This is a genomic window from Streptomyces sp. NPDC021749, assembly GCF_040640655.1.
In the GTDB taxonomy this organism is placed as follows: Bacteria; Actinomycetota; Actinomycetes; order Streptomycetales; family Streptomycetaceae; genus Streptomyces.
Map to the genome: position 1 here is coordinate 112,485 of NZ_JBFACE010000005.1, position 56,541 is coordinate 169,025.

The window sequence follows — 56,541 nt, forward strand, 5'->3', positions numbered from 1 at the left end:
TCACCGTCCCGCAGTGATGACGCCTCCGGGCACCGCTCCCATGTGACGAACGCCACGGGCCGAGGCCCTGGTCACCAGCACCGATCCGCGCGTTGCACCATTGATGGGTCACGAAAGCGACGGATGAGTGGGAAGCGGGAGTCAGTGGTGGACGTCCAGGGCACGGTCGAGGACGGCTTCGAGCCGGTCCGGGACGCCTTCATGGCCAACTTCGCGCGACGCGGAGAGCGGGGGGCGGCGGTCGCCGTCTACCGGCACGGGCGGAAGGTCGTCGACCTGTGGGGCGGTACGAAGGACGGTGACGGCGCGCCGGACGGCACGGCCGCGCCCTGGGAGGCCGGCACCGCCCAGGTGATCCGGTCCGCGACCAAGGGCATCGCCGCCGTCGTCCCGCTGCTGCTGCACCAGCGCGGACAGCTCGACCTGGACGCGCCGGTCGGCACGTACTGGCCGGAATTCAAGTCCGCGGGCAAGGAACGCGTCCTCGTCCGCCACCTGCTCTCCCACCGCGCCGGACTGCCCGTCCTCGACACCCCGCTCACCCCCGCCCAGGCCCTCGACGGCACCAGCGGACCCGCCGCGATCGCCGCCCAGGCCCCCGCCTGGGAGCCGGGCACGGACCACGGCTACCACGCCCAGACCTACAGCTGGCTGCTCGGTGAACTGGTGCTGCGGGTCACCGGCCGCACCCTCGGCACCTGGGTCGCCGAGGAGATATCCGGGCCGCTCGGCCTGGACCTGTGGATCGGCCTGCCGGACGCCGAACAGTCCCGGGCCGGCCGGCTGGCCCCCGTCACGCCCCCGGCGCCGCCCGCCGCCAGCGGCCTCCGCGTCCGCCCCAAGCGGGACGTCGCCGCGGCGTACGAGGACCCGGCCTCCCTCACGAGCCGGGCCTTCGCCGCGATCTCGCCGGCCCCCGACGAGAACGCCCCCGCCTTCCGCGCCGCCGAACTGCCCGCCTCGGCGGGCGTCGCCACGGCCCGGGCACTGGCCCGCTGTTACGCCGCGCTGATCGGCGCGGTCGACGGACACCCGCGGCTCTTCGCCCCCGCGACCCTCACCCTCGCCCGCACCGAGGAGTCCGCGGGCCCCGACCGCACGCTCCTGGTCTCCACCCGCTTCGGCCTCGGCTTCATGCTCCACGGCCCGGCCTCGCCGCTGCTCTCGCCCGGCTCCTTCGGCCACCCGGGCCGCGGCGGCGCGCTCGCCTGCGCGGACCCCGAGAGCGGGGTCGCCTTCGGCTACGTGACGAACGGGATGCAGCCGAACGTCACGGCGGATCCCCGTGCGCAGGCGCTGCTGCGAGCCGTCTCCCACGTCGTCGGCTGACCCGCCGGACCTCTTCTGTTTTCGTCTCCGGCGGGGGCGGGGTGAGGGCCAAAGGCCCGTACCCGGTGCCACCCACTTGGCGAGCGCTCCCCGGCCCGGACCCCCGCGCCCGCCGAAGGCGGAAGAACAGCGACCCCCACGGCGGGACAGCCGACGACGTGGGAGGCGGCCCCCGCGCCTCAGCCCGCGTACAGCATGAGGCCGATGCCGACGACCATGAGGCCCGCGGCGGCGATCCGCGGTGTGCCGAATCGTTCCTTGAAGAACAGGGCGCCGATGGCCGCGCCGACGATGATGGAGGACTCGCGGAGGGCGGCGACGGGGGCGAGGGGGGCGCGCGTCTGTGCCCACAGGACCAGGCCGTACGCGAGGACGGAGAGGACTCCGCCGGCCAGGCCGCGGGCCGCGAACGGGCGGAGGGCGGTGAGGAGTTGGCCCCGGTGGACGGCGAGGGCCCACAGGGGGATCACGAGGCCTTCGAGGATCATCAGCCAGGCGATGTAGCCCAGCGGCGTGCCGGCGGCGCGGACGCCGAGGCCGTCGACGGTGGTGTACGACGCGATGGACAGGCCGGTGGCGAGGGCCGCGATGATGGCCGGCCAGTGCGGCCGGGTGCCGGCGGCGCGGACGCCCCACAGGGCCACGCCGACCAGGCCCGCGGAGGCGAGGGCCACGCCCGCGAGGGCCCAGGGGCCGGGGATCTCGTGGACGAAGACGGCCGCGAGGACGGTGACGACGAGCGGGGCGCTGCCGCGGGCGATGGGGTACATCTGCCCGAAGTCGCCCAGCCGGAACGACCGCATGAGCAGGGCCTGGTAGACGATGTGCAGGACCGCGGAGGCCAGGAGGCAGGGCCAGGCGCCGGCGGCCGGCAGCGGGGTGGCGAGGGCGAGGACCGCGCCGCAGAGCGCGCCGCCGCCGCCGACCAGGGTGAAGGCGAGCAGCTGGTCACGTATGCCGTGGGCGATCGCGTTCCAGCTGGCGTGTGTCACGGCGGCCGCGAGGACGGCCGCGACGACCAGCGGGGTCACGAGGAACGCTCGCGCACGGCGAGGGCCCGGGCGAAGCGTGGGCGGGCGGGGGAGGGGGCGTCGGAGGCGGAAAGCGACATGGCCCGCACGCTAGCGAAAGCTGTACGGGCCATGCGACCGGGTTCCGGTGCGTGAGAGGGCCGCCCCGCGGGGCGGCCCCGGCGGGCTCAGCCGGCGGTGAGGATCGCGCGGACCACCGGGCCCGCGTTGGAGCCGCCGTGGCCGCTGGCCGGGACGACGGCCGCCGCGGCCAGGTCGTCGCGGTACGCGGTGAACCACGCGTTCGGCTTCTTCTGGTTGTCGACCTCGGCGGAGCCGGTCTTGGCGCCGATGTCACCGCTGACCCCGGACATCGCCTCGGCGGCCGTACCGGAGGTCGCGGTCAGCTTCATCAGCGACTTCAGCCCGCTGAGGGTGGCCGGCTTCATGGTGCGGGCGGCCTTGGCGAGCGTCCGGTTGTCCAGCGACGGGGCGACGATGTACGGCTGGTGGAACGAGCCGGCGCGGACCGTCGCGGCGAGCGTGGCGACGTTGAGCGGGTTCATCCGGACGCCGCCCTGGCCGATCAGCGAGGCCGCCATCTGGGCGTCGTGCTGCACCGGCACCGCGCCGTCGAAGGTGGGGATGCCGGTCTGCCAGTTCAGCCCGATGCCGAAGACGTCGCGGGCCTCGTTGGTCAGGTCGTCGTCGCTGAGGTCCTTGGCGTGCGAGATGAAGGCGTTGTTGCAGGACGCGGCGAAGCTCTGCGCGAAGGTGCCGTCCTTGATCTCGGACTTGTTGAGGTTCTGGAACTTCCAGCCGCCGACCGTGACGTACTTCGGGCACGGGTTCTTCTTGCCCGGCGAGGTCAGGCCCTTGTCCATCAGCATCGCCGAGGTGACGATCTTCATCGTCGAGCCGGGCGCCAGCGAGCCCTGGGTGGCCATGTTGAAGCCCTTGGCCGGGGAATTGGCGAGCGCCAGGATCTCGCCGGTGCTGGGCTTGATCGCGGCCGCGGAGGCGGACTTCTTGCCCTGGACGGCCTTCTCGGCCGCGGTCTGCAGCTTCGCGTCCAGGGTGGTCTTCAGCGTGCCGGGGGTCCCCTTGGAGAGCGTCTTCAGGGTCTTGTCGGGCTGCTGGTCGGCCGGCTTGGCGGCCTTGGCGCGCTTGATGTAGAGCTCCACGCCGGGCTTGCCGTCGGTCTTGTCGCCGTACTTGTCGCGCAGGCTGTCCAGGATCGCGGCGAGCGTCGGGTGCGCCTGGGGGGTCAGCTCCGCGCCGTGCCGGTCCACGGCCTTGATCGGCGGCGCCTCGGCCTCGCCGGTCCGCAGCTCGTCGCCCTTGGCCAGGCCCGGGTGCAGCACGGACGGCTGCCAGGCGATCACCGGCTTGCCGGTGGCCTTGTCCCGGTGGAGGCTCGCCGAGCCGCGGTACGAGTACGGCGCCTTGGTGCCCTTGTAGTCGATCTGCGCGGCGACGGTGTACGGGATCTTGTCGCCGGAGGGGGTGCCGGGCGTCACCGTCACCTTGGCGAACCCGGCCTGCTTGGCGAAGGACGCGAGCGCCGCCCGTGCGGTGTCCGGACTGTCGGTCAGCTTCGCGGCCTTGGCGGCGTCGCCGGACTGCCAGGCGGTCAGGAACTCCTGGCCGGCGGTCTGCACCTCCTTGGCGGAGAGCGGGCCGGTCGGCACCTTGGGCGCGTCGTCACCGGCCGCGGCGTCCGCGGACCGGACCTCCGCCGGCGCGTCGTCCGATCCGCCGAACAGCGTGAGGCCGCCCACGACTCCCGCCACCAGGGCCACCGATCCGCCGATCAGCCCGTACTTCACCTCACGGCGCATGCCACCGATTCCCTCCCAGAAGCCTCGTCCTTGAATACGCACACAAGAACGTGCCACGCACTCTAAGGGACACGGGAACAGCACCGAGTCTCGATCCGGGCACGGTCGGGTGACGCACTGTTGTAAGCCTGTAACGGAATCGTCGAACTCCGTGGGCCGCTCACACCCAGCTGTCGAACCACATCCGGTGGTGCCAGGCGCTCTTCGGGATGGGCAGACCGGTATAGAGGGGATAGAAGTAGACGAAGTTCCAGATGATGAGGAGCACCAGGACGCCGGCCCCCACGGCGCCGACGGTGCGGCGGCGCTCGGTCGCCCCCGGTGGGCCGATGATCGCGCCGATCATCATGGCCAGCGCCAGGCACAGGAACGGCACGAAAACGACGGCGTAGAAGAGGAAGATCGTCCGCTCCTGGTAGAGGAACCAGGGGAGGTAGCCGGCGGCGACCCCGCAGGCGATCGCGCCGGCCCGCCAGTCCCGCTTGAACAGCCAGCGGTACAGGACGTACAGCAGCGCGAAGCAGGACGCCCACCACAGCAGCGGGGTGCCCAGCGCCAGCACCTCGCGGGCGCAGCCCTCGGCCGCGGTGCAGCCGTCCTGGCCGAACCTGGGGTCCTCGTAGAAGTACGAGACCGGGCGGCCCAGGACCAGCCAGCTCCAGGGGTTGGACTGGTAGGTGTGCGGGGTGGTCAGCCCGGTGTGGAAGGCGTAGACCTCGGTCTGGTAGTGCCACAGGCTGCGCAGCCAGTCCGGCAGCCAGGTCCAGCCGGCCGCCCGGCCCTCCGGGGTGGTCGCCCAGTCGCGGTAGTAGCCGCCCTTGGTGGCGATCCAGCCGGTCCAGGACGCGAGGTAGGTGGCCAGGGCGACGACGACGGTGGCGCCGAATGCGGGCAGCACGTCGCGGCGCAGCGCCGAGCGGAACGGGCGCCGGGCGCCGGCCGTGCGCCGGGCCGCGACGTCCCAGAGGAACGACATCAGGGCGAACGCCGCGAGGAAATACAGCCCGTTCCACTTGGTGGCCGAGGCCAGGCCCAGGCAGAGGCCGGCCGCGATCCGCCAGGGCCGCCACCCCAGGCGGAGCCGGTCGCCGACACCGTCGTCCGGGCGGGCCACCCCGTCCGGGCTCACGGGGAGCGCCGCGGCGAGCCGGGCGCGGGTGCGGTCCCGGTCCACCAGCAGGCAGCCGAACGCGGCCACCACCCAGAACATCACGATCAGGTCGAGCAGCGCGGTGCGGCTCATCACGAAGTGCAGGCCGTCCACCGCCAGCAGGGTCCCGGCCAGGCAGCCCAGCGCCGTGGACCGCATCAGCCGCCGCCCGATCCGGCAGATCAGCAGCACCGAGAGGGTGCCGAGCAGCGCCACCGTGAACCGCCAGCCGAAGGGGTTCATCCCCAGCGCCCACTCGCCGGCCGCGATCAGCCACTTGCCCATCGGGGGGTGGACGACGTACGAGTGCTCCGGCGAGAGCAGGATCTGCGGCGGATGGGCCACCAGCGCGTCATTGGCGTTCTTGGCCCAGGTGCCCTCGTAGCCGTACTGCAGCAGCGACCAGGCGTCCTTGGGGTAGTACGTCTCGTCGAATATCACCTTCCGCGGGCTGCCGAGGTTCCAGAACCGCAGCACCCCCGCGAACAGTGCCACCAGCAGCGGGCCGCCCCAGCCCGACCAGCGCGCCAGCCGGTCCGCGACGTCCGGTCCGGCTCCGAACACCGCCCACAGCCGGCCGCCCGGCCGGGGATACGCGGGTACCAGCCGCGTCCGGACGTCGGCCGGCGGCGCGGCCGGATATCCGAATCGGCGCAGCCGCCGCTGCCAGACGGGGGGCTGCCGGGCCGGCTCCGGAGCGGCGTGCGCGGCGGCGTCGGTCGCGGTGGTGTCACTCGTCACCCGGCCCATCGTAGGGAAGCAGCCTGTGGACCGGTGGGGAGCGCCACCGGCGGATGCCCGGCCGGGGCGGGTCGGACGGCCCGCGGTGTCCTGGGAGGATGGGCGGGTGACTGGAGTGCTGGTACTTGCAGGGACGCCCATCGGCGACATCGCGGACGCGCCGCCGCGGCTCGCCGCCGAACTGGCTGCCGCCGAGGTGATCGCCGCCGAGGACACCCGGCGGCTGCGCCGGCTGACCCAGGCGCTGGACGTGACGCCCACCGGCCGGATCGTGTCGTACTTCGAGGGCAACGAGGCGGCCCGCACGCCCGAACTGGCCGACGCGCTGGCCGGCGGCGCCCGGGTGCTGCTGGTCACCGACGCCGGCATGCCGTCGGTCTCCGACCCGGGCTACCGGCTGGTGGCGGCGGCCGTCGAGCGCGGCATCAAGGTCACCGCCGTACCGGGCCCGAGCGCGGTGCTCACCGCGCTGGCCGTCTCCGGCCTGCCGGTGGACCGCTTCTGCTTCGAGGGCTTTCCGCCGCGCAAGGCCGGCGAACGGCGCTCCCGGCTGCGCGAGGTCGCCGACGAGCGGCGCACCCTGGTGTATTTCGAGGCGCCGCACCGGCTCGACGACACCCTCGCCGCGATGGCCGAGGTCTTCGGCGCGGACCGCCGGGCCGCGGTCTGCCGCGAGCTGACCAAGACGTACGAGGAGGTCAAGCGCGGGACGCTGGGCGAGCTGGCGACCTGGGCGGCCGAGGGCGTACGGGGCGAGATCACGATCGTCGTCGAGGGCGCCCCCGAGAGCGGGCCGCAGGAGCTGGCGCCCGAGGAGCTGGTGCGCCGGGTGCGGGTCCGCGAGGAGGCGGGGGAGCGGCGCAAGGAGGCCATCGCGGCGGTCGCGGCCGAGGCGGGGCTGCCCAAGCGGGAGGTCTTCGACGCGGTGGTCGCGGCGAAGAACGCGGAGAAGGGCGCCTCGTAGGAGGTCCGCACGGCGCGCTCACCGGCCACCCGAAAACCGGCCGCCGAAGAATAATGCGCAGGCCACGGAGAAAACCGACTCATCAGAAGGTAAATGACTGGCTGGAAAGGTAAAGCGCAGGCCGAGGCGTTGGGGTGATTTTCCTACCGTCGGCCAAATCTGGGCCAATACCGTCGAAGACCTGCTGCATTGCGCCACGGAAAGGCGTCCACTGGGGGAGGGACGAACCGTTCCCGAAGACCTTGTCCAGCGGACAAGAGGAGCGCACATGAGCGAGATCGCCAAGACCGCGAACGCCACCGGCGTCCACCCCATCCCCCAGCCCGAGCCCTCCGCCCACGAGGCGTACTCCTTCGCCTGCATGAAATGCGGATACGGCTGGGAGCAGGCGTACGAGATAGTCCACCAGCTCGACACCAAGGGCCGGGAACGGGTCGTCTACTACACCGACGGCGAGCGGGTGCCGTCCCCGCTGACCTGCCCCACCTGCCAGAGCTGCGGCAGCAACGTCGTACGCATCATGCGCTCCGGACAGGTCTCGATGGTCTCCCACGCGATCGCGAACATGCACCAGCGCCAGAACAGCGGCGAGAAGAGCCACAAGGGCGAGAAGCACGACAAGGACGAGAGGAACCAGAAGAAGGGGGCACCCGCCGCGGAGCGCACCGGCAGCACCGCCGAAGCGCCCCCGGAGACCGGCAAGCACCACTGGCACCTCTCCGACCTGCTGCACCCCTTCCAGCACCACCGCAGGTGAGGCCCGGCCGCGGTCCTCGTAGGATCGCGGCCATGGCACCGCAGGACAAGAACACCCCGCCGCCGCTGCCCGAACCCCTTCGGGTGGCGGTCGCGGACTCGCACACCCACCTGGACATGCAGGAGGGAACCGTCGACGAGGCGCTCGCCAAGGCGGCCTCCGTCGGCGTGACCACCGTCGTCCAGGTCGGCTGCGACATCAAGGGCTCGCAGTGGGCCGCCGAGACGGCCGCCGCGTACGACAGCGTCCACGCCACCGTCGCCCTGCACCCCAACGAGGCCCCGCGCATCGTCCTCGGCGACCCCGACGGATGGTCGAGGCAGGGTGCCCGCGAGCCGGGCGGCGACGCGGCGCTGGACGAGGCGCTCGCGGAGATCGACCGGCTCGCCGCCCTGCCCCAGGTCCGCGGCGTCGGCGAGACCGGCCTGGACTACTTCCGCACCGGCCCCGACGGCATGGCCGCCCAGGAGCGGTCCTTCCGCGCCCACATCGAGATCGCCAAACGGCACGGCAAGGCCCTGGTCATCCACGACCGCGAGGCCCACGAGGACGTGCTGCGGATCCTGCGCGAGGAGGGCGCCCCCGAGCGGACCGTCTTCCACTGCTACTCCGGTGACGCCGAGATGGCGAAGACCTGCGCGGCGGCCGGCTACTTCATGTCCTTCGCCGGCAACGTCACCTTCAAGAACGCCCAGCCGCTGCGCGACGCCCTCGCCGTCGCCCCGCCGGAACTCGTCCTGGTCGAGACCGACGCCCCCTTCCTCACGCCCGCCCCGTACCGCGGACGGGCCAACGCCCCCTACCTCATTCCGGTCACCCTGCGGGCGATGGCCGACGTCAAGGGGATGACCGAGGACGCCCTGGCGACGGCCGTCGCGGCCAACACGGCACGCGCCTTCGGGTACTGACCTCCGCGTCCCGCCCGCCGTCAGCACGGCGGGACGGGGCGTCCCCCGAAGTGGCCACTTTCCGTATTGAACCGACTTTGGAGAGTGACCACGGCTCGGCTACCCTCCGCCCGTCAACCGCATCCGTGGCATGTGGAGCGCGCCGTGAGTCTTCCGCAGAGCAGCAGCCACCGCGCCGCGCGCGGCCGTCGCAGACGCCGCGCCGAACGCCCCGAGGCCCTCCGCCGACTGCTGCCCCGGGCGGCGGTCGTCGCCCTCCTCGCCGGCGGCACCACCGCCTTCATCGCCCACGACAAGGCCGTCCGGCTCAGCGTCGACGGCACCCCCCGCACCCTGCACACCTTCGCCGACGACGTCGAGGACCTGCTCGCCGACGAAGAACTCGGCATCGGCGACCACGACATCGTCGCCCCCGACCCCGGCACCGCCCTGCACAGCGGCGACCAGGTCGTGGTCCGGCACGGCCGCCCGGTCCAGCTCACCATCGACGGCCGCCGCCACCAGGTGTGGACCACCGCCGAGACCGTCGCCGCCGCACTCCACCAACTCGGGGTCCGCGCCGAGGGCGCCTACCTCTCCACCTCCCGCTCCCGCCGCATCGAACGGCACGGGCTGGAACTCGCGGTCCGCACCGAACGCACCGTCGTCTTCGTCGCCGACGGCCGCGAACACCGCATCCGCACCAACGCCGCCACCGTCCGCGAGGCCCTCGCGGAAGCCGGTCTGGCCCTGCGCGACCACGACCGCACCTCCGTACCGCCGGACAGCTTCCCGCGCGAGGGCCAGACCGTCTCCGTGCTGCGGATCACCGGCGGCAAAGAGGTCCGCGAGGAGCCCGTCCCGTTCCGCACGGTCAAACGGGCCGACCCGCAGCTGACCCGCGGCACCGAGGCCGTCGTCCAGCAGGGGCGGCCCGGCGTGCGACGGGTCACCTACCGGCTGCGCACCGTCAACGGCGTCAAACAAAAACCGAAACGGCTGCACACCGAGATCGTCCGGGCACCCCGCCCGCAGATCGTGCACATCGGCACCAGACCACTGCCGCTCTCCGTACGCGGCGCCGACCACCTCGCCTGGGACGCACTGGCCAAGTGCGAGGCCGGCGGCCGGCCGGACTCCGTCGACTCCTCCGGCACCTACGGCGGGCTCTACCAGTTCGACGTCGCCACCTGGCACGCCCTCGGCGGCCGCGGCCGCCCCCAGGACGCCCCCGCCGAGGAACAGACCTACCGCGCCAAGAAGCTCTACATCAGCCGGGGGGCGAGCCCGTGGCCGGTGTGCGGCCGTAAGCTTCACGGGTGAGCAAGAGTACGACCGACGAGTCCGGCCCGCTGCTGGGTCCCGCCGACATCCGCGAACTGGCCGCGACGCTGGGCGTACGCCCCACCAAGCAGCGCGGCCAGAACTTCGTCATCGACGCCAACACCGTCCGCCGCATCGTGCGGACCGCCGATGTCCGGCCCGACGACGTCGTCGTCGAGATCGGCCCGGGGCTCGGGTCGCTGACCCTGGCGCTGCTGGAGACCGCCGACCGGGTCACCGCCGTCGAGATCGACGACGTCCTGGCGGCCGCGCTGCCGGCCACCGTCGCGGCCCGGCTGCCCGAGCGCGCCGACCGCTTCACGCTGGTCCACAGCGACGCCCTGCACGTCACCGAACTGCCCGGCCCGGCGCCCACCGCGCTGGTCGCCAACCTGCCCTACAACGTGGCGGTGCCGGTCCTCCTGCACATGCTCGCGGAGTTCCCCACCATCGACCGCACCCTGGTCATGGTCCAGTCCGAGGTCGCCGACCGGCTGGCCGCCCGCCCCGGCAACAAGGTCTACGGCGTGCCCTCGGTCAAGGCCAACTGGTACGCCGAGGTCAAGCGGGCCGGCGCCATCGGCCGCAACGTCTTCTGGCCCGCCCCCAACGTCGACTCCGGCCTGGTCTCCCTGGTCCGCCGCGAGCGGCCGGTGGACACCACGGCCAGCCGCGACGAAGTCTTCGCCGTCGTCGACGCCGCGTTCGCCCAGCGCCGCAAGACGCTGCGGGCCGCACTGTCCGGCTGGGCCGGCTCGGCCGCCGCGGCCGAGGCCGCCCTGGTCGCCGCCGGCATCTCGCCGCAGGCCCGCGGCGAGGCACTGACGGTCGAGGAATTCGCACGGATCGCGGAGAACCGGGAGGCGGGAAAGTGACGGCTGCGGCGACGGTGACGGTACGGGTCCCGGCGAAGGTCAACGTCCAGCTGGCGGTCGGCGCCGCCCGCCCCGACGGCTTCCACGACCTCGCGAACGTCTTCCTCGCGGTCGGCCTCCACGACGAGGTCACCGCCACCCCCGCGGACACCCTGCGGATCACCGCCGAGGGCCACGACGTCGACCAGATCCCGCTGGACCGGACGAACCTGGCCGCCCGCGCCGCCGAACTCCTCGCCGCCCGCTACGGCCGCAGCCCCGACGTCCACCTCCACATCACCAAGGACATCCCGGTCGCCGGCGGCATGGCCGGCGGCAGCGCCGATGCCGCGGGCGCCCTGCTGGCCTGCGACACCCTCTGGTCCACCGGCGCCTCCCGCGACGAACTCCTGGACATCTGCGCCGAGTTGGGCAGCGACGTGCCGTTCAGCCTGGTCGGCGGCGCGGCCCTGGGCCGGGGCCGCGGCGAGCTGCTGACCCCGCTGCCCGTCGGCGGCGCCTTCCACTGGGTCTTCGCGGTCGCCGACGGCGGACTGTCCACCCCGGCCGTCTACCGCGAGTTCGACCGGCTGACGGAGGGGACGGACGTGCCCGAGCCCGAGGCCGCCCCCGAGCTGCTCGCCGCCCTCGCGAGTGGTGACGCCGGAGCCCTCGCCGCAGCCCTGGCCAACGACCTCCAGCCGGCGGCGCTCTCCCTGCGCCCGACCCTGGCCGCCACCCTCGACGCCGGCACCACGGCCGGCGCCCTGGCCTCCCTGGTCTCCGGCTCGGGGCCGACCACCGCCTTCCTGGTCAAGGACGCGGCGTCGGCCGAGGCCGTGGCGGCCGCACTGCTGGCATCGGGCACCTGCCGGGCGGCACGGGTGGCGGACTCGCCGGCGGCGGGGGCCACGGTCCTCCCGTAGGGGACGTACGAACAGATCCCCTGGGGAAGGATCACCTGCCGGCCGGGACCGCCGCCACGATTTCGATCTCGACGAGGGCCTCCGGCCGGAACAGGCGCGGCACCTCGAAGGTCATGCTGGTCGGCGGGGTGCCGGTGAGGAAGGCCCGGCGTACGCCGCCGTACTCCTCGATCCTGCCGATGTCCGTGAGGTACGTCCGGATGTTGATGACGTCGGCCAGGGTGGCCCCGTGCGCCCCGAGCAGCGCGTCGAGCGCCTCGAACACACCCCGCGACTGCTCGGCGAGGGTGTCGCCCTCGGCGGTCTGGCCGGAGACGAACAGCAGGGCGCTGCCGTCGGCGTGTTCGACGCGGGCGACCTGGGAGTAGTAGGGGTTGAGGGGCTGGGGTGCGGAGGCTGGACTGTTCAGGGTGACGTTCACGAGGCTCCTTCAGGAAAGGCGGATACGGGCAGCGGCTGCGGAGATGTCCGCGTGTGCCAGGGCCGGGTCGGCGGCAGCCTCGCGGTAGTGGTCCAACACGGCCTCCAGGGCGGGCAGCCGGGCGGCCGCCGTGGCGAGGCCCAGATCCTTCACGGCGAGCGCCGTGCCGAAGTGCGCGCCCTCGGCGAAGGCCCGGGCGACGGCTCCCCCGACCGGGCTGCCGGCGAGGGCGGTGCGTGCGGTGGCCCCGTCCACGCCGAGTGAGTCCGCCAGGCGCAGGGCCTCGGCCACCAGGGCGACCCCGCCGGTCATCGCCGCGTTGAGGACGAGCTTGAGGGCGGCGCCGGAGCCGAGGGGGCCGGTGCGGGTGATCCTGCCGAGCCGCCCGAGGATGTGCTCCACGCCGTCCGTGTCACCGCCGGCGAGGATGCCCAGCTCCCCGGCCGCCGCCTTGTCCGTGCTGCCCAGGACGGGCGCGTCGACGAGGGCGACGCCTCTCCCGAGCCGGGCGGCGAGTTCCCGTACGGCGTCCGGGCCCACCGTCGACATCTCGATCCACCGGGTGCCGGGGCGCAGGGCCGGCACGACGGCGTCCGCGACCGCGTCGAGCGCGGTCGGGTCGGCGAGCATCGTGATCACCGCGTCGGCCTCGCGGACCGCCCCCGCCGGGTCGGTGGCGAGCGCGGCGCCCTCGGCGACCAGCGGCCCGGCCTTCGCGCCGGTGCGGTTCCACACGGTCAACGGGTGACCTGCGGTGAGAAGTCGGCGGGCCATGGGGGCGCCCATGCGTCCGAGGCCCAGGAACGCGATCTGCTCCATGACGTTGACGCTAGGCGGGCCCATGTCATGCGACAAGCGAATGTCTAGCATGGCTGCCATCCCCAACTCGCATGATCCGGCCGGGACTCCGGATGTCTCCACCGTCTGGCTGCGCGTCTTCCTGGAGGTCGCCCGGCACGGTTCGTTCACCGTGGCCGCGCGGACGCTCGGCTGGACCCAGTCCGCGGTCTCCCGGCAGGTCGCCTCGCTGGAGGCGGCGCTGGGCGGCGGTCCGCTGTTCGACCGGCTGCCGCGCGGGGTAGGGCTCACGGAGGCCGGCCGGGCCCTCGTCCCGCACGCCGAGGCGGTCGCCCAGGCCCTGCACGACGCCGGGCAGGAGCTGTCGGCACTGCGCCAAGTGGCGGGCGGACGGCTGCGGTTCGGGGCGTTCGCCACGGCGGACGCGGCGCTCGTGCCGCACGCCCTTGCCGCGTTCCGCGCCCGCCACCCCCGCGTCCGGCTGTCCCGCGAGGAGGGGCTCACCCCTGCGCTCCTGGACCGGCTGGCCGCCGGCCACCTCGACCTGGCGGTCGTCTCGACGACGGGACGGGCGCCGCTGGAGTCGTACGAACTGCACCACCTGCTCGACGAGCCGCTGTACGTCGCCGTCCCCGCGGACCATCCCCTCGCCACCCGCGGGGGCCCGGTACGGCTCGGCCAACTCGCCGACGCCGACTGGATATCCGGCAGCTCGCGCCCCGAGGGGACCCTGCTGGACGCCGCCCTGCGCCAGGGCTTCAGGCCGCGCATCGCGCATGTCGTCAGCGAATGGACGGCCAAGCAGGGGTACGTCGCCGCCGGTCTCGGCGTCACCCTGGTGCCCGCCCTGGCCGCCGAGTCCGTACGCCCGGACATCGCCCTGCTACCGGTCCCCGACGAGGACATCCCGGCGCGGGCGGTGTACGCCGCCACGGCCCGGGGCCGGTCCCTGACCCCGTCTGCCGGGGCCTTCCTCACAGCGCTGCGGGAGGCGACGGCTCACATCCCCGCCCGCCAGAGGTCCGTCAGTGGGTGAGCTGCTCCAGGGCGGCCAGGGCCCGGTGGGCGTCGGCGTGGGGGACGAACAGGTGGTCGTGGTGGAAGCCGGCGACCACGTTGCAGCTGAGCCCGGCCTGGGCGAGGGCCTCGGCGAAGACCGCCGTGAGGCCGACCGCCTCAAGCGAGGAGTGCACGCGCAAGGTGAGCCAGCTGGCGATGTAGTCGTAGGCCAGGCCGGCCCGGTCGGCATCCTGTCTGTGCAGGACGAGGGTCAGTCCCTCCTCCTCGGCGACGGTGACGACGGGGCGGACGCCGGCGGGAATGCGGCCGTCGGGGGCGACGGTGAACACGTACTCCCCGGGGTTGAGCTGCGGGCTCATTCCGGCGAGCAGCTTGCGAAGGTCTTTCTCTCCTGCCATGGGGATCTCCTCGGGAGTCAGGCGGGTGTCGGGACGGTCCGCTGTGCGCAGGCACACGGCGGTCAGGGAAGCGGCGGACACAAGGGCCCAGGTGCCCTCCAGCATCAGGAAGCCCCAGGACCTCTGGCGCAATGCGAGCACCGCGAGGGTCGCCGAGCCCACGAGGTTCAGCGACAGGGCGGTGGGTGAGTCCGGGCGCAGGCGCCGGGTCTGACCGGCGACGAAGGCGATCAGGATGAGGAGGGAACCAGCGATTTCGACGAGATCGATGCGATGCATGGGTGCGCTGCGAGCCGTCTTTGCTGGGCCGGGTACGGCAACGCTCTCGTCCGGGGCAACGCCGGAACGGCGTCACCGCCGCGTACTCTAGCCCAGACGGCGCATACCTGACTCAGCCGGATGGCAGGAGCCGACGGCAGTTCTCATTCCAGTGCCGCATCAGGCGACGTTCGCCCGGTCGACCACGTTGCGTAGGCGTTCGTCGGCGGTGTGTTTGTTCCGTCAGACGATGTAGCGGCGGATCATGCCGCGCTGCTCCCTGACCACCAGGCGCGACACCGGGTCGGCGACCAAGGAGTCGGCCAGCTTGGCCAGGCTCCAGCCCGAAAACGGCAGACCGTGCTCGGCCGGCCTGGACCTTGGCGATCTTCTTGACCCCCTGCGGGGCCACGACGCGTCGGCGGGTCGGCGGCGGGCGCGATTCCCGCAGACGCCGCCCGCCCACGTGTCTCAAGTCCCGTGCAGTGCAGCGTCCTTGACGGCGCCGATGAACGACGACCAGGCCGTGGCGGGAAAGATTATGGCTGGCCCGTGCGGGTCCTTGGAGTCGCGGACGGGGACGATGCCGGGGAGGCCGTCGACGACCTCGACGCAGGAGCCGCCGTCACCATTGCTGTGGCTGCTCTTGCGCCAGTGAGCTGCGCTCAAGTCCAGGTGACTGCTTGCCATTTCGGTAGTCCTCCGCTGCCTGCTCGATCAACTTCAGAGACGCCTTCGGGGACAGGGCGGCGGCCCTGAGCCGATCGTATGCCTTGGCGTACTGTCGTACGATTCCAGGGTCATCGATGATGTGTCCGCTGTACATCCCCTCCGTGTACACGAGTGGCGGGGCGTCGCTGAAGCTCAGGATCTTGGTCATGCCCATCGTGAAGGGATGGACACCCGCATTCCACGGGAGGATTTGTGGAATGAAGCGGTGGTGCCGGGAGACGTCGAGAAGGTGGGCGAGTTGCTCGGCCATCTCGTCGGGGTCGAGAAGCGGCCGCCGCAGCACCAACTCGCTCATGATCAGCCAGTTCTCCGGGCTCTTGGGGTGCTGGTACAGCCAAGCGCGCTCCTGCCGGGCGGACAGCTTCTCCGCCACCTGCTCCTCTGGTGCGCATGGGTATGCCTGGCGAATGACCGCGCGGATGTACGGCTCAAGTTGCAGGGCGCCGGGGATCAGATCAGGAGCCCACTCCTCGACGTCTTGGGCACGCTCCTCCAACTCAAGGATTGCGGCGTAGTAGTCGGCGTGCCCCTTGTTCTTCGCCCTCCGCACGTCCTCGCAGCAGCGGCTGAAGAAGCCGTCCGTCTTGAGCACCTTGTCCACGTGCTCAGCCAGCTCCGGCGGCATGCGCCGTTCGCCGCGTTCGATCTCGCTGAGGTGGCTCTGCCCGAAGAAGCTGCCCTCGACCAACTGCTGGAGGGTGAGCCCGGCCAGCTCCCGCTGGTAGCGCAGTTCCTTGCCGTAGAAGGTGGGGACTCCGGCCGAGCCGTCGATGTCCTTACGTCGCGCCACGGTTCACCGCCGTACGTGTAGCTGATGCGCAGTCGTTGCGGGCGAGCCCCGGCGGTTCCCCGCATTTCCACAGCTCAACGCCGTGCATTCCCGACGCCGCGATCGGGAGCCCAACCCCCTTTCACGCTACGCCGCGTGACGTCACTGTGTGAGTGGTTCGTTGCCATGCGTACAGGAAGGTTCAGGGTTCCATGCCCCTTCACGACTCCACCCCCGACGACGTGCACGACAGCGCCGAGGAACTGCGTACCGCGCTCAAGGACAACGGCATCACGCTGCCCTCGCTCGGCGTCGATCTGCCCGGCTTCGCGGGCGGCTACGGCGTCCCGCTCGTCGCCCTCGGTAACTGCAACGCGGCCACGGCCCGCAAGCTCGCCGGCGTTCTGCGGAAGGCGGCCGCCCTGTGACGCACGCGGAACCCGGCGGCCGGCGCCGCCTCGTCCGGGCTGCCCGAGTGCCGCCCGGCCTGCTCCCGCTGTGCGGCGAGGGCAGCCAGCTCGTCCGGCCGTACGCGTGGGGGGCGGAGGCGGGGCAGGGCCCTGCGGATCACGACGCCAGACGGCGGGAGTTGGCGGAGTCCGTGCGGAGGCTCAATGCATGGTCGTCCGGCGGGGGCGGGCGAGGGTGACCTGAGGGCTTGTTACAGCTCATCGATCGCGGTCAGATCGAAGTCGACGGCGTAGGGCTTGTCGACCTTGATCCGGTCGCGGTAACGGCGAATCCCGATCACGCCATCACGAAGAGTGACCGCTCCGGTGCGCGTCGCCCCCGGCTGCTGCCAGTACTCCCGCCACCAGTTCTCCCGCTGCCACCGCGGGCCCGGCGCCGGTCGGGACGCAGCGGTCGGTCGCCGGGTCGTACTCGGTCATGATCACACCCGCGTGGTCGGTCGCCGGCTCCTCCAGCGTCACCGGACGCCCCGCGGTGCGCAGCGCGTCCGCCAGGTCGCGGGAGTACGAGGGCGCCACGATCGTGTCGCGGCTGCCGTGCACGAGATGCACCGGGACGGCCGGGTCCCGGCCCTCGGTGAGATCGGCGAGATCGGCGAGCGGGGCCGTGCCGGTGGTGCGTGCCGGCAGGTCGTACCGGCCGGCGATCCCGGCCACCGCGGCCGGCCGCCACCCGTCCGACAGCTCGGGCCGCAGCGCCACACCCAGCGCCGCCCCGGCCCCCGCGGACCAGCCGGCCAGCACCACCGACTCCCCGTCGCCGCCCAGCCCGGCCGCTTCCTTACGGGTGAAGGCCAGCGACGCGAGCAGCTGCGACCGGCCGCCGTCCGCCGCGTCCGACCGCCAGTCCGGGACCAGGACCAGAAGCCCGCGGGCCGCGGCGGTGCGGGCCAGGGGCGCCAGGACGTCCCGCTCGTCCGGGCCGATGCCGTGCCACAGCAGCACGGTCGGCAGCGGTCCGGCCGCCCCCGCCGGACGGTAGAGATCCAGCTGCTTGCCGTCCGGGCCGTAGACCAGCCCGCGTTCGGTCTCCACGGCCGTGCCCGCGCCAGGTGCCTCGGAATTCCCGGAAGTCATGGTGATCACGCTATCCAACCCGGCCGCGGCCCCTGCGCCGCTTTCCCTGTCCGGGTGCATCCGGACGCCGACTACGCTGGGAAGGTCGATCGACCCGAAGCGCAGGAGTGAGATGGCCGTCAACCTCGTCAATCTGGAAGCCGTCGGCAAGGTCTACGGGACCCGTGCCCTGCTCGACGGCGTTTCCCTCGGCGTCAACGAGGGGGACCGGATCGGCGTCGTCGGGCGCAACGGCGACGGCAAGACGACCCTGATCCGGCTCCTCGCCAAGCTGGAGGGCGCCGACGACGGCCGGGTCACGCACGCCGGCGGGCTGCGGCTGGGTGTGCTCACCCAGCACGACTCGCTCGACCCGGCCGCCACCATCCGGCACGAGGTGATCGGCGACCTCGCCGACCACGAATGGGCCGGCAACGCCAAGATCCGCGACGTGCTGACCGGTCTCTTCGGCGATCTGCACCTGCCCGGCTTCACCCACGGCCTGGACACCGTCATCGGGCCGCTGTCCGGCGGCGAGCGGCGCCGGATCGCGCTCGCCAAGCTGCTGATCGCCGAGCAGGACCTGATCGTCCTCGACGAGCCCACCAACCACCTCGACGTCGAGGGCATCTCCTGGCTGGCCCAGCACCTCCGGGCCCGGCGCTCGGCGCTGGTCGTCGTCACCCACGACCGCTGGTTCCTCGACCAGGTCTGCACCCGGATGTGGGACGTCCAGCGGGGCGCGGTGCACGAGTACGAGGGCGGCTACAGCGACTACGTCTTCGCCCGCGCCGAACGGGAGCGGATCGCGGCCAGCGAAGAGGCCAAGCGGCAGAACCTGATGCGCAAGGAGCTGGCGTGGCTGCGCCGCGGCGCCCCGGCCCGGACCAGCAAGCCGCGGTTCCGCATCGAGGCGGCCAACGAGCTGATCGCGGACGTGCCGCCGCCGCGGGACAGCGCCGAGCTGATGAAGTTCGCCAACTCCCGGCTGGGCAAGACCGTCTTCGACCTGGAGGATGTGACCGTCCAGGCCGGCCCGAAGGTGCTGCTCAAGCATCTGACCTGGCAGCTGGGCCCCGGCGACCGGATCGGCCTGGTCGGCGTCAACGGCGCGGGCAAGACCTCGCTGCTGCGGGCGCTGGCCGAGGCGGCCCGTACGTCGGGCGAGGCGCAGCCGGCCGGCGGCCGGATCGCCGTCGGCAAGACCGTGAAACTGGCCTACCTCTCGCAGGAGGTCGCCGAACTCGACCCGGACTGGCGGGTGCTGGAGGCCGTCCAGCGGGTCCGGGAACGCGTCGACCTGGGCAAGGGCCGGGAGATGACCGCCGGCCAGCTGTGCGAGAAGTTCGGCTTCACCAAGGAGAAGCAGTGGACGCCGGTCGGCGACCTCTCCGGCGGTGAGCGGCGCCGGCTACAGATCCTTCGGCTGCTGATGGACGAGCCCAACGTCCTCTTCCTCGACGAGCCCACCAACGACCTGGATATCGAGACGCTGACGCAGCTGGAGGACCTGCTCGACGGCTGGCCCGGCTCGCTGATCGTCATCAGCCACGACCGCTACTTCGTCGAGCGCACCACCGACCGGGTGTTCGCGCTGCTGGGCGACGCCACGCTGCGGATGCTGCCGCGCGGCCTGGACGAGTACCTGGAGCGCCGCCGGAAGGTCATCGAGGCCGCCACCCCGGCCCCCGCGCAGCCGGCCGCGGCGCCGAAGAAGGCCGCCGCGGTCAACCGCGCGGCTCAGAAGGAACTCCAGAAGATCGAGCGCCAGCTGGACAAGATCGGCGACAAGGAGGCGAAGCTGCACGCCCAGATCGCCGAGCACGCCACCGACTTCGAGAAGGTCGCCGGTCTCGACGCCCAGCTCCGCGAACTGACCTCCGAGCGGGACGAGTTGGAGATGCGCTGGCTGGAGCTGGCGGAGGAGGCGTAGGGGCGGGCAGCTGCGGTGGGCCGACGGCCCACCGCACCGGGCCCTCAGCCCAGCGGCTTGCGGACCTCGTTGCGGATCTTGCCCGCCTTGTCCGCGAACGCCTGGAGGTCGACGGACTGCGGGTCCTTGGACAGCTCCGCGGCGTCGGTCTGGGCGACGTTCACGGACGCGCTGGAGTCGGCCCCTATGCAGAAGGTCAGCGTGACCTTCTGCCCCATCTCCGTGCGCACGTCCACGCCACAAGTCAGCGGGGCCCCGCCGCCGCTCGGCGTGAACTTCTTCTCCGGCACCGCGACGACCGTCTTCCCGTCGCGCGTCATCCCCTGGATGGCGTGCTCGACGCTCGTCTCCGGGTCGTCTATGGAGCCGTACATCCCCAGCATCACCATCGACTTGGTCCCGCTGGTGTACTGCCCGCCGACCGTCCGTAGGCCGTGTTCGTTGGCCCCGTCGTGCGGCACCGCGCTGTCGGCCTGCTGGGAGATGTCCTTGGCGAGCTTGTACTCCCCGCCCGCCAGCGTCTGCGGCACCGTGATCCGGTACTTCGGGCCGCCGGAACCGCCCGAGCCGCCCCCGCGGAGCGCCACGGTCGACGCGATGCTCCCGACCACCAGCACACCGACGATCGCGCCGATGATTCCCCACACCTTTCCGCTCTTGTTGCGGGGCGGGGCCGGCGGCGGCACCATTCCGGGCCCGCCGTAACCGGGGTAGCCCTGCGGCGGCACCCCGTAAGGAGGCTGCGGCGGCGCTCCGTACGGGCCCTGTGCGGGGGCGTCGTAGGGCCCCTGCGGCGCGTACGGCCCCGGGGGCGGCGGTATCTGACCGCCCGGTACCTGGCCGCCCGGTACCTGCTGCGGATATCCGTAACCCGGCGCGCCCCCGAAGCCGTTGTGCGGCTGCTGCGGTGTACTCATGACTTTCCTTCGCTCACGTTTCGCCCCACCCCGGCATCGAACCGCGTGCCGTGTGCACCGCATGGAGCCGGTCGCCCCGTCCCCCGCCTGCTGACGTCAACTGTGGCACACGGCACCGACACCGCCCCGGAGGCGTCGCTCGCGCACGCCGGGGCCCGGGCGGAGTGTCTCGTTCAGGCGGCAATCGGCCCCGAATGGCCGGGATTCCAGCATTCCGGGGGGCTTCTGCCCGGTAGGGGGCGCGCGTCGGCAATCGAGCGTGTAGCTTCCCGGGGACGAACGGCCCGGCCGGTGCGCGCCGGGGCCGGGCGGAGGGAGGGGGTTGCTCTATGGGCGTGCGGCTCATGGTGGTCGACGATCACCGGCTGCTCGCGGAGGCGCTCGCCTCGGCGCTGAAGCTGCGCGGGCACCGGGTGCTGGCGGCCGCCGCGCCGAGTGCGGGGGCCGCGGAGCTGGTGGTGAGCCGGGCGCCCGAGGTGTGCCTGCTGGGGACCGCGGCACCCGCCCAGCCGGGCACCTTCGACCCGGTCGTACGGATCAAGAAGGAGCGGCCGCAGGTGGCGGTGGTGGTGCTGGGCCCGGTGCCCAGCCCGCGCGGGATCGCCGCGGCCTTCGCGGCCGGGGCGTCCGGGTACGTCCGCAACGACGAGCGGATCGAGGGCGTCGAGCGCGCCATGATGAAGGCCCGGGCGGGGGAGTCGGCGGTGTCGCCGCAGCTGCTCCAGCAGGCGTTCGAGGAGCTGCTGCACCCGGCGGCGCAGCCGGACGACGAGGGTGCGCGGCTGCTGGAACTGCTCACCCCGCGCGAGGTCGAGGTCCTGATGCGGGTCGCCGACGGTGAGGACACCCGGCTGATCGCGGCGGGGATGGACATCGCGCCGAGCACCGCGCGCACCCACGTCCAGCGGGTGCTGATGAAGCTGGAGGTCGGCTCCCGGCTGGAGGCGGCCGCGCTGGCGGCGCGTACCGGGCTGCTGGACCGGGCGGGCCGCGGACGCGCGGCCCGGACGACGGCGGGGACGGGGACGGCGGCGGGGACGGACGAACCGTCCCCGCCGCCGGTCTGAGCCCGGTCCTCCGGGGCAGCCGATCCGCCCGGGTCAGCCCTCGGCGGGCCCGTCGGCGGCCGCGGCCCGGAGTTCCTCGGCCGTGGGCGGCACGGTCGGCCGCAGTTTCAGCCAGACCAGGAAGAACACGCCGAGGGCGAGCATGCCCAGGCCCGTCCAGAGGTTGATGTTGATGTCCTGGGCCTTCTTGAGGTCCGCGTCGGAGGCGGTGATTCCGGCGATCGTGACGATCACGCCGTAGACGACGAACAGGCCGCCGATGATGCGCCGTACGTCGAAGAGCCGCGCGGCGGTCGCCGATGCGCGCTCCAGCTCCTCGACCTCGTGCTGGTGGTCACTCATGGTGGGTCAACTCCGCTGTTCGGGGCCGGTGTTCAGAAGGAGAACGGGACGTAGCAGACGGCGGCCAGGACGAGCGCCCCCCAGCCCAGCAGGGCCGGCCTGCGGTACCAGGCGTCGTCGCCCTCGGCGGGCAGCTCTTCCATGCCGGGGGACCGGGTGCCGTAGACCAGTCCGGCCAGGGACTCGGCGGGCTTGGGCTTGGTGACCATCGTGACCACGACCATCACCAGCGCGCCGACGACGAACGCGACGATCGACGAGACGAAGTTGGCGCCCTGGTCGGAGGGGATCGTGATGATGCCCTGCTTGTAGAACCAGAAGTAGTTGACCATGGCGGCGGCGGTGCCGGAGAGCAGTCCCCAGAAGCCGGCGGCGGCGCTGGTCCGCTTCCAGAACATGCCGATGATGAACACCACGAACAGCGGGACGTTGAAGAAGGAGAACAGCGTCTGGAGGTAGTTCATGATGTTGCTGAAGGACGAGGCGATGAAGGCGGTGCCCATGCCGATCAGCACGCCGACCGCGGTGACCACGCGTCCGGTCCGGAGGTAGTACGCGTCCTCCCGGCCCTTCTTCAGGTACGCGGCCCAGATGTCGTTGGTGAAGACCGTGTTGAAGGACGACACGTTGGCCGCCATGCCGGCCATGAAGGCGGCGAGCAGACCGGTGACGGCGATGCCGAGGACGCCGTTGGGGAGCAGGTCGCGCATCAGGACCGGGATCGCGTCGTTGTACTGCAGCCCGTCCTTGCTCTTGCCCAGCGTCGGCTCCATGACCAGCGCGATCAGGCCGGGCACGACGACGACCATGGGTATGAAGATCTTCGGGAAGGCGGCGATCAGCGGGGTGCGCTTGGCGGCCGAGAGGTTCTTCGCGGACAGCGCGCGCTGCACCTCGGCGAAGTTGGTGGTCCAGTAGCCGAAGCTCATCACGAAGCCGAGGCCGAGGACGATGGTCAGCCAGTTGGCGCCCAGCGGGTTGCCCTCGCCGATGCCGGTGCCCTTCCAGGCGGTCAGGAACGCGTCACCGTGCGAGGAGGTCAGTGAGTCGGTCAGGCCGTGCCAGCCGCCGACGCGCTTGAGGCCGACGACGGTCAGCGGGATCAGCGCGGCGAGGATGACGAAGAACTGCAGCACCTCGTTGTAGATCGCCGAGGACAGCCCGCCGATGGTGATGTACGCCAGCACGAAGAAGCCGGCGACGACGATCGCCACCCACTGCGGCCAGCCGAGCAGCGCCTGCAGCACGATCGCCATCGCGTAGAGGTTGACGCCCGCGATGAGCACGGACGAGACCGCGAAGATGACCGACGACAGCAGGTGCGAGGACGGGCCGAAGCGGTGCAGCAGGAACTCCGGCACCGAGCGGACCTTGGAGCCGTAGTAGAACGGCATCATCACCAGGCCCAGGAAGACCATCGCCGGGATGGCGCCGATCCAGTACCAGTGGACGGTGTAGGCGCCGTACTGCGCGCCGTTGGCGGCCATCCCGAGGATCTCGGTGGCGCCGAGGTTGGCGGCGACGAAGGCCAGACCGGTGACCCAGGCAGGCAGGGACCGCCCGGAGAGGAAGAAGTCCAGGCTCGTCCTCACGCTGCGCTTGGCCGCGAAGCCGATACCGAGGACGACGACGAAGTAGAGGGCCAGGATCGTGTAGTCGAGCCCGTTGGTGGGCAGCCGTAGCCCTTCGGCCAGATTGATCATGTCGTAGCTCGCTTCTTTGCGTGCGGCGGGTGCGGGCGGTCGGAACGCACAGAAAGCTACGCTCGGGCGGTCAGAAACTGAACACTTTTGTTTGTTTCAGTTGTTGGATCGTGATGAGGAGGGGGCATATGCCCCGCTTCTGCTGCCACTGCAGGCTTCCGTGGTGGCTCGCTTCGGCGTTGACGCCGCTGTTTACTTGTGCTTCATTGTGTTTGTTTGTGTTTGGTCGGTGAGGTGAGGAGCCCCCGGGTGAAGAAGACGACGACGCGGCTCGCGGACGGCCGGGAGCTGATCTACTACGACTCGCGCGACGACGCCGTACGCGACACCCTCGACCGACGCCCCCTCGACCCGGTCGCCACCGCCGCCGAGATCCGCGCCGACCGCCTCCTCGGCGACCACGTCGCCATCGCCTCCCACCGCCAGGCCCGCACCTACCACCCGCCGGCCGACGAATGCCCGCTGTGCCCCTCACGCGAAGGCCGGCACTCCGAGATCCCCGCCGCCGACTACGACGTCGCCGTCTTCGAGAACCGCTTCCCCTCCCTCGCCGGGGACCGCGGCCGCTGCGAGGTCGTCTGCTTCACCCCCGACCACGACGCCTCGTTCGCCGACCTCACCGAGGACCAGGCCGCCCTGGTCCTCGCCGCCTGGACCGACCGCACCGCCGAACTCTCCCAACTCCCCGGCGTGGAGCAGGTCTTCTGCTTCGAGAACCGCGGCGCGGAGATCGGCGTCACCCTCGGCCACCCGCACGGCCAGATCTACGCCTACCCCTTCGTCACCCCGCGCACCGAACGGATGCTGCGCTCGCTCACCGCCCACCGCGAGGCCACCGGACGCAACCTCTTCGACGACGTCCTCGACGACGAACGGGCCGACGGCCGCCGCATCGTCCTCGACGGCGACCACTGGCTGGCGTTCGTCCCGTACGCCGCCCACTGGCCCTACGAGGTGCACCTCTACCCCAAGCGCCGGGTCCCCGACCTGCTCGCCCTCGACGACGCCGCCCGCGCCGAATTCCCCCGGCTCTACCTGGAACTCCTGCGGCGCTTCGACCGGATCTTCGACACCGGCGCCGGCGCCCCGCCGACCCCCTACATCGCCGCCTGGCACCAGGCCCCGCACAGCCCCGCACAGCGCGCGGACTTCGCCCTCCACCTTGAGCTTTTCACCATTCGCCGGACTTCCGGCAAGCTGAAGTTCCTCGCGGGTTCCGAATCCGGCATGAACGTGTTCATCAACGACGTGCCGCCGGAAGCCGCGGCCGAGCGACTGCGAGAGGTAGCGAGCAAGCCATGAGCAAGTACCTGGTGACGGGCGGGGCGGGTTATGTCGGAAGTGTGGTGGCCCAGCACCTGCTGGAGGCCGGCCACACCGTGACCGTGCTCGACAACCTCTCCACCGGCTTCCGGGCCGGCGTCCCCGCGGGCGCCGACTTCATCGAGGGCGACATCCGCGACGCGGCCAAGTGGCTGGACTCCTCCTACGACGCGGTCCTCCACTTCGCCGCGTTCTCCCAGGTCGGCGAGTCCGTCGTCAAGCCCGAGAAGTACTGGGACAACAACGTCGGCGGCACCATGGCCCTGCTGGCGGCGATGCGCACGGCCGGTGTGCGCAAGCTGGTCTTCTCCTCCACCGCCGCCACCTACGGCGAGCCGGTGAACACCCCCATCACCGAGACCGACCCGACCGCCCCCACGTCCCCCTACGGCGCCAGCAAGCTCGCCGTCGACCACATGATCAGCGGCGAGGCCACCGCCCACGGCCTGGCCGCGGTCTCGCTGCGCTACTTCAACGTCGCCGGCGCCTACGGCAGCTGCGGCGAGCGCCACGACCCCGAGTCGCACCTCATCCCGCTCGTCCTCCAGGTCGCCCAGGGCCGGCGCGAGGCGATCTCCGTCTACGGCGACGACTACCCCACCCCCGACGGCACCTGCGTCCGCGACTACATCCACGTCGCCGACCTGGCCGAGGCCCACCTCCTCGCCCTGGACGCCGCCACCGCCGGCGAGCACCTGATCTGCAACCTCGGCAACGGCAACGGCTTCTCCGTCCGCGAGGTCATCGAGACCGTGCGCAAGGTCACCGGCCACCCCATCCCCGAGATCACCGCCCCGCGCCGTGGCGGCGACCCGGCCGTCCTGGTGGCCTCCGCCAGGACCGCCGCCGACCGCCTCGGCTGGCAGCCCCGCCGCGCCGACCTCGCGGGCATCGTCGCCGACGCCTGGGCGTTCGCGCAGAGCCTCGACCACACCAGCTAGCCGCACCGGACGAAGGAGTCCCGATGGCAGGTCACCGAGCCGCCACCCCGACCACCACCGGGCGCCCGCACGGCGCCCGGCACACCGCGGACCAATTCACCGCGGTGTACGGCGCCGCCCCCACGGGAATCTGGGCGGCGCCCGGCCGGGTCAACCTGATCGGTGAACACACCGACTACAACGACGGTTTCGTGATGCCACTGGCACTCCCGCACACCACCCTCGCCGCCGCAGCACCCCGCACCGACGGGGTGTTGCGGCTGCACTCCGGCGGCGCCGACGGCGGCATCGTCGAACTCCGCATCGACGACCTGCGCCCCACCGCCCAGGGAAGCTGGGCCGCCTACCCGGCCGGCATCGTCTGGGCGATGCGGGAGGCCGGACTGCCCGTCGGCGGCGCCGACCTGCACTACGACAGCACGGTGCCCACCGGCGCCGGACTGTCCTCCTCCGCCGCCTTGGAGGTCGCCACCGCGCTCGCCCTCAACGACCTCTACGCCCTCGGCCTCCCGCCGCAGCAGCTGGCCCGGATCGCCCAGCGGGCCGAGAACGCCTTCGTCGGCGTGCCCTGCGGGATCATGGACCAGACCGCCGCGGCCTGCTGCACCGAAGGCCACGCCCTGTTCCTCGACACCCGCGACCTGACCCACCGCCAGGTGCCGTTCGACCTCGCGGGGGAGGGGCTGCGGCTGCTGGTGGTCGACACCCGGGTGAAGCACGAACTGGGGGACGGCGCGTACGCGGAGCGGCGCGCCGGCTGCGAGCGCGGTGCGCGGGCGCTCGGTGTACAGGCCCTGCGCGATGTGAGCGCCGCGCACCTCCCCGAGGCCCTCGCGCAGCTCGCCGACGACCCCGGCACGCAGGCCCTGGTCCGCCACATCGTCACCGAGAACCAGCGGGTCGAAGAGGTCATCGCCTGCCTGGACGCCGGCCGCACCCGCGCCATCGGCCCGCTGCTGACCGCCGGCCACGCCTCGCTCCGCGACGACTTCAAGATCTCCTGTCCGGAACTCGACCTCGCCGTCGACACCGCCCTCGCCGCCGGCGCCCTCGGGGCCCGGATGACCGGCGGCGGCTTCGGCGGCTCGGCGATCGTCCTCGTCGAGGAACCGGCCGCCCACGGGGTCGGCACGGCCGTCACCGCGGCCTTCGCGGCCGCCGGGCACCCCGAACCGCGGATCTTCGAAGCCGTGCCCAGCGCCGGAGCACACCGTCTCCAGTAGGGCGCGACCGGCAGCGCGCGGCCACCGGGACGTCACCAAAAGGACGGCCCGAGACAGCAGTTTGGCCATTCACCTTCCCTCGCCGCGGCCCGTCCGTACCCTGAGATCCTGCACCGGTGGGGGCCGGTGCTGATCAGGGGGCGAGACCGTTCGGGTACGGCGCCCGGGGTGGGGTAGTCATGTCGGCACGGCGGCGGCCGGGCGGCTGAGGCGATCTTCAATCCGGGCGTCGTGCCCGCTATGGTCCGTTCACCGAGACAGGGGGTCTCTGTGCAACGCATCCGGGTTCTGGTGGTCGACGACCACCGCATCTTCGCCGAATCCCTGGCAGCCGCGCTCGCCGCGGAGCAGGACGTGGACGTCGCGGCCGCGGGCAGCGCCCCGGCCGCCCTGCGCAACCTCGACCGGGCGGTCACCGACGGCCGCCGCTTCGACGTGCTGCTCGCCGACGCCGACCTGGCCGCACCGCTGCTCGCGGTCCCGGCACAAGGCGCGGCCCGTGAGCCGACCGTCCCGCGCAGCTGCCCGCGGGACGGCATAGCGCTGGTCTCCGGCCTGCGCACCAGCCACCCGTACCTGCGCACGGTCGTCGTCGCCGACCGCGACGACCCGCGCCGGGCGGCCGCCGCCCTGCAGGCCGGAGCGTCCGGCTGGGTCGCCAAGGACTGCTCGCTGTCCCGGCTGCTCGCCGTGATCCGCGGCGTACTGCGTGACGAAACGCATCTGCCGCCGGCGCTGCTGACCGGTGTCCTGCGCGAGCTGACGGCCGCCCGCAAGCACCGTTCGGAGAGCGAGCGGCTGGTCGAGTCGCTCACCCCGCGCGAACGCGAGGTGCTCCGCTGCATGGTGGCCGGCCTGGGCCGCAAGGCCGTCGCCGAGCGGCTGTTCCTCTCCCCGCACACGGTCCGCACCCACATGCAGAACGTGCTCGGCAAGCTGGGGGTCCACTCGACCCTCGCCGCGGTGGCGCTGGCGCGCCGGGCGGGGGTGGGGCCGGTAGAACTGGAACCGGTCACGGCGGTGCCGTAGGCGATGCGCCGCACGTACCCGGCTGCGGCGCCGTGGTCGTTGCTCGCCGTTGCGCTGTGCGGCGCTCCCGCGGGTAGCCGTCCGCGGCGCCGCGCGGCTTCTCGCCGTTGCGCGCCTCGCGGCGCCGCGTACGTCGTCACCCGCGGCGGAAGGCCACGTACGTGGGGGCTCAGACACCCACCAGCACCGCGACGCCGCGCGGCGGCAGCGTGATCCGCTCCACGGGTCCGGCCGGCGCCCCGTCCGGGCGGGCCAGCGCGTCCCGGTGCGGCCGCGGAAGGGCAACGTCCGCGGCCTCCGCGCCGTGGTTGAGGAGGAAGAGGTAGCGCACGTCGGTGCCCTCCCGGACGGTGGCCTGGACGGCGGGCGGGAGGCCCGGCAGGACGGGGGCGACGCCTGCCTCCGCCCGTACGTCGTCGAGCACGGCCCTCAGCAGCGCGGGGTCGAGGCGGGTCGCGACGTACCACGCCGTGCCCCGGCCGTGGGCGTGGCGGGTGACGGCGGGGCGTCCGGCGAGGTCGCCGTCGGTGAAGCGGGCCAGGGCTTGTGCTCCTTCGAGGTCGACGGACTCCGACCACAGGTCCGCGCGGCCGGTGTACGCGCCGTCGCCGACACCCACGGTGCGGCCCGTGTCCAAGGGCCAGAACTCCTCCACACGCAGGCCCAGCAGCTCCCGTAGCGGCCCGGGGTACCCGCCCGGGTGGACGCGGTCGTGCGCGTCGACGATGCCGGAGAAGAACGAGACCAGCAGCCGCCCGCCGTCGCGCACGTAGTCGGCCAGCCGCTCCGCGTCCTGTTCGGTCAGCAGGTAGAGGTTGGGGACGACGACCAGGCGGTAGCCGGTCAGGTCGCGTTGCGGTGGGATGACGTCGCAGGCCACGCCGGCCTCGAACAGCGGCCGGTAGTGGTCCAGGGCGATCCGGGAGTGGTCCAGCGCGGTGGACGGTTTGGAGTCCAGCTCCAGCGCCCACCAGCTGTGCCAGTCCGCCAGCAGCGCCACCTCGGCCCGGGAGCGGGTCCCCTCGATGCCGGGGACGGCCGCCAGTTCCCGTCCGAGTGCGGTGATCTCGCGGAAGATCCGGGTGCCGGTCCCGCCGTGCGGGACCATCGCGGAGTGGAACTTCTCGGCGCCGCCGAGCGACTGCCGCCACTGGAAGAACAGCACCGCGTCCGCGCCCTGGGCGACGGCCTGCCAGCTCCACAGCCGCATCGCACCGGGCGGCTTCGGGCCGTTGCGGGGCCGCCAGTTGACCGCGCTCGGTGCCTGCTCCAGCAGCAGCCAGGGCTGCCCGGACCGCGCCGACCGCATCAGGTCGAAGACGTAGCCGGCCCGGACGTGGTCGTCGGCGGCGTACGGGTCCTGGTAGAAGTCCAGCGCCATCGCGTCCATATGGGGCGCCCAGGCGAACGCGTCCACCGGTTTGTGCTGGGGCATCAGGTTGGTGGTGACGGGAATCGTCGGGGTCAGCCGGTTCAGGACCGCCTTTTCGGCCATATAGCAGGCGCGCAGCGCCTCGTCGCCGAACCGCAGGTAGTCCAGCTGCTGGGCGGGATTGGGGAAGGTGGGCGCGGTGCGCGGGGGCAGTACCTCGTCGAAGTCGGAGTAGCCCTGCGACCAGAAGGCCGTCGACCAGGCCGCGTTGAGCGCGTCGATGCCGTCGTAGCGGGTACGCAGCCAGCGCCGGAAGTCCGCGGCCGACACGTCGCAGAAGCACTGCCGGGTGTGGCAGCCGTACTCGTTGCCGACGTGCCACATGGCCAGCGCCGGATGGTCCGCGTAGCGGGTGGCGAGCTGTTCGACGAGGCGTACGGCGTGCGCGCGGTAGACGGGGCTGGAGGGGCAGTAGTGCTGCCGGCCGCCGGGCCAGCGGCGCTGCCCGTCCGGGCCCTCGGGCAGGATCTCGGGGTGCGCGCGGGACAGCCAGGGGGGTGGTGAGGCGGTCATCGTCGCCAGGCAGACGGCGATGCCTGCGCCCGCCAGCCCGTCCATGACCCGGTCGAACCACCCGAAGTCCCATTGCCCTGGCCGGGGTTCGACCTTCGCCCAGGAGAAGATCCCGGCGGTGACCATGGTGACGTGGGCCGCCTTCATCAGCTCCAGGTCCTCGGCCCACACCTCCTCGGGCCACTGCTCGGGGTTGTAGTCGCCGCCGAAATGGATGCCCATCGCTCCCCCTACGGGTCGAGGCTCGGTCGGGCCGGTCCGCGGCCCGCGGGCGCCCGGGACCGATGTCCCGGTCAGGACGAGTTCTTGTACACGCTCCAGCCGCCGTCCACGACGAGGCTCGCGCCGGTGACGAACGACGCCTCGGGGGAGAGCAGGAAGGTGATCGCGGCGGCGATCTCCTCGGGCCGCCCCAGGCGCCGTGCGGCCGTCTCCGCGGCGGCGGCCTGCCGTTCCTCCTCGCCGATCCCGTCCCAGGCCGCGGTCAGGACGGGGCCCGGCAGCACGCAGTTGACCCGTACCTCCGGCCCGTATTCGACGGCCAGTTGGCGGCCCAGTCCGGTCAGCCCGGCCTTCGCCGCCGCGTAGGCGGGCCGGCCCGGCAGTCCCACCAGGGCGTGCACGGACGAGGTCAGCACCACCGCGCCGTGCCGCTCCCGCAGGTCCGCGAGGGCGGCGCGCACGCCGAGGAACGAGCCGGTCAGGTTCACCGCGAGCTGCCGCTCCCAGTCGGCGAGCGGGGTGCGGTCGGCCGGCGCCACGTACGGCAGGTAGGCGTTGCTGACCAGCCCGTCCACCGGGCCGTAGCGGCGCCGCGCGGCCTCGACGGCCCGCTGCCAGTCGGCCTCGCCCGCCACGTCGCCGTGCTCGAACGAGGCCCGGCCGCCGGCCGCGCGGATCCGCCGGGCGAGGTGCTCGCCGCGGGCGTCGTCGATGTCGAGCAGCAGTACGCCGGCGCCCTCGGCGGCCAGCCGGTCGGCGGTGGCCGCCCCGATGCCGGCGGCGGCCCCGGACACCACGACCGTACGGCCCTCGAACCGCCTGCCGTACGGGCCGCCGGGCCGGTGCGGTGCGCGCTGCTGGCTCATGGCGCGATCCAAGTGCACAACGGGAGCTGCGGGCAAGGGGACGGGGTGCGGAGGGGGCGCATGCTGAATTAGGGGGCGCACAATGCGGGTTTACGCGCCCCCAAATACCGAAGGCGGGCGGCTCGCCGGGGCGTCGGCGACCGCCTATCCCGGGGTGTTGTCGAACGGCCCGGTCAGCTTCCGTAGCAGCCCGGCCAGTTCGCCGCGCTGCTGACGGGAGAGTTCGGCCAGGATGGCGCGTTCCTGCACCAGCAGTCCGGCCAGCGACTGGTCGGCCTTGTCGCGGCCCTCCGGAGTCAGCCTGACCAGCACTCCGCGCCGGTCGCTGGGGTCGGGCAGCCGCTCGACGAGGTTCTTCTTGGCGAGCCGGTCGATGCGGTTGGTCATCGTCCCCGAGGTGACCAGCGTCTGCGTCAGCAGCGCTCCGGGGGAGAGCTGATACGGCGCCCCGGCCCGGCGCAGCGCCGTCAGGACGTCGAACTCCCAGGGCTCCAGGCCCACCTCGGCGAACGCGATGCGGCGGGCCCGGTCGAGGTGTCTGGCCAGCCTGGAGACGCGGCTGAGGACCTCAAGCGGTTCCACGTCGAGGTCCGGGCGCTCCCGGCGCCATGCTGCGACCAGTCGGTCGACCTCGTCCTCCATGACGATCAGTGTAGAGGGTCTGTCGACATGAAGTCTCTTGACGTCGAGATATATTTCGCTGGACTATGGGGCATCGTCGGCGGAGGCTCGGTTTCCGGCCGCCACGGCCCGAACCGGACCTGCGCCATCCGACCGTTCGCCAGCCCTGTGCCAGCCCTGCACGACGAAAGGGTTATGAACATGCACGACGCACCGACCTGGGATCCGCAGCAGTACCTCCGCCACTCCGGGCACCGCACCCGCCCCTTCCTCGACCTGCTCGCCCGGATACCGGAACTGCCCCGCCGGGACCTCCCCGCCCGCATCGCCGACCTCGGCTGCGGCCCAGGCAACGTCACCACCCAGCTCACCCTCCGCTGGCCCGACGCGCACATCACCGGATACGACAACTCCCCCGAGATGCTCAAGGAGGCCGAGACCCACGCCGGACCCACCCCGGGCGGCGGCCACCTCGACTTCGCCCCCGCCGACGCCGCCGACTGGACCCCCGACGAGCCCTTCGACCTGATCGTTTCCAACGCGGCACTGCAATGGGTTCCCAACCACCCCGAATCCCTGCCGCGCTGGATAGACGCCCTCACCCCCGGCGGCACCCTCGCCTTCCAGGTCCCCGGCAACTTCACCTCGCCCAGCCACGCCCTCCTGGGCGAGCTGTGCGACGCCCCCCAGTGGCGCGAACGCCTCCCCACCCACGGCCGGCGCTTCATCCACATCCTCGAACCCGCCGCCTACCTGGAACGCCTCACCGACCTCGGCTGCAGCGCCGACGTCTGGGAAACCACCTACGTCCAGCTCCTGCAGGGCGAGGACCCGGTCCTCGACTGGGTCAAGGGCACCGCCCTGCGCCCCGTCCTGACCGCCCTGGAAGACGACCCCGGGGCGCGCGAGGCATTCCTCGCCGAATACCGCGACGCCCTCCGCAAGGCCTACCCCACCGGCCCCCACGGCACCGTCTTCCCCTTCCGCCGCATCTTTGCGGTGGCCCGGAAGCCAGCGGCCTGACCCGGGCCCGTGCCTACCGGCCTCGGACACACCAGCTCGCCCGCCAGCCTGGGGAGGCACGGCAAGCCCGCTGGTTCGAGGCCGGCACGGCTCAGGGGGTACGGCCCGGGCCGGCGACCAGAACGCGGATCACGCCGCCGTCGATCACGTAGCGGACCCGGTAGCCGCCGAGGCGCAGGCGACGGGCCTCGGGCCCGTAGGGCGCCGATCCCGCCGGGCGAGGGCCATCGGCGAGGGTCAGTTCTTCCGGTGCCCGATCAGCCGCGGCTTCTGCTCCAGGCCGTCCAGGCCGTGCCAGGCCAGGTTGACCAGATGGGCGGCGACCTCGGCCTTCTTCGGCTTGCGGACGTCGAGCCACCACTGGCCGGTCAGGGCCACCATGCCGACCAGGGCCTGGGCGTAGAGCGGGGCCAGCTTCGGGTCGAAACCGCGGGCCTTGAACTCCAGGCCGAGGATGTCCTCCACCTGTGTGGCGATATCGCTGATCAGCGACGCGAAGGTGCCCGTCGACTGGGCGACGGGCGAGTCCCGGACCAGGATGCGGAACCCGTCGGTGTACCTCTCGATGTAGTCGAGCAGCGCGAACGCGGCCTGTTCGAGGAGCTCCCGGGGATGGCCGGCGGTCAGCGCGCCGGTCACCATGTCCAGCAGCTGACGCATCTCGCGGTCCACCACCACCGCGTACAGCCCCTCCTTGCCGCCGAAGTGCTCGTACACCACCGGCTTGGAGACCCCCGCCTTCGCGGCGATCTCCTCCACCGACGTGCCCTCGAAGCCGCGCTCGGCGAAGAGCGTGCGACCGATGTCCAGCAGCTGCTCACGGCGCTCCGCCCCGGTCATCCGGACCCTGCGCGCCCGCCGCGTCCCCGCGACGGCGGAAGACTTGCTCTTGCTGCTGCTCGTACTGCTGCTGTCGTCGATCGCCACCCGTCAATGATGCCTTCCCCCGTCACCGCCGTGGGCTACCCCACAGCAGCGGTCTCCTTGCGCCGGGCCTCGATGCGCGACGCGTTCGGCCAGCGCACGTCGTACACCCAGCCCGCCTTCTCGAACCAGCGGATCAGCCGGGCACTGGAATCCAGCTGCCCCTTCAGCACGCCGTGCCGGGCGCACGTCGGATCCGCATGGTGCAGGTTGTGCCAGGACTCCCCGCAGGACAGCACCGCCAGCCACCACACGTTGCCGGAGCGGTCGCGGGACTTGAACGGGCGCTTGCCGACCGCGTGGCAGATGGAGTTGATCGACCACGTCACGTGATGCAGCAGCGCCACCCGGACCAGCGAACCCCAGAAGAACGCGGTGGCCGCACCCTGCCACGACCACGTCACCAGCCCGCCCACCAGCGGCGGGATCAGCAGCGACACCGTCGTCCACAGCACGAACTGCCGCGAGACCGCCCGGACCGCGTCGTCCTTGATCAGATCCGGCGCGTACTTGTGCTGTGGCGTCTGCTCCTCGTCGAACATCCAGCCGATGTGCGCCCACCACAGGCCCTTCATCAGCGCCGGCACCGTCTCACCGAACCGCCACGGAGAGTGCGGATCACCCTCCGCGTCGGAGAACTTGTGGTGCTTGCGGTGATCCGCCACCCAGCGGACCAGCGGGCCCTCCACCGCCAGCGACCCCATGATCGCCAGCGCGATCCGCAACGGACGCTTCGCCTTGAAAGCTCCATGCGTGAAATAACGGTGGTAACCGATCGTGATGCCATGGCACCCGATGAAATACATCGCCGTCATCAACGCCAGATCCAGCCAGCTCACCCCCCAGCCCCAGGCCAGCGGCACCGAGGCCACCAGCGCCACGAACGGGACGGTGATGAACAGCAGCAGCGTGATCTGTTCCAGTGACCGGCGCTGCTCGCCACCCAGCGTCGCGGACGGCATCGGCCCACCGGGCCGCCCGGGCGAACCGGCGGAAAGTGGCGGATCTTCTACGGCTTCAGGACCTGTGCTCATGGTGTCCCTCGTCGGGGGCTCGGGGGCACGGCTACGGCCTACGGGACCGTAACCTACGGTCTCGTAAGTATGGCAGCGACACCGCCACGGGCAAGGCTGTGACAGGCCCCACACCACCTCCCGCCATGGATGCCCACCCATCGGACGGTGTGATCCGCCGACAGTGGGCAGTCCTATCCTGGGGACGTCGGACAGCGCGGTCCGCAACCCGCCCGCATCAGACCTGCCCACGCGTCGCCCCCACCACCTCCCCGCGAGCCGCGGAGCGACGCCCCTGATCGCCGCAAGGAGCAGCACCAGTGAGCAGTGCCGACAACACCCCCGTCGAGACCGCGACCACCGAGCCCACCGAGGCCGCCGGCGTCGCCCTGCGCGCCGACATCCGACGCCTCGGCGACCTCCTCGGCGAGACCCTCGTCCGGCAGGAAGGCCCCGAGCTCCTCGACCTCGTCGAGCGGGTACGCGCCCTGACCCGCTCCGACGGCGAGGCCGCCGCCCGCCTCCTCGGCGACACCGACCTGGCCACCGCCGCCAAGCTCGTCCGCGCCTTCTCCACCTACTTCCACCTCGCCAACGTCACCGAGCAGGTCCACCGCGGCCGCGAGCTGCGCGCCAAGCGCGCCGCAGAGGGCAGCATCCTCGCCCGCACCGCCGACATGCTGAAGGACGCCGACCCCGAGCACCTCCGGGCCACCGCCCGCCACCTCGGCGTACGCCCCGTCTTCACCGCCCACCCCACCGAGGCCGCCCGCCGCTCCGTCCTCACCAAGCTCCGCAAGGTCGCCGAGCTGCTCGACCGGACCGACGCCACCGAACGGCGCCGCACCGACCTCCGCCTCGCCGAGAGCATCGACCTCATCTGGCAGACCGACGAACTCCGCGTCGCCCGCCCCGAGCCCACCGACGAGGCCCGCAACGCCATCTACTACCTCGACGAGCTCGCCCGCGGCGCCGTCGGCGACGTCCTCGAAGACCTCGCCGCCGAGCTCGAACGCGCCGGCTCCCCGCTGCCCCCCGGCACCCGCCCGCTCACCTTCGGCACCTGGATCGGCGGCGACCGCGACGGCAACCCCAACGTCACCCCCCAGGTCACCTGGGACGTACTGATCCTCCAGCACGAGCACGGCATCACCGACGCCCTCGAACACGTCGACGAGCTGCGCGGCGCCCTGTCCAACTCCATCCGCAACTGCGGCGCCACCGACGAACTGCTGGAATCCCTCCAGCGCGACCTCGACGTCCTCCCCGAGATCAGCCCCCGCTACAAGCGCCTCAACGCCGAAGAGCCCTACCGCCTCAAGGCCACCTGCATCCGCCAGAAGCTCATCAACACCCGCGAGCGGCTCGCTGGCGACACCCCGCACGTCCCCGGCCGCGACTACCTCGGCACCCCCGAGCTCCTCGACGACCTCACGCTCCTGCAGAGCTCCCTGCGCGAACACCGCGGCGGCCTGGTCGCCGACGGCCACCTCGAACGCACCATCCGCACCATCGGCGCCTTCGGCCTCCAGCTCGCCACCATGGACGTCCGCGAGCACGCCGACGCCCACCACCACACCCTCGGCCAGCTCTTCGACCGCCTCGGCGAGGAATCCTGGCGCTACGCCGACATGCCGCGCGACTACCGCCGCAAGCTCCTCGCCAAGGAACTCCGCTCCCGGCGGCCGCTCGCCCCCACCCCGGCGCCCCTCGACGAAGCCGGCGCCAAGACCCTCGGCGTCTTCCGCACCATCCTCAAGGCCAAGGACACCTTCGGCCCCGAGGTCATCGAGTCCTACATCATCTCCATGTGCCAGGGCTCCGACGACGTCTTCGCCGCCGCCGTCCTCGCCCGCGAGGCCGGCCTCATCGACCTGCACGCCGGCTGGGCCAAGATCGGCATCGTCCCGCTCCTCGAAACCACCGACGAGCTCAAGATCGCCGACCAGCTCCTCGACGAAATGCTCGCCGACCCCTCCTACCGGCGCCTGGTCGCCCTCCGCGGCGACGTCCAGGAGGTCATGCTCGGTTACTCCGACTCCTCCAAGTTCGGCGGCATCACCACCTCCCAGTGGGAGATCCACCGCGCCCAGCGACTCCTCCGCGACGTCGCCCACCGGCACGGCGTCCGCCTTCGCCTCTTCCACGGCCGCGGCGGCACCGTCGGCCGCGGCGGCGGCCCCTCCCACGACGCGATCCTCGCCCAGCCCTACGGCACCCTCGAAGGCGAGATCAAGGTCACCGAACAGGGCGAGGTCATCTCCGACAAGTACCTCATCCCGTCCCTCGCCCGGGAAAACCTCGAACTGACCGTCGCGGCCACCCTCCAGGCCTCCGCCCTGCACACCGCACCGCGCCAGTCCGACGAGGCCCTCGCCCGCTGGGACGCGGCCATGGAAACCGTCTCCGAAGCCGCCCACGGCGCCTACCGCCGCCTCGTCGAGGACCCCGACCTCCCGGCCTACTTCTTCGCCTCCACCCCCGTCGACCAGCTCGCCGAACTGCACCTCGGCTCCCGGCCCTCCCGCCGCCCCGACTCCGGCGCCGGCCTCGACGGCCTCCGCGCCATCCCGTGGGTCTTCGGCTGGACCCAGTCCCGGCAGATCGTCCCCGGCTGGTACGGCGTCGGCACCGGCCTCAAGGCCGCCCGCGAAGCCGGCCTCGACACCGTCCTCGACGAAATGCACGAGCACTGGCACTTCTTCCGCAACTTCCTGTCCAACGTCGAAATGACGCTGGCCAAGACAGACCTGCGGATCGCCCAGCACTACGTCGACACCCTCGTGCCCGACGAACTGAAGCACGTCTTCGACGTCATCAAGGCCGAACACGAACTCACCGTCGCCGAAGTCCTCCGCATCACCGGCGAAAAGGAACTGCTCGACGCCAGCCCCGTCCTCAAGCAGACCTTCCACATCCGCGACGCCTACCTCGACCCGATCTCCTACCTCCAGGTCTCCCTCCTCCACCGCCAGCGCACCGCCGCCGAACGCGGCGAGGAGCCCGACCCCGTCCTCGCCCGCGCCCTCCTCCTCACCGTCAACGGCGTCGCCGCCGGCCTCCGCAACACCGGCTGACCCGCCACACCCCACACAAACGGCGGCGGCCGGCCCCTTCCCCGAAGGAGCCGGCCGCCGCCGTATCACTTCCCGCGCACTACATCGCCGCGAACGCCGCCCCCAGCAACGCCGCCCCCAACAACCCCATCACCCACGCCGTACGCCGCAACCGCATCCCCCCGGCCACCACCAGCGCCGCCAGCAACAACGCCCCCGCAAGCGGCACCCACGCATGCAGCACCCCCGCCGGCCCCGTCCGCACCGCACGCGACGTCCCCGGCTTCAGCACCACCTCGACCCGCTCACCCTTCTCCGGCGCCACCGCCTGCGCGACCGACACCCGAGGCCGCGGCCGACCCGTCCCCGCCAACGGCACGAACGGACCCGAACACCGCTCACCCGCACACGCCGACACCGTCAGCATGCCGCGCTCCCGCCCCTTGACCAGCATCGCGTACCGCGCCGTGTCCCACGACGTCCACACCCCCGCCACCAGCAACAGCAACGCCAGCAGCCCCATCAACCCCGTCCGGGCGACCAACAGCACCCCGTAGGAGCTCTCACCGAGCCGCCGCCAACGACTGCGTCTGACCGAACGGGTGCGCGTACTGCTCTTGGGCATGGCCGCGATCCTTGGCCATCCACCAGCACCCGGTCAACCTCCGGAAACAGTTCGTCAGCCCCTGCCCCGACCCGTCCCCTTCAGGCACTCGGTCACGAGTTGTACGTACCCTGCGCCCGCTCCAGACCGTCCACGATCAACGTCTCCACCGCATCCGCAGCACGATCCACGAAATAGTCCAACTCCCGCCGCTCCGCCGACGAAAAGTCCTTCAGCACGAAATCCGCCACCGGCATACGACCCGGCGGACGCCCGATCCCGAACCGCACCCGGTGATACTCCGCACCCAACGACTTCGTGATCGACTTCAAACCGTTGTGACCGTTGTCACCCCCGCCCAGCTTCAGCCGCAGCGCACCGTAATCAATGTCCAACTCATCATGAATCGCCACCACATGCGCCACCGGCACCTTGAAGAAATCCCGCAACGCGGTCGTCGGCCCACCCGACAGATTCATGAACGACAACGGCTTCGCCACCACCACACGGCGGCTCGACAACCCCGGCGCACCCAACCGGCCCTCCACCACCTGAGCCCGCGCCTTGTGCGCCTTGAAACGGCCCCCCATCCGCTCCGCCAACAGATCCGCCACCATGAAACCGACGTTGTGCCGATTACCCGCGTACTCCGCACCCGGATTACCGAGACCCACCACCAGCCACGGGCTGTCCACGTCCGCCATCTGCACCCTCCTCCAACGGCACGACCGCCGCCCCACGCCAACGGCACGGGACGACGGTCACCAAAAGAATCACCAGGGCACACCGGCCCCGGCAGCGAATCAGGCCTCGGCGCCCTCGGCCTCGGCACCCGCCTCGGCCGGAGCCTCCGCCTGCGCCGCCACGACCTGCAGAACGACGGTCTCGTCCTCAACGGCCAGCGACACACCCGACGGCAGCGCGATGTCCTTCGCCAGCACCGACGTACCCGCGTCCAGACCGGCGATCGACACCGTCACCGACTCCGGAATGTGCGTCGCCTCGGCCTCGACCGGCAGCGTGTTCAGCACGTGCTCCAGCAGGTTGCCACCCGGAGCCAGCTCACCCTCGGTCTGGATCGGCAGCTCGACCGTGACCTTCTCGCCCTTCTTCACGGCCAGGAAGTCCACGTGCACCAGGAACCGGCGGATCGCCTCACGCTGCACATCCTTGGGGATGACCAGCTCGCTCTTGCCGTCGAACTCCAGACGGATCAGCGCGTTCGGCGTCTTCAGCGCCATCATCAGCGCGTGGCTGTCGATCGCCACGTGCTTCGGCTCCGCACCGTGACCGTAAATGACCGCCGGAACCTTCGCCTCACGACGCAGACGGCGAGCCGCACCCTTACCGAAGTCGTCCCGCACCTCAGCGGAAAGCTTCACCTCAGCCATGACAGCACTCCTCGTATCTCAGCAACATCTGGTGGGCGTCACCCGGCCCACGACAGACCAGCTACGAAGAGCGCGTCGATAACGGACAACCACCAAAAAAGGCGGCCTCCCTCGCCGAGCAACTCCACGAGTCTACCCGGCAGGAAGGCCGCCCCAAAATGGATCTCACACGACCCGCGGAGGCAAGGACCTACCCCACCCCACGGACGCCGACGATCACCACACTCACTGCTCCTCGAAGAGGCTCGTCACCGAACCGTCCTCGAACACCTCACGGATCGCCCGGGCGATCGTCGGCGCCATCGACAGCACCGTGATCTTGTCCAGCTCCAGCTCCGAAGGCGTCGGCAGCGTATTCGTGAACACGAACTCACTCACCTTCGAATTCTTCAACCGATCCGCCGCCGGACCCGACAGCACACCATGCGTCGCCGTCACGATCACATCCGACGCGCCATTCGCGAACAGCGCATCCGCTGCCGCGCAGATCGTGCCACCGGTGTCGATCATGTCGTCGACCAGGACGCAGACCCGGCCCTTCACATCACCGACGACCTCGTGCACCGTGACCTGATTCGCGACGTCCTTGTCCCGCCGCTTGTGCACGATCGCCAGCGGCGCGCCCAGACGGTCACACCAACGGTCCGCCACCCGCACCCGGCCGGCATCCGGCGAGACCACGGTCAGCTTGTCCCGGTCCACCTTCGCGCCGACGTAATCCGCCAGCACCGGCAGCGCAAAAAGATGATCCACCGGGCCGTCGAAGAAACCCATGATCTGATCCGTGTGCAGATCCACCGTCACCACACGGTCCGCACCCGCGGTCTTCATCAAATCCGCGATCAGCCGCGCCGAAATCGGCTCACGACCACGGTGCTTCTTGTCCTGACGCGCATAACCGTAGAACGGCACGATCACGGTGATGCTGCGGGCCGACGCCCGCTTCAACGCATCAATCATGATCAGCTGCTCCATGATCCACTTATTGATCGGAGCCGTGTGGCTCTGAATCAAAAAGCAATCCGCGCCACGCGCCGACTCCTGATAGCGGACATAGATCTCACCGTTGGCGAAGTCAAAAGCCTTCGTCGGGACCAGGCCGACACCCAGCTGATGCGCGACCTCCTCCGCCAGCTCGGGGTGGGCGCGGCCGGAGAAGAGCATCAGCTTCTTCTCGCCGGTCGTCTTGATCCCGGTCACAGCAAATCTCCTCGAATCACAGTTTGCGTGCGCTCATCACGGTACGCCCCGCACGGCGCACCCGGTTGCACGATCACTGCTCGCCCTCGGACTCCCGGCGAGCAGCCGCAGCAGCCTGCGCGGCGGCACTTCCAGGCCGCTTACGCGCGACCCAACCCTCGATATTCCGCTGCTGGCCACGCGCGACCGCCAGCGAACCCGGGGGCACATCCTTGGTGATGACCGAGCCCGCCGCCGTATAAGCGCCGTCCCCGATCGTGACAGGAGCCACAAACATGTTGTCCGACCCCGTCCTGCAATGCGAACCAACGGTCGTGTGGTGCTTCGCCTCACCGTCATAGTTCACGAACACACTCGCCGCACCGATATTGGTGAACTCACCAATGGTCGCATCCCCCACATACGAAAGATGCGGCACCTTCGTGCCCTCACCCACCGACGCGTTCTTCATCTCCACATACGCGCCGGCCTTCGACCGCGGACCAAGATCCGTACCCGGCCGCAGATACGCATAGGGACCCACATTCGCGCCCACACCGATACGCGCACCCTCGGCCACCGTGAACGACACCACCGCACCCTCACCCACCGACGTATCCGTCAGCCGGGAATGCGGCCCCACCTCGGCACCCGACGCCACATGCGTCGCACCCATCAGCTGCGTACCCGGGTGCACCGTCACGTCCTGCTCGAACGACACCGACACATCCACGAACGTCGACGCCGGATCCACCACCGTCACACCCGCCAGCATCGCCCGCTCCAGCAACCGCTCGTTCAGCAGCCGCCGCGCCTCCGCCAACTGCACCCGGTTGTTGATCCCCAGGATCTCCCGGTGATCCCCCGCCACCGCGGCCCCCACCCGGTGCCCCGCCTCACGCACGATCCCCAGCACATCCGTGAGGTACTCCTCACCCTGGCTGTTGTCCGTCCGCACCTTCCCCAGCGCATCCACCAGCAGCCGGGCATCGAAGGCGAACACCCCCGAATTGATCTCCCGGATCGCCCGCTGCGCCTCCGACGCGTCCTTGTGCTCGACGATCGCCGTCACCGCGCCCGACGCCGCGTCCCGCACGATGCGCCCGTAACCGGTCGCGTCCGGCACCTCCGCCGACAGCACCGTCACCGCGTTCCCGTCCGCCGCGTGCGTCTCACCGAGCCGCCGCAGCGTCTCCCCGGTCAGCAGCGGCGTGTCACCGCAGACCACGATCACCGTGCCGTCGAGCACGACACCACTGTCACTCAGTTCCTCCAGCGCCGTACGGACCGCATGCCCGGTACCCCGCTGCTCGTGCTGGACGGCGGTCCGCACCCCGGGATCGACCTCGGAGAGGTGCGCCCGCACCTGCTCCCGGGCATGGCCGACGACCACGACGAGGTGCTCGGGGTCGAGCTCACGGGAGGCGGCGACGACATGGCCGACGAGGGAGCGGCCGCAGAGTGCGTGCAGGACCTTGGGGGTCGCCGACTTCATGCGGGTACCTTCACCCGCTGCGAGAACGACGACGGCTGCCGGGCGGTTGGCGCTCACGGGGATGCCCTTCGGCTTCTTGGCTACTTCGGGTGGTGGTCACCCGAAGGATACCGGGGCGTATTGCGGGTGAAACGACGACGGGTCCTGATCTTGCGATCAGGACCCGAACTTTGCTTGCTCCCCCGCGAGGATTCGAACCTCGACCTGCGAAGACCAAAACTTCGTGTGCTGCCTGGTTACACCACGGGGGACAGTGCGTCAGACCATACCCGACGCACCGGTGGCTGTGGGCTCTGATAGCCCGGTCACAATGCCGGACCACCAGCCTTCGATGCGGCGGTAGAGGTCAGCGCACCGGAGCACGCGGACGACGAAGCAGCCGCGGTAGTCGTCGCTCACGTTCTTGCGCACCGTTTTGGGGTTGTGCCGCTTGAGGACCGTCTTGCACAGGTCGGCTACGCCGATGCCCACCAGGTCCGCCCAGTACTGCTCGGCGCTTGCCACGTCGGCAGACTCGTGGATCATCAGGTTGAAGCGCAGGTGCTCGCGCTCGACGCCGAGCAATGTCAGCCAGGCCAGATAGACCTTGATCATGCCTGGGTCGCTGTTGACGAAGATGACCCGCTCTCTCCGCTGGTACGGCTTGCTCTTGCTCCCCTCCGACCAGTACAGGCCCACGCCGATCAGGAACAGCTCCCGCTCGGTGAGTGTGCCGATCTCCGCGGCCGCCTCCGCCTTCGTCTGTGCAATCGCCTGATCTCGCGCTTCCCGGTACGGCGCCCACCGCGCCTCGCGCATCTGGTGCATGGCCTCGGGCGACTTCTGGGGTTTGGGCAGATCGCGCACCCAGAGCGACACCGAGCTCTTGGCGACGCCCAGCTCGGCCACGATCTCGTCGTAGGTGCGGCCCTGCTTGGGCAGCTCGCGGGCCTTCGCTCGTAGGTCGTCCTTGGCGTTCGGGCGTTTGGTCCACTCCGGAGGCGGCTCGCCCTCCAGGAGGCGGGTCAGTGCGGCGTCGGTCAGGGGGAGGGGTAGCCGGTCGCGGATCTGGCGGCGGCTGAGGCCGGCTCGGCGGAGGGTGACGGCTTGGCGGCGTAACGCTTCGTAGTCGTACGGGGTCCGTTGGGTGTTCGGCATGGGAACAGGATTGCGGGACACGACACGCCAGAGTGTCGAAAACGTGGGCGATTCAACAGTTCGAGGGATAACCGAGGGTAAGGCTGATATCCGGGCGGGCGGGCGTCCATAACAGGGCGGAGGAAGGGGGGAGGGCCCCCGTAGTCTGGTCGGTATGACCGCGACGGGGGCAAGTGAAGGTGTGGGCGCGCGGGGTGCGCCGATAGGTGGGCCGTGGTGGTGGGCGCGGCGGCGCAGCGCCGTACTGGACGCGTTTTTGGCGGCCGCTTCGACGGTGGAGTGCCTGTTCGAGGGCGTGAGTTTTGCGCATGAGGCGCATCTGCCGGAGCTGCTGGGTGCGCTGCTCGGTCTGTTGGTGGGGCCGGTGTTGCTGGTGCGGCGCCGGTGGCCCGTGGTGGTGGTGCTGGTCTCGATAGCGGTGATGCCCGCGGAGATGGGCGGGCTGCTGAGTGTGGTGGGGCTGTACACGCTCGCCGCGTCGGATGTGCCGCGGCGGATCACCGCGCTGCTGGCCGGTATGACGGTGACGGGGACGTTGGTGACGACGTTCCTCACCATGCGGCAGGACATCGCGTCGCAGCCGGACTTCAATCCGCCGGTGTGGCTGGTGCCGGTGATGGCGCTGGCGCTGGGTGTGGTGCTGACGGCGCCGCCGGTGCTGTGGGGTCTGTACATCGGTGCGCGGCGGCGGCTGGTGGAGAGTCTGCGGGAGCGTGCGGACGGTCTGGAGCGTGAGCTGTCGCTGTTGGCGGACCGGGCCGAGGAGCGGGCGGAGTGGGCCCGTAACGAGGAGCGGACGCGGATCGCGCGGGAGATGCACGATGTGGTCGCGCACCGGGTGAGTCTGATGGTGGTGCATGCGGCGGCGCTGCAGGCGGTGGCGTTGAAGGACCCGGAGAAGGCGTCGAAGAATGCGGCGCTGGTGGGGGACATGGGCCGGCAGGCGCTGACGGAGCTGCGGGAGATGCTGGGCGTGCTGCGGACGGCCGAGGGGTCGGCGGCGCGGGGGGCCGCGGGGGCGGATGTGCCGGAGCGGCTGGCGGCGGTGGCGTCGCGGGTGCGGTCGCAGGAGGCGGCCGAGGGGGAGCGGGTTCCGGGTCGGGATGGTTCCGCCGGGGAGGCGTCGTCGGCGGAGGGGGATCCGGACGGGCCGTGTCTGGATGATCTGGGGGATCTGGTGGGGCAGTCCCGGGCGGCCGGGATGGTGGTGGAGCTGTCGGTGGACGGCGATGGCGGCGATGGCGGTGACGATGCGGAGTCGTGTCGTCCGCGTTATGGGGCGCGGGTGGAGCGGACGGTGTACCGGGTGGTGCAGGAGGCGCTGACGAACGTCCACAAGCATGCGCCGGGTGCCCGGACGCGGGTGCGTCTGGCGCATCGCGAGGGGGAGTTGGCGGTGCAGGTGGAGAACGGTCCGTGTGACGGCGGGGCGGCGGACGCCGGTCTGCCCAGTGGCGGCAATGGTCTGGTCGGTATGCGGGAGCGGGTCACGGCGCTGGGCGGTGTCTTCGTGTCGGGGCCGACGGACGCCGGGGGTTTCCGTGTCTCGGCCGTGCTGCCGACGCCTCAGCCCGCTTCCCAGGCCGCGGGCTGACCGTAAGCCCTTTTTCCCGTTTCCAGGGCTGCGGGCTGATCCGTAAGCCCGCTTCCCAGGCCGCGGGCTGATCCGTAAGCCCGTTTCCCGGGCTGTGGGCTGGCCTCTGGGCCCGCTCCCCGGGCCGCGGGCTGTCCCGTAGGCCCGCTCCCCAGGTCGCGGCCGCGGGCTGTCCCGTAGTCCCTGGCTTCGCCTCGGGGCTGTCCCTTGCGCCGTAGGCGGTCGGGCATCGTGCGGCGCGGTGGGTCAGTCGGTGCCGTGCGTCGAGAGTCGGCTCGGCCGGGTGCCGAGTACGAGTGTGCCCAGTGCCGTGTCGATGTCCGCGCCGAGGTACCAGTCGCCGGTGGGGTCGAGGCTGTAGACGCGGCCTTCGGCGTCGATGGCGAGGGTGGCCTGGGAGTGGACGCCGTCGTGGGTGGTGAGTTCTTCGCGGCCGAGAGGGGCGACGTCGGTGGCGAGGGCGCGGCCGAGGTCGCCGAGGGTGCGGGCGAGGTGGAGGCCGTGCAGGGGGTCGATGACGAAGGGGGCGGGGGCGATGTGGCGGCCGGGTCCGGGGCCGGCGATGTGCAGGCCGCCGAATTCGGCCCAGGCTTCGACGGCGGCGGGGAAGACGGTGTGGCGGTGGCCGGCGGGGGAGGTGTGGGCGCGGAGGGTGTCGGCCCAGTGTTCGGCCTGCTTTATGTCCCAGCGGCCGGGTTGCCAGCCGGCTTCCTGGAGGGCGACGTCGACGGCGGCGGGGAACCGGGTGGAGTCGGTGCGGCCGGGGCCGGGGGCCCGGTCGTGGGTGGCGTCGCGGGGGCCGGGGGTGCGCGGGTCGGGGGTGGTGGGCGGCATGTGGCGGTTCAGCTCCCTGTGGGCGTCGCGCCGATCGGCATGACGCCGAAGTGGGCGAGGAGGGCGTCGCAGGAGCGGCAGGGTGGGGCGTAGCTGCCGTGCTGGGGGTCGCCGTCCTCGCGGATGTGGCGTGCGGTGATCTTGGAGTGTTTCAGGGAGCGGCGGGCTTCGCCGTTGGTGAGGGGCTTGCGGGAGGCGCGTTTGCCGCGGTTGGCCTCGACGGCGGTGAGGTGGCGGGAGAGCAGCACGGCTTCGGGACATCGTCCGGTGAAGCGTTCGCGCTGTGCGGTGGGGAGGGTGTCGAGGAAGTCCTGGACGAGGGGGTGCAGCGGCGGGGGCTGTTCGGCCTTGCTGGCGGTGCAGGTGAGGGTGTTTCCGCGTACGGACAGGGCGGCGCCGATGGTGGGGAGGATGCCGTCGCGGCGGTGGTGCAGTGTGGGCGGGCGGTGGGTGTCGGCGGTGCCGCTCCAGCCGATGCGGGGGTCGCCGGTGCCGGTGCCGGTGCCGTGGCGTGCCGTGGTGCTCATCCGTGGTGCTTTCCCTCCCTGCAAACCCCCCGGTTGCGGGGTCAGCCTGCCAAATGTGCTGGGTGTTCCGGTAGTCGGACGGCCTGTCGCAGTGATCACGAGGGGCTGACGGGTTGTCGGCCGGGGGTCAACGGGGCTGGTGGGCGGGGTGGTGTGCGCGGTCCGGGGGTGGTGCGCCGGTGGGTGACGCCGGTGTGTCGCGGGGCTGACGGGCGGGGGGCGTTCGGGCGGAGGGTTGGGTTCCGCGGGGGCGGAGGTGTGGTGTCGGGGGCCCGGTGGGGGCGCTGACGTGCGGGGGCGGGGGCGGCGGTGGGTGTTGCGGTACGGCATAGGCTGTGCCCCAAAGCCAGCTTCAGCCAGGGGGCAACCGCGATGACGACAGGTCGGCCAGGGCTGGGGGTTCCACCCGGCCCCCAGGCGGCGGGACATGCCGCGCCACCGAATGCGGCCTATGCCGGACAGGTCGTGCATTTTCCGGATCCGGTGCGTGCCGCGCGGTATCCCGCGGGGGTGCGGATGGACGGGAGGGGCTTCCCGGAGTTCACGCCGTACGCCCGGGCGGCGGCGGAGATCGCCGAGCCGCCGGAGGGTTTCGGGGTCGACGAGCTGAGGCTGACGGACTACGTGTCGGCGAACGCGGCGCTGCATGCGCAGGGGCACGAGCTGTGGATAGATGTCCCGTCGGTGGCCACGCCGCACGGCTGGACCTGGCACCACGTGGCGGGTACGCGGCGGATGGAGCTGATCCCCGTCGAGGTGAAGGCGTTGTTGCGGCATCACGGCGGGCTGGCGACGGCGGCGGTGGCGCACGACAAGCGCGGGACGCGGCCGTTGCAGGAGACCCGGCCGGCGCACTTCGGGCTGCCGCACCGTGATCTGTCCGTGGGTGAGGAGCAGGTGGTCCAGGCCGAGGAGGCGCTGGGGTGCCGGTTGCCGGGTGCGTACCGGTCGTTCTTGAAGGCGGCGGGTGGCTGTGCGCCGGTGGGTGCGGCGCTGGACGCGGAGCTGGGGCTGCTGCTGGACCAGCCGTTCTTCACGGTGCGGGACGACGCTGCGGTCAACGACCTGGTGTACGTGAACAAGTGTCTGCGGGACCACTTCACCAAGGACTATCTGGGGGTGGCGTTCGCGCAGGGCGGTGTGGTCGCGGTGAAGGTGCGCGGTGAGGGGCGGGGGTCGGTGTGGTTCTGCCCGTACGACGATGCGCGGGACCGGGACGGCTGGACGGTGCAGGAGCGGGTGGAGCGGTTGTTGTTGCCGTGCGGGGCGGATTTCGACGCGTTCCTGCAGCGGTTGGCGGGTAATCCGCCGGAGCTGGAGACGGTGGCGAATCTGATGGTGGACGGCGGTTTCGCGCAGGCCGTCGCGGTGGGGGGCTGATCGCGGTGGTGACGTTCGCGCAGGCGCAGGAGCGCGCCGAGCGGTGGGTGAACGGCGAGGTGCCGGCGGAGCTCCACCGTGAGGTGCGGGTGCGGGAGTTCGACCTGGGTTTCGTGGCCTGGGCGGAGGACCGTGAGGGGGGTCCGGCGTCGGAGGGCGGCCGGGCCCGGATGGTGATCGCGCGGGACAGCGGGGAGACCACGCTGTGGCCGGGGCTGCCGGTGGGCGAGGTGATCCGGCGTTACGAGGAGGAGTACGGCACGGCGGTGGACGGCGGGTACGGCGCGGCCGAGCCGCCGCCGCAGCGGATCGATCTGGAGGCCACGTCGTTCCTGCTGACGCCGCCGGAGTGGCTGCAGGAGGCGGCGGACTCGCGCGGCATCCCGGACCGGCGCGCCGGCGCGGGGACTTCGGGGAATGCGGGGGATCCGGGAGAGGGCACTGGCGCCGGTTCCGGCCCGGCGGCCCCGGCGGCCCCGTCGGTGCCGCAACAGGCCTCCGCGCCGGAGCAGGTGGCGGCCCCGGCCGCCTCGCCTGCCCCCGCTCCCGCCGCGGGTGCTGTCGATGACACCCCTTGGGCGGCGGCGGACACGACCCATTCCGACGTGGGGGGCGAGGACCGTTCGGTGGGGCTGCCGGCGACGGTCTTCGCGCCGCCGCTGGCCGGTAGTGACGAGGAGGACGCCCCGGCGGCGCCGCGGGTGCGGCCGGACGCCAAGACCGAACTCCTGCAGGGCGGCAGCCAGTTGCCGCGTACCCAGGTCGCGCCCGCACTGGACCTGCCGTCCGGCCAGGCCGGCGGGCCCGGTGGCGCGCCGCTGCCGCCGATGCCGTCCGCGCCGCCGGCCGTTCCGGGGCTGCCGGATCTGCCGCCGCCGTCGGGGCCGCCGGTCGCGGACGTCCCCCCGCCGCCCGGTGTCGCCGTGCCGGGTGCTCCCGGTCCGGCCGCGCCCCCGCCCGCCCCGCCCGCCCCGCAGGGCGCGGAGGGTGCGGCGGGCGGCACCGGCAAGGCCGACGCGGGCCCGTCCGGTGGGCCCGCGGCGTCCGGGCCGGGCGCGTCCGGTGCTCCGGCCGGTGGTTACGTGCCGACGCAGCTGGTCTCCCAGCTGGATACGGACGGTCTCGATCTGAGCGCGGTGGACGGGCCGGGCGGCGCGGACCGGCCCGGTGGCCCCGAGGGGCCCGGTGCCGGCGGTCCCGGCGGTGGGGTGCATGCCGCGGCGACGATGCTCGCCGACGGGGCGTCGCTGCAGGATCTCGTGGGTGCCGGCGGTCCGGGTGCCGGCGGCCCGGCGGGGGCGGGGCCGGGTGTGCCGCCGCCGCCCGCGCCTCCGGGCGTACCCGGTGCGCCCAAGCCGCCCGGCCCGCCGGGGAGGCCTGGTCAGGGGACATCCGGCGCGCAGGGCGGACAGGGTGCGCCGGGCGGTCCGCCGCCGCCCCCGCCGCCGCCCGCCACGGGCGGCACCTCCGGTGGTGGGGTGCATGCCGCGGCGACGATGCTGGCCAGCGGTGCCGCACTGCCCGGTGGTCCGGGCGGTCCCGGTGGCCCGGGTGCGCCCGTCGCGCCGCCGGCCGCCGGTCCCGGTGTTCCGCCGCCCGGTGTGCCGGGTCCGCCGCAGGGGCAGCCCGCCCCGCCCGGCCCCCCGCCCGGTGTGCCGGGCCCCGGTGGCGCGGCTCCCGGTGCGTACGGCTATCCGCCGGCGCCCGGTGGTCAGCCGACGGTCGGCCCGGGCTACATGGCGGTGCTGAGCTATCGCGCCCCGGACGGTTCGGAGCAGAAGATCGTGCGCCGTTCGGCGCCGGGTACGCCGCATCCGGAGTGGCAGCTGCTGCACGAGCTGCGCGGGATGAACGTCCCGCCGCAGCAGGTGCTGGAGCTGCACACCGAGCTGGAGTGCTGTGATCTGCCGGGCGGCTACTGCGCGCGGATGATCCGGGACAACTGGCCGCAGGTGCGGATCAGCCACACCGCCGCGTACGGCCGGGACCACGCCTCGCGCCAGCAGGGCGTGCGGCATCTCGTCGAGCACCAGGGTGAGTTGCACCAGGTCGCGGACGGTCCGGCGCGGCCGGCGCCGGTGCGGGTGCCGTTGCCGCACCCGTCGCAGGTGCAGCCGGTGCCGCCGGTTCCGCCGCAGGCGATCGGGCAGGAGCTGGAGCAGTCCTTCGGGCCGCAGGGCATCTTCCGGTTCGACCAGCGGGCGGTGTCCCGGCACGGTGTGCCCGACGTGGTGGCGCAGATGCTGGTGTGGGCCGGGCTGCCGGTGGACTTCGGGCCGTTCTTCTGGGCGCAGGCGCAGCCGGGCCGCCCGGTGCCGACGCTGGCGGAGCTGGCGGCGGAGCGCGGGGTGCAGCCGGCGTCGGACGCCGGGTCGTATCTGGTGATGGGCAACGACTTCGGGCGTCAGCTGTGCGTCCAGTACGGGACCGCGAACATCGTGGCGGTGCCGATGGAGGCCGGTCCGGGCGGTCAGCCGGCCGCGCCGCAGTTCGTGAACTCCGGGCTGCCGGAGTTCGTGCGCTGTCTGGCGATGCTGGGCCGGATGTGGCGGCTGCGGTACGGGCTCACGCCGGAGCAGGCGGGCCGCTGGACGGTGGACTTCCAGGCGCAGCTGGTGGCGCTGGATCCGCCGGCGCTCGGTTCGCCGGAGACCTGGTGGTCGGTGCTGCTGGAGCAGATGTGGGACGGCCTGCTGTAGCGGTTGCGCCCCCGGGGCCTGCTGTAGCGGTTGCGTCCCGGGGGTCGGCAGTGGCGGTTGCGCTTCCCGGGGGGCTGCTGTAGCGGAGGCGCGGGCCGGCTGCCTGCCGTAGGGGGCCGGTCGGCGGAACGGCCTGCCCCGGGGGCGGGACGGGGGCGCTCGACCTGCGGGCCGGGCCGGGGGAGCCGACCATGCCTGTATGGGCCGTCCGATACCCCCGTCGTGGCCGTCGTCGTGGCCTGCCTCGTCGACGACGCTGTACCGGGCGCGGCGGCCGCCGTGGTGGCACCGGCGGCGGATCGGCCGTTCGCTGCCGGGGCGGCGCCCGCCGCGGCGCCGTGGGAGCGGGTCCCGGCTGTCCTGGCTGCGCTGGCTGCTGGTGGCGCTGCTGGTGCTGGTGCTGCTGGTGGTGGCGGGCGGGGCGGGGCTGTACGTGCGGGAGGGGCGGCGGCTGCAGCACGTCGCTGCGCTGGGCGAGTACGCGGGGCGGCCGGCGGCGGGCCGGGGCACGAACTGGCTGCTGGTCGGTTCGGACAGCCGTGCCGAGCTGACCCCGGAGCAGCGCCGGGAGCTGCACGTCGGCCACAACGAGGTGCGGAACACCGACACGATCATGGTGCTGCACTACGGCGAGCACGGCCCGTCGCTGGTCAGCCTGCCGCGGGACAGTTACGTCCCGGTGCCGGGGTACGGCAGCCGGAAGATCAACGAGGCGTATGCGGACGGTGGCCCGCGGCTGCTCACCCGGACGGTGGAGCAGGCGACCGGGCTGCGGATCGACCGGTATGCGGAGATCAACTTCTTGGGGCTGGTGCGGGTGGTGGACGCGTTGCCGGACGGCGTACGGCTGTGTCTGGAGAGGCCGCTGCGGGACGAGAGGTCGGGGGCGGACTTCCCGGCGGGCTGCCGGCGGATGAACGGCACCGAGGCGCTGGCGTACGTCCGGGCGCGGTATGCCGACCCGCAGGGTGACCTCGGACGGGTGAAGCGGCAGCGCGAGCTGATCGGTGCGCTGGCGGACGGGATGACGGACTCCCGGGTGCTGCTCGATCCGTTCCGGCTGCGGCAGGTGCTGGACGTGTCGGTGGCGGCGCTGAGGGTGGATCAGCAGGCCGGAATGGCACAGTTGCTGGACATGGGCTGGGCGATGAAGCGGATCGCGGGCGGGAGCGGGACGGCGACGACGGTGCCGGTGCGGCAGCCGGGGGTGATGGTGGCCGGGGCCGGGTCGGTACTGCTGTGGGACGAAAACGGGGCGAGCCGGCTGTTCCGGGCCTTGCGCCACGATGATCCAATTCCGACTTCTGTCGATAAATAACGCATCCTGGTGCAGTGGGCCGCGAGGGTGCCGTCGCCGGCCGGTCCGAGGAGAAGTGCGCGCAACTGCACAGAGGGGCTTGAGGGATGAGTGCATCGGTTTCGCCTCACGGGTTCGAGATCGTACGGGGCCGTGGGTACCGGCCGGAGGATGTGGACCGCCGCTTCGAGGGGCTCTCCATCGACCGTGACTCCTGCTGGGAGCGGGCCGCGCGGCTCACCGTCCTCCACAACGAGATGGAGGCCGAACTCGCCGAGTTGCGGCTCTATCTGGCGAAGCTTCCCCCGCAGACGTACGAATCCCTGGGCAGCGAGGCCCGGTTGATCCTGACCACCGCGGAGTCCGAGGCGGCGCGGCTGCGCACGGAGGCCGAGGAGGCCGCCGAGCAGGAGCGGGACGCGGCCGACACGCACGCCAAGAGGGTCCGGGAGTCGGCGGACAAGGCGGCGTCCGCGCTGCGCGACGATGCCGACGAACGGGCCCGGCGCACGGAGGAGCTGGCCCGGGACACCGCCACGAAGCTGGTGGCGGCGGCGTCCCGGGAGGCGGCGCAGCTGCGCGCGGAGGCGACCGAGAAGCTGGCGGACGTGGTCCGGCGCACCGACCAGCTGCTCGGCGACCAGGAGAAGCGGCAGGCGGAGGAGTGGGACGCGGCCGGGCGGGAGTTCGCCGAGCGGGCGGCGGCGATGGACCGGCTGGTGGCGGAGCTGGACGAGCGGGGTGAGGCGCTGATCACCGAGGAGCGCCGGCGCTACGCCCGGGCCGAGGAGGCCGCCCGGCACCACCAGGAGGCCGCCGAGGACCAGGCCGCCGAACTGCTGGCGCAGGCCCGGGTCGCGGCGGAGCGCATCGAGCGGACCACGGAGCGGCTGCTGCGCGAGCACGACGAGGAGCGCGAGGAGCTCCGCTCCCACATGGCGCACGTCCGCAACAGCCTGGCGGCGCTGACCGGCAAGAGCCCGGCACCGGAGGACGACGGTCCGGCGGCCGGCCCCGGCGGCTCCCGCCCCGACGACGTGGAGACGGTGGAGACCCAGGTGCCGCGCCAGGCGGGCGGCTGACCGGCCGCAGGCGTTCGGGCCCGGCTACCTCCCGCCGGGCTCGGTCTCCGCCGTACGGGCGTCCGCGTGCACCGGGAAGCGCCGCGGGGCGAGCAGGAGCAGGGCGAGCACGGCGAGCGCGGCGGCCGTGGCCGCGCCGAGGTAGACGTGGCCGACGGTGCCGGCGACCGCGCGGCGGAGGTAGTCGGTGGCGTGCGCGGTGAGCGCACCGGAGTGCTCCAGGGCGTGCGAGACCGCGTCGAGGTCGCCGGGCAGGCCGGGGCGGATGTCGGCCGGGGCGTGGGCGAGGCGGTCGTTGAGGGTGGTGTTGGCGACGGCGCCGAAGAGGGCGGCGCCGACGGACTGGCCGACCTGGCGGCAGAAGAGTATGGACGCGGTGGCGGTGCCGCGCTCGGCGTAGCCGACGGACGACTGCACGCCGATGATCAGCGGCAGCTGGAACAGGCCGAGGGCGGCGCCCAGCGCCAGCATGATCAGCGCGGGCTGCCAGGCCGCGCCGGGGTAGGGCAGCAGCGGGAAGGCGAGCAGGATCAGCCCGGCCGCGCCGATGCCGAGCAGGGCGCAGTTGCGGATGCCGATGCGGTTGTAGACGTGGCTGCTCAGGGCGGCCGACACCGGCCAGCTCAGGGTCATCACGGACAGCACGAAACCGGCCGCGATCGGGCCCAGGCCCAGCACCGACTGGGCGTAGGTGGGCAGGAAGACGGTGGGGGCGACCATCAGCAGGCCGAGCGCCCCGAGGGCGAGGTTGACCGCGGAGATGGTGCGGCGGCGCCACACCCAGCCGGGGATGATCGGCTCGGCGGCGCGCCGTTCGATCAGGACGGTGGCCGCGCCGCACACCGCGCTGCCGGTGAACAGCAGCAGGGACGGGGTGGAGAGCCAGGCCCAGGCGACGCCGCCCTGGACCAGGGCGGTCAGCAGCAGCCCGCCGCAGGCGAAGATCGCCAGCGCGCCGGGCCAGTCCACCCGGGGCCGGCCGCCACCGTGGTGCGCGGTGCGCTGCGGCTCCGTGAAGTGCCGCCCGATCAGCCACAGCGCCACCACGCCCACCGGCAGGTTCACCAGGAAGATCCACCGCCAGTCCGCGTACGCGGCGAGCAGCCCGCCGAGCGCCGGACCGGCGACCGCCGAGGTGGCCCAGACGCCGGAGAGCCTGGCCTGGATCTTGGGGCGTTCCTTCATCGGGTAGAGGTCGGCGGCGATGGTCTGCACGGTGCCCTGGAGCGCGCCGCCGCCCAGGCCCTGCAGCACCCGGAAGGCGATCAGGGACGCCATGTTCCAGGCGGCGGCGCAGGCCAGCGAGCCGGCGAGGAACAGCACGATGCCGGTGATCAGGATGGGCTTGCGGCCGAAGGTGTCGGAGAGCTTGCCGTAGACGGGCAGGGTGACGGTGACGGCGAGCAGGTAGCCGGAGAACAGCCAGGAGAACACCGCGAAGCCGCCGAGGTCGCCGACGATCTGGGGGACGGCGGTGGCGATGATCGTGGAGTCCAGCGCGGCCAGCGCCATGCCGAGCATCAGGGCCGCGACGACCGGGCCGCGCCGCCCGGCGCGGGCCTTTGCGGTGTCCGGCGCCGGCGTCCGCGGGCCGCCCGTGCCCCGGTCCGTGGGGTTGTCGCTGCCCCTGGTCGTGCGGCTCATGGGTCCCCCTCCGCTTCCGTGGCACCGTTGTGTGTAGCGGACACCGTTCTCGTCACACCCTTCCATGCCGGGCCGGGATACGGAACGGGACCACCGGCGCCGCGCCCCGTCCGGGCCCCGCCCGCTCGGGCGGCGGCTTGTCGGCGGTCGGGCGTATCGTGGGCAGCCCCCGCCCGTGTGACGTCGCGGGCTGTTCGCGTTGTTCGCTTCGCTTTCTGGGACGGAAGCCTTTCATGAGCCTGACTGGTCTGCTCGACGCCGTCGTACGGGACCCGGCGCTCGCCGAAGCGGTCCGGGCCGCGACCGACGGACGCCGCCCGCACGTGGATCTCGTCGGCCCGCCGGCCGCCCGCCCGTTCGTGATCGCCGCGCTCGCCCGCGAGGCCCGGCGGCCCGTTCTCGCGGTCACCGCCACCGGCCGGGAGGCCGAGGACCTCGCCGCCGCGCTGCGCAGCCTGATGCCGGCCGGCGAGGACAACTCCGTCGTCGAGTTCCCTTCCTGGGAGACGCTGCCGCACGAGCGGCTCTCCCCGCGCTCGGACACCGTCGGCCGCCGCCTGGCGGTGCTCCGCCGGCTCACCCACCCCAGCCAGGACGACCCCACAGCGGGCCCGGTCTCCGTCGTCGTCGCGCCGATTCGCTCGGTGCTGCAGCCGCAGGTCAAGGGCCTGGGGGACCTGGAGCCGGTCAGTCTGCGCACGGGCCAGACCGCCGATCTGGAGGAGATCGTCGACGGTCTGGTGGCGGCCGCCTACGCCCGCGTCGAACTGGTCGAGAAGCGCGGCGAGTTCGCGGTCCGCGGCGGCATCCTGGACGTCTTCCCGCCCACCGAGGAGCACCCGCTCCGGATCGAGTTCTGGGGCGACGACGTCGAGGAGATCCGCTACTTCAAGGTCGCCGACCAGCGCTCCCTGGAGGTCGCCGAGCACGGCCTGTGGGCGCCGCCGTGCCGTGAGCTGCTGCTCACCGAGGACGTCCGCAACCGCGCAGCGGCCCTCGCCGAACAGCACCCGGAACTGGGCGAACTCCTCGGCAAGATCGCCGAGGGCATCGCGGTCGAAGGCATGGAGTCGCTCGCACCGGTCCTCGTCGACGAGATGGAGTTGCTGCTCGACGTCCTGCCCAAGGGCTCCATGGCCGTCGTCTGTGACCCGGAGCGGGTGCGCACCCGGGCCTCCGACCTGGTGGCGACCAGCCAGGAATTCCTGCAGGCCAGCTGGGCCGCGACGGCGGGCGGCGGCGACGCGCCCATCGACGTCGGCGCGGCCTCGCTGTGGGGCATCGCGGACGTCCGCGACCGGGCCCGCGAGCTGGACATGATGTGGTGGTCGGTGACGCCGTTCGCCGCGGGGGAGGACGACCTGGCCGCCGAGGGCGACGGCGACACCCTCAAGCTGGGCCTGCACGCCCCCGAGACGTACCGCGGCGACACCCAGCGGGCGCTGGCCGACACCAAGCAGTGGCTCGCCGACGGCTGGCGCACGGTCTACGTCACCGAGGCGCACGGCCCCGCGGCCCGTACGGTCGAGGTCCTCGGCGGTGAGGGCATCGCCGCCCGGCTGGACGCCGACCTCCCCGAGATCTCGCCCGCCCTCGTCCACGTCGCCTGCGGCTCCCTCGACAACGGTTTCATCGCCCCGCAGCTCCAGCTCGCCGTGCTGACCGAGACCGACCTGTCCGGCCAGAAGGCCGCCGGCAAGGACGGCCAGCGGATGCCCGCCCGCCGCCGCAAGACCATCGACCCGCTCACCCTCGAAGCGGGCGACTACATCGTCCACGAACAGCACGGCGTGGGCCGCTACATCGAAATGGTGCAGCGCACGGTC

50 protein-coding genes, 1 pseudogene and 1 riboswitch (2 of these 52 running past the window's edge) are annotated in these 56,541 nt (G+C 72.2%); of the genes and pseudogenes, 24 read left to right on the top strand and 27 right to left on the bottom strand.

The features are described 5' to 3' along the window. A protein-coding gene (locus AB0G35_RS06950) for an ABC transporter ATP-binding protein (protein WP_360944904.1) crosses the window boundary here: on the top strand, nt 1-17 show its final stretch. It extends 760 nt beyond the left edge of the window; the window shows 17 of its 777 coding nt (coding positions 761-777); its start codon lies off the left edge, out of view; the stop codon is at nt 15-17. Nucleotides 18-123: 106 nt separating this feature from the next. Next, the gene (locus tag AB0G35_RS06955; RefSeq protein WP_360944907.1) at nt 124-1,329 is read left to right on the top strand and encodes a serine hydrolase domain-containing protein; all 1,206 of its coding nucleotides are present in this window, start codon (nt 124-126) and stop codon (nt 1,327-1,329) included. Between the two features lie 179 nt (nt 1,330-1,508). On the opposite strand, the gene AB0G35_RS06960 is transcribed toward AB0G35_RS06955, so the two are convergent. From AB0G35_RS06960 to AB0G35_RS06970, 3 genes are all read right to left on the bottom strand, one after another. Continuing rightward, entirely contained in the window at nt 1,509-2,360 is an 852-nt protein-coding gene (locus AB0G35_RS06960) for a DMT family transporter (protein ID WP_360944910.1), read from the bottom strand. Nucleotides 2,361-2,527: 167 nt separating this feature from the next. Next, nucleotides 2,528-4,180: a penicillin-binding transpeptidase domain-containing protein gene (locus AB0G35_RS06965; RefSeq protein ID WP_360944913.1), complete on the bottom strand. Its 1,653-nt coding sequence runs from the start codon at nt 4,178-4,180 to the stop codon at nt 2,528-2,530. A gap of 160 nt (nt 4,181-4,340) precedes the next feature. Then, nucleotides 4,341-6,080 (bottom strand): phospholipid carrier-dependent glycosyltransferase, encoded by a 1,740-nt coding sequence (locus AB0G35_RS06970; RefSeq protein ID WP_360944916.1) that lies wholly within the window; start codon nt 6,078-6,080, stop codon nt 4,341-4,343. A 97-nt stretch (nt 6,081-6,177) separates the two neighbouring features. Between AB0G35_RS06970 and rsmI the strand changes: the two genes are divergently transcribed. The 6 genes from rsmI (at nt 6,178) to AB0G35_RS07000 (ending at nt 11,782) form a co-directional block, all read left to right on the top strand. Continuing rightward, nucleotides 6,178-7,035 (top strand): 16S rRNA (cytidine(1402)-2'-O)-methyltransferase, encoded by an 858-nt coding sequence (gene rsmI, locus AB0G35_RS06975; protein ID WP_360944919.1) that lies wholly within the window; start codon nt 6,178-6,180, stop codon nt 7,033-7,035. Between the two features lie 268 nt (nt 7,036-7,303). After that, entirely contained in the window at nt 7,304-7,792 is a 489-nt protein-coding gene (locus AB0G35_RS06980; protein WP_360944922.1) for a hypothetical protein, read from the top strand. A 32-nt stretch (nt 7,793-7,824) separates the two neighbouring features. Next, entirely contained in the window at nt 7,825-8,700 is an 876-nt protein-coding gene (locus AB0G35_RS06985) for a TatD family hydrolase (RefSeq protein WP_360944924.1), read from the top strand. Between the two features lie 144 nt (nt 8,701-8,844). Continuing rightward, the gene (locus AB0G35_RS06990; protein WP_360944927.1) at nt 8,845-10,002 is read left to right on the top strand and encodes a ubiquitin-like domain-containing protein; all 1,158 of its coding nucleotides are present in this window, start codon (nt 8,845-8,847) and stop codon (nt 10,000-10,002) included. Then, on the top strand, nt 9,999-10,877 hold the full coding sequence (gene rsmA, locus AB0G35_RS06995) for a 16S rRNA (adenine(1518)-N(6)/adenine(1519)-N(6))-dimethyltransferase RsmA (protein ID WP_360944929.1): 879 nt from the start codon (nt 9,999-10,001) through the stop codon (nt 10,875-10,877). Before AB0G35_RS06990 ends, rsmA begins: the two co-directional genes overlap by 4 nt. Further along, the gene (locus AB0G35_RS07000) at nt 10,874-11,782 is read left to right on the top strand and encodes a 4-(cytidine 5'-diphospho)-2-C-methyl-D-erythritol kinase (RefSeq protein ID WP_360944932.1); all 909 of its coding nucleotides are present in this window, start codon (nt 10,874-10,876) and stop codon (nt 11,780-11,782) included. The genes rsmA and AB0G35_RS07000 overlap by 4 nt, the downstream gene beginning before the upstream one ends. A gap of 31 nt (nt 11,783-11,813) precedes the next feature. Here the strand turns inward: AB0G35_RS07000 and AB0G35_RS07005 are convergent, their stop codons facing one another. Then, on the bottom strand, nt 11,814-12,203 hold the full coding sequence (locus tag AB0G35_RS07005) for a RidA family protein (protein WP_360944935.1): 390 nt from the start codon (nt 12,201-12,203) through the stop codon (nt 11,814-11,816). A gap of 9 nt (nt 12,204-12,212) precedes the next feature. Then, the gene (locus tag AB0G35_RS07010) at nt 12,213-13,022 is read right to left on the bottom strand and encodes an NAD(P)-dependent oxidoreductase (protein WP_360944938.1); all 810 of its coding nucleotides are present in this window, start codon (nt 13,020-13,022) and stop codon (nt 12,213-12,215) included. A gap of 49 nt (nt 13,023-13,071) precedes the next feature. Between AB0G35_RS07010 and AB0G35_RS07015 the strand changes: the two genes are divergently transcribed. Continuing rightward, the gene (locus tag AB0G35_RS07015; protein WP_360944941.1) at nt 13,072-14,037 is read left to right on the top strand and encodes a LysR family transcriptional regulator; all 966 of its coding nucleotides are present in this window, start codon (nt 13,072-13,074) and stop codon (nt 14,035-14,037) included. Here the strand turns inward: AB0G35_RS07015 and AB0G35_RS07020 are convergent. The 4 genes and pseudogenes from AB0G35_RS07020 to AB0G35_RS07035 all read right to left on the bottom strand — a co-directional run bounded on the left by AB0G35_RS07020 (nt 14,027) and on the right by AB0G35_RS07035 (nt 16,199). After that, entirely contained in the window at nt 14,027-14,419 is a 393-nt protein-coding gene (locus AB0G35_RS07020) for an ACT domain-containing protein (protein WP_360945330.1), read from the bottom strand. The genes AB0G35_RS07015 and AB0G35_RS07020 overlap by 11 nt on opposite strands. Before the next feature lie 287 nt (nt 14,420-14,706). Then, a riboswitch (guanidine-III (ykkC-III) riboswitch) is annotated at nt 14,707-14,776 on the bottom strand. Nucleotides 14,777-14,857: 81 nt separating this feature from the next. Then, a pseudogene (locus tag AB0G35_RS07025) lies at nt 14,858-14,959 on the bottom strand (transposase); the annotation flags it as partial. 189 nt (nt 14,960-15,148) lie between these two features. Beyond that, nucleotides 15,149-15,367: a DUF397 domain-containing protein gene (locus tag AB0G35_RS07030; RefSeq protein WP_360944944.1), complete on the bottom strand. Its 219-nt coding sequence runs from the start codon at nt 15,365-15,367 to the stop codon at nt 15,149-15,151. Continuing rightward, nucleotides 15,303-16,199 (bottom strand): helix-turn-helix transcriptional regulator, encoded by an 897-nt coding sequence (locus AB0G35_RS07035; protein ID WP_360944947.1) that lies wholly within the window; start codon nt 16,197-16,199, stop codon nt 15,303-15,305. The genes AB0G35_RS07030 and AB0G35_RS07035 overlap by 65 nt, the downstream gene beginning before the upstream one ends. A 191-nt stretch (nt 16,200-16,390) precedes the next feature. Between AB0G35_RS07035 and AB0G35_RS07040 the strand changes: the two genes are divergently transcribed. Next, nucleotides 16,391-16,606, top strand: a complete 216-nt coding sequence (locus AB0G35_RS07040; RefSeq protein WP_360944950.1) for a hypothetical protein — start codon at nt 16,391-16,393, stop codon at nt 16,604-16,606. 327 nt (nt 16,607-16,933) lie between these two features. Here AB0G35_RS07040 and AB0G35_RS07045 read toward each other — a convergent pair whose 3' ends face one another. Then, nucleotides 16,934-17,725: an alpha/beta hydrolase gene (locus AB0G35_RS07045; protein WP_360944953.1), complete on the bottom strand. Its 792-nt coding sequence runs from the start codon at nt 17,723-17,725 to the stop codon at nt 16,934-16,936. A 112-nt stretch (nt 17,726-17,837) separates the two neighbouring features. Between AB0G35_RS07045 and AB0G35_RS07050 the strand changes: the two genes are divergently transcribed. Further along, the gene (locus AB0G35_RS07050) at nt 17,838-19,637 is read left to right on the top strand and encodes an ABC-F family ATP-binding cassette domain-containing protein (RefSeq protein WP_360944956.1); all 1,800 of its coding nucleotides are present in this window, start codon (nt 17,838-17,840) and stop codon (nt 19,635-19,637) included. A gap of 44 nt (nt 19,638-19,681) precedes the next feature. Here the strand turns inward: AB0G35_RS07050 and AB0G35_RS07055 are convergent, their stop codons facing one another. After that, on the bottom strand, nt 19,682-20,554 hold the full coding sequence (locus AB0G35_RS07055; RefSeq protein ID WP_360944959.1) for a hypothetical protein: 873 nt from the start codon (nt 20,552-20,554) through the stop codon (nt 19,682-19,684). A 329-nt stretch (nt 20,555-20,883) separates the two neighbouring features. Between AB0G35_RS07055 and AB0G35_RS07060 the strand changes: the two genes are divergently transcribed. After that, nucleotides 20,884-21,621 carry a LuxR C-terminal-related transcriptional regulator gene (locus AB0G35_RS07060; RefSeq protein WP_360944962.1) on the top strand — a complete coding sequence of 246 codons (738 nt, stop codon included), beginning with the start codon at nt 20,884-20,886 and terminating at the stop codon, nt 21,619-21,621. 33 nt (nt 21,622-21,654) lie between these two features. On the opposite strand, the gene AB0G35_RS07065 is transcribed toward AB0G35_RS07060, so the two are convergent. Further along, entirely contained in the window at nt 21,655-21,963 is a 309-nt protein-coding gene (locus tag AB0G35_RS07065) for a hypothetical protein (protein ID WP_360944965.1), read from the bottom strand. A gap of 32 nt (nt 21,964-21,995) precedes the next feature. Next, nucleotides 21,996-23,666: a sodium:solute symporter family protein gene (locus tag AB0G35_RS07070; RefSeq protein WP_360944968.1), complete on the bottom strand. Its 1,671-nt coding sequence runs from the start codon at nt 23,664-23,666 to the stop codon at nt 21,996-21,998. 249 nt (nt 23,667-23,915) lie between these two features. Between AB0G35_RS07070 and galT the strand changes: the two genes are divergently transcribed. The 4 genes from galT to AB0G35_RS07090 all read left to right on the top strand — a co-directional run bounded on the left by galT (nt 23,916) and on the right by AB0G35_RS07090 (nt 28,182). Continuing rightward, complete coding sequence (gene galT / locus AB0G35_RS07075) at nt 23,916-24,968, top strand: galactose-1-phosphate uridylyltransferase (RefSeq protein ID WP_360944971.1); 1,053 nt, start codon at nt 23,916-23,918, stop codon at nt 24,966-24,968. After that, nucleotides 24,965-25,930 carry a UDP-glucose 4-epimerase GalE gene (galE, locus tag AB0G35_RS07080; protein ID WP_360944974.1) on the top strand — a complete coding sequence of 322 codons (966 nt, stop codon included), beginning with the start codon at nt 24,965-24,967 and terminating at the stop codon, nt 25,928-25,930. Before galT ends, galE begins: the two co-directional genes overlap by 4 nt. 23 nt (nt 25,931-25,953) lie before the next feature. Further along, nucleotides 25,954-27,153 carry a galactokinase gene (gene galK, locus AB0G35_RS07085; protein WP_360944977.1) on the top strand — a complete coding sequence of 400 codons (1,200 nt, stop codon included), beginning with the start codon at nt 25,954-25,956 and terminating at the stop codon, nt 27,151-27,153. 270 nt (nt 27,154-27,423) lie between these two features. Continuing rightward, a complete protein-coding gene (locus AB0G35_RS07090; RefSeq protein ID WP_360944980.1) occupies nt 27,424-28,182 on the top strand; it encodes a response regulator transcription factor in 759 nt (252 codons plus the stop codon). A gap of 169 nt (nt 28,183-28,351) precedes the next feature. Here AB0G35_RS07090 and AB0G35_RS07095 read toward each other — a convergent pair whose 3' ends face one another. From AB0G35_RS07095 to AB0G35_RS07105, 3 genes are all read right to left on the bottom strand, one after another. Next, nucleotides 28,352-30,349 (bottom strand): beta-galactosidase, encoded by a 1,998-nt coding sequence (locus AB0G35_RS07095; protein ID WP_360944983.1) that lies wholly within the window; start codon nt 30,347-30,349, stop codon nt 28,352-28,354. 71 nt (nt 30,350-30,420) lie between these two features. After that, entirely contained in the window at nt 30,421-31,215 is a 795-nt protein-coding gene (locus AB0G35_RS07100; RefSeq protein ID WP_360944986.1) for an SDR family oxidoreductase, read from the bottom strand. A gap of 144 nt (nt 31,216-31,359) precedes the next feature. After that, nucleotides 31,360-31,857 (bottom strand): MarR family transcriptional regulator, encoded by a 498-nt coding sequence (locus tag AB0G35_RS07105; protein ID WP_360944989.1) that lies wholly within the window; start codon nt 31,855-31,857, stop codon nt 31,360-31,362. 180 nt (nt 31,858-32,037) lie between these two features. On the opposite strand from AB0G35_RS07105, the gene AB0G35_RS07110 reads away from it, so the two are divergent. Continuing rightward, nucleotides 32,038-32,859 carry a trans-aconitate 2-methyltransferase gene (locus tag AB0G35_RS07110; RefSeq protein ID WP_360944992.1) on the top strand — a complete coding sequence of 274 codons (822 nt, stop codon included), beginning with the start codon at nt 32,038-32,040 and terminating at the stop codon, nt 32,857-32,859. A 237-nt stretch (nt 32,860-33,096) separates the two neighbouring features. On the opposite strand, the gene AB0G35_RS07115 is transcribed toward AB0G35_RS07110, so the two are convergent. Both AB0G35_RS07115 and AB0G35_RS07120 read right to left on the bottom strand, forming a co-directional pair. Further along, nucleotides 33,097-33,780: a TetR/AcrR family transcriptional regulator gene (locus tag AB0G35_RS07115; protein ID WP_360945332.1), complete on the bottom strand. Its 684-nt coding sequence runs from the start codon at nt 33,778-33,780 to the stop codon at nt 33,097-33,099. Between the two features lie 41 nt (nt 33,781-33,821). Beyond that, complete coding sequence (locus AB0G35_RS07120) at nt 33,822-34,817, bottom strand: fatty acid desaturase (protein WP_360944995.1); 996 nt, start codon at nt 34,815-34,817, stop codon at nt 33,822-33,824. 299 nt (nt 34,818-35,116) lie between these two features. Between AB0G35_RS07120 and ppc the strand changes: the two genes are divergently transcribed. Further along, complete coding sequence (ppc, locus tag AB0G35_RS07125) at nt 35,117-37,873, top strand: phosphoenolpyruvate carboxylase (RefSeq protein ID WP_360944998.1); 2,757 nt, start codon at nt 35,117-35,119, stop codon at nt 37,871-37,873. A gap of 79 nt (nt 37,874-37,952) precedes the next feature. Here ppc and AB0G35_RS07130 read toward each other — a convergent pair whose 3' ends face one another. From AB0G35_RS07130 to AB0G35_RS07155, 6 genes are all read right to left on the bottom strand, one after another. Next, nucleotides 37,953-38,477: a hypothetical protein gene (locus AB0G35_RS07130; RefSeq protein ID WP_360945001.1), complete on the bottom strand. Its 525-nt coding sequence runs from the start codon at nt 38,475-38,477 to the stop codon at nt 37,953-37,955. Nucleotides 38,478-38,569: 92 nt separating this feature from the next. Continuing rightward, a complete protein-coding gene (pth, locus tag AB0G35_RS07135) occupies nt 38,570-39,160 on the bottom strand; it encodes an aminoacyl-tRNA hydrolase (RefSeq protein ID WP_360945004.1) in 591 nt (196 codons plus the stop codon). A gap of 99 nt (nt 39,161-39,259) precedes the next feature. Further along, entirely contained in the window at nt 39,260-39,847 is a 588-nt protein-coding gene (locus AB0G35_RS07140; protein WP_360945007.1) for a 50S ribosomal protein L25/general stress protein Ctc, read from the bottom strand. Between the two features lie 225 nt (nt 39,848-40,072). Beyond that, complete coding sequence (locus tag AB0G35_RS07145) at nt 40,073-41,047, bottom strand: ribose-phosphate diphosphokinase (RefSeq protein WP_030413455.1); 975 nt, start codon at nt 41,045-41,047, stop codon at nt 40,073-40,075. Nucleotides 41,048-41,120: 73 nt separating this feature from the next. After that, complete coding sequence (gene glmU, locus AB0G35_RS07150; protein ID WP_360945010.1) at nt 41,121-42,578, bottom strand: bifunctional UDP-N-acetylglucosamine diphosphorylase/glucosamine-1-phosphate N-acetyltransferase GlmU; 1,458 nt, start codon at nt 42,576-42,578, stop codon at nt 41,121-41,123. Between the two features lie 201 nt (nt 42,579-42,779). Then, nucleotides 42,780-43,658, bottom strand: coding sequence for a hypothetical protein (locus AB0G35_RS07155; protein WP_360945013.1), 879 nt, complete (start codon nt 43,656-43,658; stop codon nt 42,780-42,782). Nucleotides 43,659-43,812: 154 nt separating this feature from the next. Between AB0G35_RS07155 and AB0G35_RS07160 the strand changes: the two genes are divergently transcribed. After that, on the top strand, nt 43,813-45,252 hold the full coding sequence (locus AB0G35_RS07160) for a histidine kinase (protein ID WP_360945015.1): 1,440 nt from the start codon (nt 43,813-43,815) through the stop codon (nt 45,250-45,252). Nucleotides 45,253-45,498: 246 nt separating this feature from the next. Here AB0G35_RS07160 and AB0G35_RS07165 read toward each other — a convergent pair whose 3' ends face one another. Continuing rightward, nucleotides 45,499-46,086 (bottom strand): SUKH-3 domain-containing protein, encoded by a 588-nt coding sequence (locus tag AB0G35_RS07165; RefSeq protein ID WP_360945018.1) that lies wholly within the window; start codon nt 46,084-46,086, stop codon nt 45,499-45,501. A gap of 8 nt (nt 46,087-46,094) precedes the next feature. Next, on the bottom strand, nt 46,095-46,613 hold the full coding sequence (locus AB0G35_RS07170) for a YwqJ-related putative deaminase (protein ID WP_360945021.1): 519 nt from the start codon (nt 46,611-46,613) through the stop codon (nt 46,095-46,097). A 372-nt stretch (nt 46,614-46,985) separates the two neighbouring features. On the opposite strand from AB0G35_RS07170, the gene AB0G35_RS07175 reads away from it, so the two are divergent. The 4 genes from AB0G35_RS07175 (at nt 46,986) to AB0G35_RS07190 (ending at nt 53,071) form a co-directional block, all read left to right on the top strand. Then, the gene (locus AB0G35_RS07175) at nt 46,986-47,993 is read left to right on the top strand and encodes an SMI1/KNR4 family protein (RefSeq protein ID WP_360945024.1); all 1,008 of its coding nucleotides are present in this window, start codon (nt 46,986-46,988) and stop codon (nt 47,991-47,993) included. 5 nt (nt 47,994-47,998) lie between these two features. Beyond that, nucleotides 47,999-50,692 carry an SUKH-4 family immunity protein gene (locus tag AB0G35_RS07180; protein WP_360945027.1) on the top strand — a complete coding sequence of 898 codons (2,694 nt, stop codon included), beginning with the start codon at nt 47,999-48,001 and terminating at the stop codon, nt 50,690-50,692. A gap of 199 nt (nt 50,693-50,891) precedes the next feature. Beyond that, entirely contained in the window at nt 50,892-52,010 is a 1,119-nt protein-coding gene (locus AB0G35_RS07185; RefSeq protein ID WP_360945030.1) for an LCP family protein, read from the top strand. Nucleotides 52,011-52,096: 86 nt separating this feature from the next. After that, nucleotides 52,097-53,071, top strand: coding sequence for a cellulose-binding protein (locus AB0G35_RS07190; protein WP_360945033.1), 975 nt, complete (start codon nt 52,097-52,099; stop codon nt 53,069-53,071). 24 nt (nt 53,072-53,095) lie between these two features. On the opposite strand, the gene AB0G35_RS07195 is transcribed toward AB0G35_RS07190, so the two are convergent. Next, nucleotides 53,096-54,592: an MFS transporter gene (locus AB0G35_RS07195; protein ID WP_360945334.1), complete on the bottom strand. Its 1,497-nt coding sequence runs from the start codon at nt 54,590-54,592 to the stop codon at nt 53,096-53,098. A gap of 356 nt (nt 54,593-54,948) precedes the next feature. On the opposite strand from AB0G35_RS07195, the gene mfd reads away from it, so the two are divergent. After that, on the top strand, nt 54,949-56,541 hold the 5' portion of the coding sequence (gene mfd / locus AB0G35_RS07200) for a transcription-repair coupling factor (protein WP_360945036.1). Its footprint extends 1,959 nt past the window's final position; only the first 1,593 of its 3,552 coding nucleotides appear in the window; its start codon is at nt 54,949-54,951; the stop codon falls past the right edge of the window.

Bases quoted from the DNA above. Each gene is read 5' to 3' on its own strand.
- AB0G35_RS06955 (WP_360944907.1), top strand. From the start codon at position 124: ATGAGTGGGAAGCGGGAGTCAGTGGTGGACGTCCAGGGCACGGTCGAG.
- AB0G35_RS06965 (WP_360944913.1), bottom strand. From the start codon at position 4,180: ATGCGCCGTGAGGTGAAGTACGGGCTGATCGGCGGATCGGTGGCCCTG.
- AB0G35_RS06970 (WP_360944916.1), bottom strand. From the start codon at position 6,080: ATGGGCCGGGTGACGAGTGACACCACCGCGACCGACGCCGCCGCGCAC.
- AB0G35_RS06980 (WP_360944922.1), top strand. From the start codon at position 7,304: ATGAGCGAGATCGCCAAGACCGCGAACGCCACCGGCGTCCACCCCATC.
- AB0G35_RS06985 (WP_360944924.1), top strand. From the start codon at position 7,825: ATGGCACCGCAGGACAAGAACACCCCGCCGCCGCTGCCCGAACCCCTT.
- AB0G35_RS07010 (WP_360944938.1), bottom strand. From the start codon at position 13,022: ATGGAGCAGATCGCGTTCCTGGGCCTCGGACGCATGGGCGCCCCCATG.
- AB0G35_RS07015 (WP_360944941.1), top strand. From the start codon at position 13,072: ATGGCTGCCATCCCCAACTCGCATGATCCGGCCGGGACTCCGGATGTC.
- AB0G35_RS07020 (WP_360945330.1), bottom strand. From the start codon at position 14,419: ATGGCAGGAGAGAAAGACCTTCGCAAGCTGCTCGCCGGAATGAGCCCG.
- AB0G35_RS07030 (WP_360944944.1), bottom strand. From the start codon at position 15,367: ATGGCAAGCAGTCACCTGGACTTGAGCGCAGCTCACTGGCGCAAGAGC.
- AB0G35_RS07040 (WP_360944950.1), top strand. From the start codon at position 16,391: ATGCCCCTTCACGACTCCACCCCCGACGACGTGCACGACAGCGCCGAG.
- AB0G35_RS07045 (WP_360944953.1), bottom strand. From the start codon at position 17,725: ATGACTTCCGGGAATTCCGAGGCACCTGGCGCGGGCACGGCCGTGGAG.
- AB0G35_RS07050 (WP_360944956.1), top strand. From the start codon at position 17,838: ATGGCCGTCAACCTCGTCAATCTGGAAGCCGTCGGCAAGGTCTACGGG.
- AB0G35_RS07055 (WP_360944959.1), bottom strand. From the start codon at position 20,554: ATGAGTACACCGCAGCAGCCGCACAACGGCTTCGGGGGCGCGCCGGGT.
- AB0G35_RS07060 (WP_360944962.1), top strand. From the start codon at position 20,884: ATGGGCGTGCGGCTCATGGTGGTCGACGATCACCGGCTGCTCGCGGAG.
- AB0G35_RS07065 (WP_360944965.1), bottom strand. From the start codon at position 21,963: ATGAGTGACCACCAGCACGAGGTCGAGGAGCTGGAGCGCGCATCGGCG.
- AB0G35_RS07070 (WP_360944968.1), bottom strand. From the start codon at position 23,666: ATGATCAATCTGGCCGAAGGGCTACGGCTGCCCACCAACGGGCTCGAC.
- galE (WP_360944974.1), top strand. From the start codon at position 24,965: ATGAGCAAGTACCTGGTGACGGGCGGGGCGGGTTATGTCGGAAGTGTG.
- galK (WP_360944977.1), top strand. From the start codon at position 25,954: ATGGCAGGTCACCGAGCCGCCACCCCGACCACCACCGGGCGCCCGCAC.
- AB0G35_RS07095 (WP_360944983.1), bottom strand. From the start codon at position 30,349: ATGGGCATCCATTTCGGCGGCGACTACAACCCCGAGCAGTGGCCCGAG.
- AB0G35_RS07100 (WP_360944986.1), bottom strand. From the start codon at position 31,215: ATGAGCCAGCAGCGCGCACCGCACCGGCCCGGCGGCCCGTACGGCAGG.
- AB0G35_RS07105 (WP_360944989.1), bottom strand. From the start codon at position 31,857: ATGGAGGACGAGGTCGACCGACTGGTCGCAGCATGGCGCCGGGAGCGC.
- AB0G35_RS07110 (WP_360944992.1), top strand. From the start codon at position 32,038: ATGCACGACGCACCGACCTGGGATCCGCAGCAGTACCTCCGCCACTCC.
- AB0G35_RS07120 (WP_360944995.1), bottom strand. From the start codon at position 34,817: ATGAGCACAGGTCCTGAAGCCGTAGAAGATCCGCCACTTTCCGCCGGT.
- AB0G35_RS07130 (WP_360945001.1), bottom strand. From the start codon at position 38,477: ATGCCCAAGAGCAGTACGCGCACCCGTTCGGTCAGACGCAGTCGTTGG.
- pth (WP_360945004.1), bottom strand. From the start codon at position 39,160: ATGGCGGACGTGGACAGCCCGTGGCTGGTGGTGGGTCTCGGTAATCCG.
- AB0G35_RS07140 (WP_360945007.1), bottom strand. From the start codon at position 39,847: ATGGCTGAGGTGAAGCTTTCCGCTGAGGTGCGGGACGACTTCGGTAAG.
- AB0G35_RS07155 (WP_360945013.1), bottom strand. From the start codon at position 43,658: ATGCCGAACACCCAACGGACCCCGTACGACTACGAAGCGTTACGCCGC.
- AB0G35_RS07160 (WP_360945015.1), top strand. From the start codon at position 43,813: ATGACCGCGACGGGGGCAAGTGAAGGTGTGGGCGCGCGGGGTGCGCCG.
- AB0G35_RS07165 (WP_360945018.1), bottom strand. From the start codon at position 46,086: ATGCCGCCCACCACCCCCGACCCGCGCACCCCCGGCCCCCGCGACGCC.
- AB0G35_RS07170 (WP_360945021.1), bottom strand. From the start codon at position 46,613: ATGAGCACCACGGCACGCCACGGCACCGGCACCGGCACCGGCGACCCC.
- AB0G35_RS07175 (WP_360945024.1), top strand. From the start codon at position 46,986: ATGACGACAGGTCGGCCAGGGCTGGGGGTTCCACCCGGCCCCCAGGCG.
- AB0G35_RS07185 (WP_360945030.1), top strand. From the start codon at position 50,892: ATGGGCCGTCCGATACCCCCGTCGTGGCCGTCGTCGTGGCCTGCCTCG.
- AB0G35_RS07190 (WP_360945033.1), top strand. From the start codon at position 52,097: ATGAGTGCATCGGTTTCGCCTCACGGGTTCGAGATCGTACGGGGCCGT.
- AB0G35_RS07195 (WP_360945334.1), bottom strand. From the start codon at position 54,592: ATGCTCGGCATGGCGCTGGCCGCGCTGGACTCCACGATCATCGCCACC.